We start from the raw sequence: 57,671 nt of genomic DNA on the forward strand, positions 1-57,671 counted from the left end.
AAGGGAAATCACCCGGATTATCCTGACGAATACGCATAATGACGCGGCGGACGATTGCGCGGTTGATGTCGCCATCTGCACCTGGTTCGATCTGGTAAGTCTCGCGTTTTGCAATGCTGTAATCGCCTTTCCAGCCGTTAAAGCTGATTGTGGCACTGCGGCTGTTTTTACTCAGTATGGTGAACATACCGCCATTGCCATCACGCCCTTGCAGATTGCGCTTGATGATGGCATCACGCCTATCTTCTTCTGATGGCCCCTGTTCTTTTGACACGGCGGCGGCATTCTCGCTGGTGGCAAGCTGCTCCTGACTTTGGCGTCGCGCCCTTGCAGCATTCACGTAAGACATCATATCGGTTGGCGCTGCAGAGTCTGGTACAGGTGGTTTTTCTGGCGGGATAGGCCGTGTTTTTAGTTGTGGTTTTTCTACCGCCATGACCGGGGGTGTCTTCGGGGCAGGTGCTTTCGTCGGGCGCTTGGGCTTGGGTGTTGGTTGTACAACGGGCATTTCAGTTGGAGGTGGGGGCGCGGCTTGTTTTGATGGCGGTGGCCCTAGCTGTACGACGATGTCATCACTTGGTGCAGCAGTACCTTCCGGTTGCATTAAAGGCGTTCTGGGGAAAAAGCAGAATAGCAAAATCGCATGGACAAGGATCGAGATAATCGCCGCGATCAGCGTGTTACGGCTGATGCGGATATTCAGGTAGCGATCGCCACGACGCGGTAGCACCCATGTCAGGTCTGCATTTTGGGATGGTTGTGACAAAGTATCGATATTACTTAGCTAAGTTATTCAGTTGGCTCAAACGAGTCTTTAGTGAGCGTTAAATTGCGAGAGTGAGCGTCCGACTGCAGTATAAGAGCCGATCCAACCTAAGCCGATTGCGCTAGCTATCATACTCAGCGTGACAATCAGCGTAGGCAGGGCAAGGTGGAAATCACTTGCGTACAGTTCTGCGATATCGGCGATTGAATAGTTAAACAGACTCACAATGCCAAGCAGGAGGATCAATGCGGTAAGCCCGCCACCCAAGCCATATAACGCGCCAGCGTAAAGGAATGGGCGCCTGATAAAACTGTCAGTTGCGCCTATCAGTTTGCTGACTTCAATTTCTTCCCGTTGCGTCATGATTTGCAGACGAATCGTGTTGCCGATGATTGCCACAAGCGCAAAGCCTAGCAAGATCACGAGTGACCATATGGCTTTCTCTCCCAGCTCCAACAGCGAGTAGAGACGCTTTATCCAGTTGGCATCTGCCTGTGCAATCTCAACACCGCGCCATGCCTGCATCTCTTTTTGCAGTCGTTCTATCGTGTCAGGGTCTATATTTTTCGGGCTGACGAAGTAGGCATCTGGTAATGGGTTCTTTTCAATGTTGTTGGCGATATTCGCGGTACCTGAGGTCAACTGTAATTGCCGCCATGCCTCATCCTTGCTTACAAACTTATAGGTTTTGATATCAGGGTGTTTGCTAAGTTGCTCATCCAATGTCTTGATAGTGTCTTGTTGGATATCCAGCTTCAGGAATAGGCTGATTTGCGGCTCGCCTTGTACGTCACCAGCTAATCGATTCAGATTATCAACGATGACATAGAGTATGCCGGGTAGGCAGAGTGCTACACCCATGACGCAAAACATCATCAGGGTCGACAATTTATTACTAAGCATGCGCTTGAGTACGAGCTGCAACGCCTGTGCATGTTGGTTCAGCCATTGCTTCATGCTTGCAGTTCCCCGTGGTTCAATGTGAGTGTTCTGGAATTTTCCACATGCGGTACGTCATGCGTTGCAATGACGATAGTGACACCCACTTGTTGGAATGCGTAGAAGATCGACATGATCTCAGACGCATATTCTTCATCCAAGTTTCCGGTAGGCTCATCGGCAATCAAAATAGATGGGCGGCTGACTACTGCGCGGGCGATAGCCAAGCGTTGCTGCTCACCACCTGATAATGTGATCGGCATGGATTTTTCCTTACCTAGCAAGCCGACTTTATCCAATGCCGCACGAATACGTTTGCCTGCTTCGCTACCGGTAACGCCGTTGATATATAGCGGCAGGGCGACATTATCGAAGCAGTTACGGTCGTAGAGTAGTTTGTGATCCTGAAAGATCAAGCCAAACTTGCGGCGTAGGTATGGCAATGCAGCAGTACGCAGTTTGCTCACATTCTGGTTATTGATAAGCACAGTGCCACTGGTTGGCCGCTCGATGCCTGCAATCAGTTTTAAAAGCGTGCTCTTGCCAGCGCCAGAGTGACCAGTCAAAAATACGAGCTCGCCCTGCGTGATCTCAAGCGATATATGCTTGAGCGCTTCATAACTACCGGGATAACGTTTGTTGACTTGATCAAATCTGATCATGAGAATAGCGCCTCAATAAATTCATTTGCATTAAACGGACGCAGATCGCCGATGCCTTCGCCAATACCAATAAAACGTATGGGTATCGGGCGCGACTGTGCAATGGCGGCAATGACCCCACCTTTTGCGGTGCCATCCAGTTTGCTAAGTACCAAGCCAGTTACACCCAAGGCATCATCAAACGCTTTGACCTGCGATACTGCATTTTGGCCTGTGTTTGAATCTAGTACCAGCAGTATCTCATGCGGGGCGCCGGGTAATGCTTTGTCGATGACACGTTGTACCTTGCGGATTTCTTCCATCAGGTTCAGTTGCGTGGGTAAACGGCCTGCGGTATCGGCCAGTACGATATCAATCCCTTTGGCTTTTGCCGAATTCACTGCATCGAAAATCACTGCTGCGGGGTCACCGCTTTCCTGCGCGACGACATGTACTTGATTACGATCACCCCAAGCTTGCAACTGCTCGCGCGCAGCCGCACGGAATGTATCGCCCGCTGCGATCAATACGGATTTTCCTTGTGCCTGAAATAGGTTAGCCAGTTTGCCTATCGTTGTGGTCTTGCCTGCTCCATTAACGCCAGCCAGCATAATGACAAAAGGCTGGGCGGTTGATGTGATCAGCGGTTTTTCTAATGGCGCGAGTAATTCAAGCAGAGAGTCTTTCAGTGCCTGACGAAGCTGGGTTGTGTCATTCAGATTCTGTCGTTTGACGCGCAGTTTGATCTGTTCAAGTAATGCTTGTGTCGCGGTAACGCCGACATCTGAGGTGAGCAAAATAGTCTCAAGCTCTTCATAGACATCGTCATCAATCTTGCCGCCGCCAAACAACCCTGTCAGCTGGTTGCCGAGTTGGCTACGTGTTTTTGCCAAGCCTTGTTTCAGGCGCTCTGTCCATGACGTGGTCGATTCAACGGCCGGGGCTATCACGGATTGAGTGTCGGTTGGTTTGTCTTTTTTCAGGAAATCGAACATGCAGGACTTAATTTATTAATTATTGGGTATTTTAGTCGTATTCAAAGCGCCACGCCACGAACTAACAATCATTTACAAAGGTCACAGTCGGTGATTCTGTATCACTGTCATAATAAAAGACGTGCATCTGGCTCAAGGCATCGTATCTGCCAGCTATAATGTTCAAAAAATGTCCCGGTTTATGAGGAGTATCACCAAAGTGTTAAGGCTATTGATTGTACTGGCTATGTTGCCCATCGCGGCGCATGCCGCAACCGAGGAATTCAAGCTCGATAATGGTTTGCGAATCATTGTTCAAGAAGACCACCGTTCACCCGTAGTAGTTTCACAAGTCTGGTATCGAGCCGGCAGTATCGATGAGGTAAATGGTAAAACAGGCGTTGCCCATGTGTTAGAACACATGATGTTCAAAGGCACAAAGGCCGTGCCGGCAGGGCAATTCTCAAGATTGATCGCAGCCGCAGGTGGGCGCGAGAATGCATTTACCAGCCGTGATTACACTGCCTATTACCAGCAGCTGGAAAAATCCAAACTCCCACTTTCTTTTAAACTTGAAGCAGATCGCATGGCGAACCTGCAACTGACCAAAGAAGAGTTCTCTAAAGAGATCAAAGTGGTGATGGAAGAACGCAGATGGCGTACCGATGATAAACCGCAGGCGCTGGTAGCTGAACAATATCAATCTGCGACTTTTCAAGCGCATCCTTATGGACGCCCCGTCGTCGGCTGGATGAATGACCTTGAGAACATGACGGTTGAAGATGCGCGCGAGTGGTACCAAAACTGGTATGCGCCGAATAATGCCGTGTTGGTTGTGGTCGGCGATGTAAATGCAAAAGACGTATATAAATTGGCAAAGCAGTATTTTGGGCCAATAAAGCCTCATAAACTGCCTGAGCGCAAACCGCAGGTTGAGCCACAACAGGTGGGTGAACGCCGAATCGTAGTCAAAGCGCCAGCACAACTTCCTTATATTCTCATGGGCTATCACGTACCTGCATTGCAGGATGCAGATAAAGATTGGGAGCCGTATGCGCTGGAGATACTTTCTGGTGTGCTGAATGGCAATTCCTCTGCGCGGCTTAGCCAGAATCTGGTTCGCCAGCAGCAGATCGCTGTGGATGTCGATGCTGGCTATGACTTGGTACAACGTGGACAAACGAGCTTGTTTGAGCTGGATGGCACACCTAGCGAAGGTAAGACAGTCAATGATCTGCAAACTGCCTTGCTAGAAGAGATCGATAAGATCAAGAACGCCGGTGTGACCGAAGAAGAGTTGCAGCGTGTAAAGGCGCAAGTAATCGCCTCCGATGTTTACCAACGGGATTCCATGTTCTACCAAGCGATGCAGATCGGTCAGCTTGAGACGATAGGTTTTTCTTGGAGGAATCTGAAAGATTATCCGGCAAAGCTGCAAGCCGTTACACCTGAGCAGGTGCAGGCTGTTGCCAAGAAATATCTGGTGCAAGATGCACTGACGATCGCAACGCTCGATCCGCAACCCATAGACCAAAATGACAATAAACCTAAAGGCAAGCCACATGTTCATTAATCGTTTCTTAAAAGCGCTGGTGGCAGTTGCTTCCTTGGCCAGCTTGCAGGTGCAAGCTGGCGTCCATATTCAGCAATGGCAAACCAGCAATGGCGCTGAAGTCTATTTTGTTGAGAACCATGATCTGCCTATTATTGATCTAAGTGTGAATTTCTCTGCGGGTAATGCGCGGGATGATCAGCCAAAAGCAGGTGTCGCTGGCATGACGCGATATTTGATGACATTAGGCGCTGCCGGATTATCGGATGAGGTGATAGCACAGCGTCTGGCAGAGGTTGGCGCACAGCTTGGTGGCGATATCGATTCTGATATGGCCAGCTTCAAACTACGCTCATTGAGCAGCGCACCAGAGTTTGAAAAAGCACTAGGTATCTATACCAAGATTCTGCAAAAGCCAGACTTTCCTGAAGCGGTGCTTACCCGTGAAAAATCACGTGTGATCGCTAGCTTGAAAGAAGCTGCAACTCAACCAGCAAGTATCGCCAGTGATGCTTTTATGAAGGCGCTTTATGCTAATCACCCTTATGGCTTGGATAGTACGCCTGAAACAGTGGCACCGATCAAGCGTGAGGATTTGCAGAAATTCTATGTAAATTATTATGGCGCCAAAGGCGCAGTCATTGCCTTGATTGGCGATATAAGTCGTGATCAGGCTGAAAAGATCGCTGAAAGCATCTCATCAGGGTTACCTTCTGCTGAGAAACCTGCTGCCATTCCTGAGGTTGTTTATCCTGAGCAGGCATCAGAAGAGCGCATCGCGCATCCTGCCAAGCAGTCTCATATCTTGTTGGGCTACCCTGGTGTGAAGCGTGGTGATGCAGACTATTTCCCGCTGTATGTCGGCAATTATATTCTTGGCGGCGGTGGATTCGTTTCTCGCCTGACAGAGGAAGTGCGTGAGAAGCGTGGTCTCGTGTATAGCGTATATAGTTATTTTTTACCTATGGCACAACTTGGGCCATTCCAGATCGGTTTGCAGACCAAACGTGAGCAATCTGACGATGCTTTGAAGTTGGTGCGCGAAACATTGGCTAACTTCATCAATAAAGGTGTCACTGAGTCAGAGCTCAAGGCTGCGAAACAGAACATCACCGGCGGGTTTCCATTACGCTTGGATAGCAATGCCAAGATTCTGGATTACCTTGCAGTCATCGGGTTTTATAAACTGCCTTTGACCTATCTGGATGATTTTAATGAGCAGATCAATAAAGTTACTGCCGCACAGATCAAAGATGCCTTTAGCCGCAGGGTGAACCCTGACAAAATGGTCACAGTGATTGTGGCTGGCGGCGCGAATTAAATAGAGAAACCTCTATCTGGTGATAGTAAAAGATAATGAGCGCCAATAATAAAGTGCGAATCGGTGGCGGCGAGTGGCGCAGTCGCCTACTTACTTTTCCTGATCTACCCGGGTTAAGGCCTACGCCCGATCGTGTGCGCCAGACGGTGTTTAATTGGCTAGGGCAGGATCTATATGACCTGATTTGTCTTGATCTATTCTCTGGCACCGGCGTGATGGGCTTTGAGGCGCGCTCCCGCGGCGCAAAAGAAGTCGTCATGGTAGAGAAAGCCTTGCCTGCCTATAAAGCACTGCTGGAAAATAAAAAGCTTCTAAAAGCAGAGCCTGTGCAGATCAATCACTTGGATGCCATGCAGTTTCTCTCGCAGGATAAACGCTTATTCGATGTTATCTTTCTTGACCCTCCCTATAACCAAGGCTGGCTGGCGAAGTTGCTGCCAGCTATAAGCGCACATTTGGCAAAAGACGGCCTCATTTATGTCGAAGCTGAATATGCGGTCTTGGATGATGCTGATTGGCAAGTCACCAAACAAGGCAAAGCAGGCAATGTTTTCTATCACCTGTTAAAATCCAAGACTGACGAATTGATCAACGAGTGACATAGTTTGCAGAATAACCTTAAAGTCGTTTACCCCGGCACCTTTGACCCGATCACGCGCGGACATGAAGATATCGTGCGCCGTGCCGCAGGTATGTTCTCTGAAGTGATCCTGGCCGTGGCACAGAATCCTGGCAAAAAACCTTTTTTCAGCTTGGATGAGCGAGTCGAATTAGCGGCGAATACTCTGAGTGATTGCCCTAATGTGAAAGTGGTCGGCTTCTCCGGATTGCTCATGCGGTTTGTGCAGGAGCAAGGCGCACGGGTAGTAATTCGTGGTTTACGTGCGGTATCAGATTTTGAATATGAATTTCAATTGGCGGGCATGAACCGTAAGCTGTTCCCAGAGTTTGAAACGCTCTTTCTCACTCCCGCAGAGCAATACATGTTTATCTCAGCAAGTCTCGTGAGAGAGGTCGCGCTCTTGGGTGGTGATGTGAGCAAGTTCGTTTCGCCTCTGGTCCAGCAGAAGATAGCAGAAAAAATCAAAGAGCAAACTTCGTAGAAGTTTGATGCTAGATAAAAATAAACCCGCATATGCGGGTTTATTTTATTCAAAGAAATCCTTTACTTTATCCATCCAGCCCTTATTGCGTGGGCTGTGTTTGCCGGAATCCTGTTGATTGATTTCTTCCATTTCGCGCAATAGCTCTTTTTGCCGATCTGTAAGCTTGATTGGCGTTTCAACGACCACATGGCACATCAAATCACCATTCTCATTGCCGCGTAACGGTTTGATGCCTTTGCCACGTAAACGAAATACCGCGCCTGTTTGTGTCTCGGCAGGAATCTTCATTTTTGCATGACCATCTAGTGTCGGAATCTCGATCTCGCCACCCAATGCTGCCGTTGTGAAGCTGATCGGCATCTCGCAATGCAGGTTGCTGCCTTCACGTTGGAATATCTTGTGTGGTTTTAGATGTACAACGACATATAAGTCACCCGGTGGACCACCATTGACCCCAGCTTCGCCTTCGCCCGATAAACGGATACGGTCGCCTTCATCTACACCAGCAGGTATCTTGACTGCCAAGGTCTTGTGTTGCTTGATGCGGCCAGCACCGGTACATGTGGGGCAGGGCTCTTTCACCATCTTGCCGCTACCATGACATTTCGGGCAGGTCTGCTGTACAGAGAAGAAGCCTTGTTGCATGCGCACTTGCCCATGACCACCACAGGTCGTACAAGTGACGGGTTGTGTACCAGGGCGTGCACCTGAACCATGGCATGTCTCACACTCAGACATGACTGGAATACGGATCTTGCTTTCAGTACCTCTTGCGGCATCTTCCAGCGAGACTTCCATGTTGTAGCGCAAGTCAGCACCACGGTAGACATTCGAGCGACGACCGCCACCAGCACCCCCACCGCCGAAGATATCACCAAAGATATCGCCGAACGCATCGGAGAAATTACCAAAACCTTGACCACCCGGCCCTGGGCCAGCACTTGGGTCGACGCCTGCATGACCATATTGATCGAATGCGGAGCGCTTTTGATCGTCAGACAGTATCTCGTAAGCCTCTTTTGCTTCCTTAAAGCTTTCTTCAGCCTTTGGATTATCCGGGTTACGGTCAGGGTGGTACTTCATCGCAAGTTTGCGATAGGATTTTTTTATGTCTTCACTTGAAGCGTCGCGATTAACGCCCAAAACTTCATAGTAGTCGCGTTTTGCCATTGTTGTGGAGCCTTTAGAAACTCAATGTTCGTTGTTTTGATACTGCGTCGTTTAAGCAGTAAAGCACACTGTGTAAGATTCTACACAGTGCGCTTTATTTGCATACGTCGATTAAAGACTTATTTCTTGTCGTCTTTGATCTCTTCAAATTCCGCATCAACGATTTCTGCGTCAACGGTTTTCTCGCCTTGAGGTTCTGCTTGCGATACATCAGGCTCAGCATTTTCTGCTTGGCTTGCCGCGTAGACTTTTTCGCCCAGCTTTTGAGAAGCTTCCATCAATGCATTGGTCTTGGCTTCAATCGCGTCTTTGTCTTCACTCTCGATGACATCTTCAACATCCTTGATTGCAGCTTCGATCTTTTCTTTCTCGCCTGCATCCAATTTGTCACCATGCTCGCCAAGTGATTTTTTCACGCTATGGATCATGCCTTCTGCACCATTGCGTGCATCGACCAATTCACGCAGTTTCTTGTCATCATCCGCATGCAGAGCTGCATCTTCTTCCATGCGCTTGATCTCTTCTTCAGACAAACCTGAGTTTGCCTTGATCGTGATCTTGTTCTCTTTGCCAGTGGCTTTGTCTTTTGCAGATACATGCAAGATACCGTTAGCATCGATATCAAAAGTTACTTCGATCTGTGGCATACCACGCTGTGCTGGTGGAATATCGCTCAGGTTAAATTGACCCAAACTCTTGTTGCCAGCAGCCATCTCGCGTTCACCTTGCAGCACTTGAATCGTCACAGCAGATTGATTATCTTCAGCTGTAGAGAATACTTGCGATGCCTTGGTTGGGATCGTAGTGTTCTTTTTGATGAGCTTAGTCATCACGCCACCTAATGTTTCGATACCCAATGAAAGCGGTGTTACGTCCAATAGCAATACGTCTTTCACATCACCTTGTAATACGCCACCTTGAATCGCTGCGCCAACAGCAACAGCTTCGTCAGGATTCACGTCTTTACGTGGCTCTTTGCCGAAGAAATCTTTTACTTTCTCTTGCACTTTAGGCATACGTGTCTGACCACCAACCAAGATCACGTCTTGAATATCAGCAAGCTTAATACCTGCATCTTTCAGGGCAACTTCACAAGGTTTGATCGAGCGTTCGATCAGGTCTTCAACCAAGCTCTCGAATTTTGAGCGTGTGATTTTAACGACCAAGTGCTTAGGGCCAGTCGCATCTGCTGTGATATATGGCAGATTCACTTCAGTTTGCTGGCTTGAAGATAATTCGATCTTGGCTTTTTCTGCTGCTTCCTTTAGACGTTGTTTTGCCAACAAGTCATTGCGCAGGTCAAGACCATTTTCTTTCTTGAACTCATCAGCCAAGAAATCGATCAAACGATTATCAAAGTCTTCACCACCAAGGAATGTGTCACCGTTGGTTGATAGCACTTCGAACTGGTGTTCACCATCTATCTCAGAGATCTCGATGATGGAGATATCGAATGTACCACCGCCCAAGTCATAAACGGCAATCGTGCGGTCACCTTCTTGTTTATCTAAACCGAAAGCAAGTGCAGCAGCAGTTGGCTCGTTGATGATACGTTTTACTTCAAGACCAGCGATACGACCAGCATCTTTAGTTGCTTGGCGTTGGCTATCATTGAAATATGCCGGTACCGTAATAACCGCTTCAGTGACTTCTTCACCCAAGTAGTCTTCGGCAGTCTTCTTCATCTTGCGCAGCACTTCAGCAGAGATTTGTGGCGGTGCCAGCTTCTCGTCACGCACTTCTACCCATGCATCACCGTTATCAGCTTTCGTGATAGTGTAAGGCATCAGGCCGATATCTTTTTGCACTTCTTTTTCTTCAAAGCGACGGCCGATCAAACGTTTTACTGCATATAGCGTATTTTTAGGGTTGGTCACTGCCTGACGTTTTGCCGGAGCACCCGTCAGAATCTCGCCATCATCCTGATAAGCGATAATCGATGGTGTCGTACGTGTGCCTTCAGCATTTTCGATCACGCGTGGCTTGCCGCCTTCCATCACTGCAACGCAGGAGTTAGTCGTGCCCAAGTCAATACCAATAATTTTTCCCATAATGTCTTCCTCGTAATTTTTTCTAAAGTAATACCGATGTTCTGAAAGTGGGGATTAGGTTTTATATTTCAAGCTAATCCATTATTTATTTGTTTTTATTACGCTTTTGCCTTGGCTACCATCACAAGTGCAGGGCGCAATACACGATCATTCAGGGTGTAGCCTTTTTGTAATACGCTGATGACGCTATTCGGCTCAACATCGGATTCTACTGTGCTAATGGCTTGATGTTTGTTCGGATCGAATTTCTCATGTAGCGGGTTAATTTCCACGATATGAAACTTCTCGAACACACTACTTAATTGTTTGACGGTCAGCTCAACGCCGTTTTTATAGCTTTCGACAGTCGCCGACTCAACGCTTAATGCTGCATCTAAACTATCTTTTACAGCAAGTAGTTCGCCAGAGAATTTCTCAAGTGCGAATTTACGCGCTTTATCGATATCATCGGCTGCACGGCGGCGAATGTTCTCGCCTTCCGCTTTTGCGTAAAGTACGGCAGCTTGTTGCTCAGCGATTTGTGCTTCCAGCTCGGCGAAGCGCTCATCTAATGAGCCGGCAGCACCGCTATGTTCGTTTTCTTCCAGATTGATCTCTGGGTTTTGGTCTTCTTGTTGCATGACAATCCCTGTTAATGATGTAACAAAATAAAAGATGGGGTTAGTTAAAAGAATTACAAGAGCCAAATATATTGGCGTTGACTCAGTCGTTAGCGTTATTGATTTATAAGCGTTTTTAAGGTGTTTAGTACGAGCTCCGGCGTTGGTATTTGACCTTCTCCGCCGAGATTGATCGCACGGTCGATATGTTGCGCTAATACCCCCGTTAATGCGGGTTGCGTATCGGTGTAAATAGCTACTGTCGGCAAGTTCAATGCGGCAGCCAAATGGATCAATCCCGTATCCACACCGACTGCTGCTTTTGCGCCTGCGAGTATCGCTGCGATCTGTTGAATCTTGATTCTTGGCAATACGGTGGCTTTGGGTGCTGATGCTGCGATGATGTTCGCACGATGATGTTCGCTGTCGTTGCCCCAAGGCAAAAGCAACTGAATACCTTGTGCCGATAAGGTTTTACCTAATGATATCCAGTGTTCGATCGGCCAAAGCTTACTATCGCGACTTGTAGCATGTAGCCCTACGATATAGTCGCCATCTATCAACTCAGTAATGTGGCTGTTGGTGATCTCGCCAACGCTCAACCCATAATCTGGTGGCGTTTTTGGTAATGGATAACCTAAAGCAAGAGCGGCGAGTTGACGATTACGGGCAACAGCATGCTGTTCGCGGGGTACAGAGAATGTGTGATGATAAAAGCAAGCGGATAAAGATTCACGTGCAGATGCTTTATCTTGCCCATAACGCGGACCATTCGCCATATAACTAATGAAGGCACTTTTGAATAAACCTTGCGTATCTAGTACTACATCATAGGTATGCTGCGATAGTTGTTTTTTAAATACCGCAATCTCTTGCCATGTCGATCTATTAAACAATTGCTTGCGCCAACGGCGAATCGCAACAGGAATCACATGATCAACCTTGCTGTGTAGTCTCGGTATATCTTGAAATCCCTCCTCAACCACCCAATCAATAGAAGTATTGGCAATATTTGCATGAATATCGTTAATAACGGGCAGATTGTGGATGACATCCCCCATAGAGGATGTCTTGATGATCAGGATACGCGGCATAATGCGTATTTTCGCATACAATTAGCGAATTATTAGTAGGTAACCTATCAGCTTGAAATTCGCTTTTCTCATTTTTAAGTATTTCCCTTTTGGTGGCGTACAGCGCGATATGCTGAGAATCGCATCCGATTGTGCTAAAAAAGGGCATCAGGTCACTATCTATACTGGCCAGTGGCGGGGTGATATGCCAGATGCTTCCATCAATGTCGTAATACTGCCTCAACGCGGTATATTCAATCATCAACGTCACCAATATTTGATCGACGAAATGCTGGAGCGCGTTCACATCGATAAGCCAGACTTTGTCATAGGGTTTAACCGAATGTTTGGGTTAGATGCTTATTACGCAGCAGACCCCTGTTTTAAAGAGCGCGCGCATCTTGATCGTTCATGGTGGTATAGACTGGGCGGGCGCTATCGTTTCTTTGCTGATAGTGAAAGATACGTGATGCGTCAGAAGAGTCATTGCCACATCTTATTACTTTCGCCAATTGAGAAACCTGTATTCAAGCGCTGGTATCACACTGAAGACTCACGCTTTCATCAGTTACCACCCAATATCCCTGTAGAACGATTTGCCAATATCGTACGCCAGGATGCACGCTCCCGATTAAGGCACGAGTTCAAGCTGCCACAAGATGCGAATGTGGTTCTTTTTGTCGGGTCGGCTTTTGTCAGAAAAGGCCTTGATCGTGCTATCGAAGCATTAGCCAAACTGCCTGATGAGATTAGATCAAAAACCTGGTTGCTCGCTGTTGGTGAGGATGAGCCTGAAGGCATGCGTGATCTTGCTGCAAAGTTAAAAGTCGCCAGTCGCGTGATCGTCACTGATGGCCGCACTGATATACCCGAATTAATGATGGGAGCTGATCTGTTAGCCCATCCTGCGCGCTCAGAACTGGCTGGTCTTGTGATCGTAGAGGCTTTGACTGCGGGTTTGCCTGTCTTGGTCACTGGCAATTGTGGATATGCTTTTCATGTGGCTGATGCGAAGGCAGGTATCGTGTTGGCTTCTCCATATCAACAGTCAGACTGCGATGCGGCTTTAATTAAGATGCTTGATCGTCGCTTGTTGGATGAGTTTAGCGATGCGGGGAAACGGTATACCCAAAATATTGCTGATACGACATCCCTTACTTATGAGGCGGATTTGATCGAACGATTGGCCGCAGAAAAGAAAATGGCAAAACAGATGGCATCATCAAGCGAGGTAGATTGATGTCAGTGAAAAAAACGGCTCAACGCGAATTCATCGCCCCTGAAATTAAAACTGCGCTGCCTGAAGGCGATACTTTTTCCAAGCTGATGGCGATGGATGGCGAAGTTTTTCGCGATATGCCGGGTAGAAAAACGATCAAAGTCGATTTGGCGGGCCAGTCTTATTTCATCAAGCAGCATTTCGGCGTGGGCTGGGGCGAGATATTCAAGAACTTGACGACATTTCGTTTACCCATCATCGGTGCCGGGACTGAGTGGCAGGCGATCCAGACGTTTGACTCGATAGGTATCCCAACCACGCAAGGGGTCGCTTATGGCGAGCGTGGCTTTAACCCTGCTACGCAAAAGTCCTTTGTAGTAACCCGTGACCTTGGCGATATCACCTCGCTTGAGGATATTGGGTTTGAGTGGAAGAAAAATCCTCCCCCCGAAAGCTTTAAGCGAAAGCTGATTCTCGAGGTCGCTAAGATCGCTAGAGCCTTGCATGACAATGGGATGAATCATCGTGATTTTTATATCTGCCATTTTTGCCTTGATAACCCAAAACTGAATCATGGTGAGATATATCTATACCTTATCGATCTGCACCGGGTGGGTATTCGCGATACGATCAAGCCGAAGGATCGTATGAAAGATATAGCGGCGCTATATTTCTCGGCAATGGATATCGGTTTGAATACACGTGATTACCTGCGGTTCTTACGCGCATATCGTCAAAAACCATTACGCGATATTTTTGATGATGAAAAATCTTTCTGGCATAAAGTGCGTGCACGGGCAGATAAACTGTACGTGAAATTTCATGCCAAAACACCTAAGTAAATCTGTGGGAGAATTTTAAGGTGACGGTGTATATCGCACCCGATAAAGCGCAGTTATTGGCGGCACATCGGCTGGATAATTTTGATTCTGTCTGGGATTACCAAGGGGAGTGGTTTGAACCACCTAACCAACGACGTGGTGGATGGAGCGGCGTAAATCGAGTTGCGTTGCCGGAGGCTAATGCAACGGATTATGCTGTATTCCTAAAACGTCAGCAGAATCATCAACGGCGTACGGGACGTCATCCTATTGCGGGTGTACCGACATTTTTGCGGGAGTTCAGTATGCTGCTTTACCTGCAAACACAGGCTGTGCCCGCACCCAAGCCCGTATTCTTCGCTAAAAGAAAAGTGAACAGTGATCAGCAAGCTATCCTGATGACAGAGGCTTTAACGAATTATTTGCCCCTTAATCAAGTGACGGAGCAAATGTTTGCTAATGGTATGCCTTCCCAGAAAACACAACGTGTACTAATCGATGCTGTCGCTATCATGGTGCGTAAGTTGCACGTTGCTGGCGTACAGCATCGCGCACTCTATCCAAAACATATTTTTGTACGCCTAAATGCCGATAAACCAGCTGATGTAGCGGTGATCGACCTTGAGAAATCACGCATTACGTTTTGGGATTTTTATCGTACGTATATCGATCTTGCTGCTTTGAACCGTCATGCAGTGTTTTGGAGTCGTACCAAACGGCTCTATTTTTTCAAGCAATATCTTGGTGTTAAGCGCTTGAATCGCTGGCATAAATTTCTCTGTCGTTTGATCTATAAGCGCTCGCAACGGGGTTCCACTTGTGCTTAAAAAAGATATCAATGCAGATTTGATTGCGTTGTCGCGTACAGGGTTAGGCGAATTCCACCTTGGTCTTGCTGATGGATCTACCCTGGAATCGTCACGCATCGTTAGGCGGGTGCCCGGGCGGCGTATTGTTTGTTTCGGGCAATGGCGTGGTCAGGCTGTATATGCCAAGATTTTCCTAGGTAAGAGTGGATACCGTTACGCTGAGCGTGACCTTCAGGGCGTCAAGCTTTTAGAGCAAGCGAAAGTCAATACTCCGGCAGTGCTTTATCATGGGGCTGATGTTGACCAGCACACGAAAATCCTTATCTTTGCTGCTGTAGCGCAAAGCCAGAATGCCGAAGATATCTGGCAGACACTGAAAGATGGGCAACGGTTTTTATTGGCGCAATCGTTGGTTCGTGAGGTTGCCTATCACCACAATGCAGGCATTTTGCAGACGGATTTATACCTGAAGAACTTTCTAGTAGAAGGTGAAAAGATATATACGATCGATGGTGATGCAATTAAGCGTTTACCAAACATATTCACAGATAAATGCGCACTAAGGAATCTTGCTGTATTAATGTCCAAATTTGATGTGTTGGAATGCGAGGCTTGGTGCCATGAGTTAGTTGCAACGTATTTAAGTGCACGTAAAAAACAGCTTTTGATTGATGAGCGTTCTTTAAAACACGATATATGGTCTCATCGCCAAGCAGTAGTAAAGGGATATGCCGATAAAAAAGTTTTTCGGCAATGTACCGATGTTTCAGTGAGCAGGACTTTTAAGCGGTTCTTGGCAGTTTCTAGCAAGTTCTATCATCCGCAATTGTTAGATGCCTTAATCGACCCTGATGCTCTTCTTGAGTCAGCTAATAGCCAAAAGCTGAAAAGTGGAAATACCTGTACCGTTGCCTTGACCAAAATTGGTGCCGATGAAATCGTCGTTAAACGATACAATATCAAAAGTTTCTGGCATGCATTAGGACGCGCATTCAGGGTCAGTCGTGCCGCTAAGTCATGGACAAATGCGCACCGTTTGCAGATGTATCGTATCCTTACAGCGCCGCCCATCGCGCTTCTGGAGTGTCGTTTTGGCATTGTTCGACGGCACGCTTATTTGTTAGCCGAGAATATCGCTGCGCCTGATGTCGCAGAATATTTTTCTGCTGCAGATAGTAGCGCAGAAAGTTGGGCGGATAAAAAAAATGCAGCCAGAAATATCGCATCGATGTTTTATAAGCTGAATTTGCTTAAAATCACGCATGGTGATTTTAAGGCAACCAACATCAAGATAGTCGGCAACGAACCGTTGCTGATCGATCTGGATAGTATGCGTGAGTATCGTTACCGATGGATGTTCGAGCGTCAGCATATACGTGATATACGCCGATTTATGAGAAACTGGCAGCATCAGCCGGAGGTTCGGCAATTGCTGTTAGATGCATTTAATGACATATACAAGGATGCCAGATTGTTAACGCTTTCTGGTGTCGCAACAAGGTAAGGCGAAAAAAGTAATGATTATTTTAGGTTTGTCTGGGGCTTTGGGGCATGACTCCTCTGCGGCTATTCTGGTTGATGGGAAAATTATCGCTGCGGCTGAGGAAGAGCGATTCACTCGCGATAAGCACGCCAAGAACACATTTCCTTATGAGGCTGCAAAATACTGTTTGAAAGAGGCTGGTATCACGCCTGACCAAGTCGATATCGTTGCTTTTCCTTACGCAGAGATCCCGCTGACATCAAAGGCGCGCTGGCATTATGCTAAGCGCTACTGGTATGCGCCTGATCGCGCACTAGACGCCATATTCAATGGTAATCGCCGTTTCCGCCGTAACCGAGACAAGTCATTGAAGTTAATGGCCGATCTTGGCATTAATAAAGCGCGTTTTGTGCCAGTCGAACATCATCTTGCGCATGCGAGTAGTGCCTACCACCTAAGCGGATTCAAGGAAAAAACAGCCATCGTCGGTATTGATGGCAAGGGTGAGTACGCCACTACTTTCTTCGGCTACGGTGAAAATGGCAAGATACACAAGATTAAGGAGTTCTATGATCCTGACTCACTGGGCGGTATGTATGGTGCAATCACCGAGTATCTTGGGTTTGAGATGCTCGATGGTGAATTTAAAGTCATGGGCATGGCGCCTTATGGCGATGCCAGCAAATACGATCTATCACGTCTGGTCAGTTTTAAAGATGGTGAATTGAAGATCAATACGGATTTCGTCAATGTCGTCGGTCTGCGCCGTTACAAAGAAAAAGGTAAAGGCTATTACTTCACGCCAGAATTGATCGAATGGTTGGGCCCTAAGCGTGAAGGCGATGAGATCGATGATCCGTACATTCACTACGCAGCCTCTGTGCAGCAACTGCTTGAAGATGTCGCTTTGCAGATGATCGACTATTACCTAGGCGATATCATCCGCGAGACGGGACGTATTGCGATGGCCGGCGGCGTGGCACTTAATGTCAAATTGAATCAGCGCATCATTGCGATGCCGCATGTAAAAGAACTATTTGTGCAACCCGCCTCTGGCGATGCGGGCACGGCATTAGGGGCTGCAAGTTTTGTTGCTGCAGATGTCGGTGAGACGGTCGAGCCGATGCGCCATGCCTATCTCGGACCATCCTTTACAAATGAGGAATGTGCTGCTGCTTGTGAAAGCCACCCTAAAAAACCGGAATTCCAACGTGTTGATAATGGGGCTATCAAAGCTGCTGAGTTGTTGGCAGCAGGTAATCCGCTTGCGTGGTTTCAAGGGCGCATGGAATTTGGACCGCGTTCACTAGGCTGCCGTAGCATCTTAGGTGATCCAAGTCACCCCGGTGTTGCAGATCGCATCAATGCGCAGATCAAGTATCGTGAAAGATGGCGCCCATTTTGCCCAAGCATGTTGGATCGGGTGGCTGAGGATATCTTGCAGACCAACCATCCTGCGCCTTATATGACGTTCACGTTCGATGTGGCTGACCATTGGAAACCACGTATTCCAGAAGTGGTGCATGAGGATGGTACTGCGCGCGCGCAAGTTGTTACTAAAGAGACTAATCCTCGTTATTACGCACTCATTGAAGAATTGGAGCGTTTACGCGGTGTGCCTGTGGTGTTGAACACCTCATTGAACCGCCGTGGCGAACCGATGATCTGTAGCCCTGAAGACGCGCTCAATATGTTTTATGGGTGTGATCTTGAATACTTGATGATGGAGGATATTCTAGTGACGAAGGCCTGACGCTAAGGCCTTTCTGCCAGCATTTCCAGATACTTTCCTAAATACCCTTTATTTGACGATGGGCTCTGTTTTAGAGGATAATTCAATGTTTTATCAAAGCCGTTTTTGTCCATGAAACAATCCCTCATCGAAGTCACGCAGCGCATTCAGGAACGGAGCGCGCCAACCCGTAAGGCATATCTACAAAGGGTTGAGCATGCTATCCATACGCCACGCGGTGCTGACCGCCTCGGCTGTGCTAACGTGGCTCATGCTTTTGCCGCCTTACCCGCTAATGACAAACTTCGCGTAGTGGCCCAGAAAGCGCCTAACATCGGTGTGGTCACGGCTTATAACGATATGCTCTCTGCCCATCAGCCTTATGAGCGCTTCCCGGATATCATTCGAGATGAAGCGCGTAAATGGGGTGCTACAGTGCAAGTTGCAGGTGGCGTGCCTGCGATGTGTGATGGTGTTACACAAGGTGAACCAGGCATGGAACTCAGCCTGTTCTCTCGCGATACCATTGCGATGGCTACGGCTGTTTCCCTCTCCCATGATGTGTTTGATGCGGCGTTATTGCTTGGTGTCTGTGACAAGATCGTGCCCGGTCTATTGATTGGTGCGCTGCAATTCGGTCATCTGCCCTGTGTGTTTGTCCCAGCCGGGCCAATGAGCACTGGCATCGATAACACCACAAAATCCAAAGTACGTGAAAAATACGCGCAGGGGCTCGTTGGCCGTGATGAGTTGCTGGCCTCAGAATCTGCTGCCTATCATGGGGCAGGCACCTGTACGTTTTACGGTACAGCGAATAGTAACCAGATGCTGCTTGAAGCTATGGGCTTGCATGTGCCGGGCGCAGCATTTATCCATCCGCATGCTGGTCTACGTGAAGAGCTTACGCGTGAATCTGTGCGTACGGTGCTTTCTATCATCCAAAATCAGCGTTTCACGCCTATCGGCCAATTGGTGAATGAGAAGGTGATCGTCAACGCGATGGTTGCCCTTTTGGCGACTGGTGGCTCAACCAATCATGTGATTCATTGGGTGGCTGTAGCACGTGCCGCAGGTATTATTATCGATTGGACTGATTTCTCTGATCTTTCAGACAACACGCCATTGCTTGCTCGCGTCTATCCGAACGGTAAGGCCGACGTGAACGAATTCCAGAATGCGGGTGGTCCTGGTTTTGTCATCCGTGAATTATTGGATGCAGGTTATATGCACAGCGATGTTTCATCTGTGGTGATCGGTGGTTTGCGAGATTTCTGTAAACAGCCAGCGCTTTTTGAGGGTGAAGGCTTATGTTGGGTCGATTTGCCAGAGCAAACGCCAGACGATACGATCGTGCGTAACACAGAGCGCCCATTTAGTGAGTCTGGCGGTTTAAAACTGCTTACCGGTAATTTGGGGCGTGGCGTGATCAAGATATCCGCTGTGCCTGAGGACCGGCAGATCATCGAAGCGCCGGCTATTATTTTTAATGGCCAGGAAGAGTTATTGGCAGCCTTTGAAAATGGTGAATTAGAGCGTGACTTCGTTGCTGTCGTACGCTTCCAAGGTCCAAGTGCTAACGGTATGCCTGAACTACACAAATTAACACCGCCTTTATCTGTATTGCAAGGTAAAGGTTTTATGGTCGCTATCGTCACCGATGGTCGTATGAGTGGTGCATCAGGCAAAGTGCCTGCGGCGATTCACGTAAGCCCGGAGGTCACCTCCGGCGGCCCGCTTGGCAAAGTGCGCGATGGCGATATCATCCGCCTCAATGGGGTAGTCGGTACATTGAATGCATTAGTAGATTCAGATGAATGGGCTAAGCGTGAAGTTGTGACCATTAGCGACCAGCAACGTAATGGTAATGGTCATGGCATGGGTCGTGAGCTATTTGGCGGTATGCGCAAAAACGTATTAAGTGCAGAACAGGGCGCAGTAACTTGGCTATAACGGTTGACCAAAGCAATCAATTGCCAGTAAAAAAATAAGTTAATTAAACGACAGGTGTCAATATGAATACATTAGATTTAGCGAATTACGGCCCGGTTATCCCAGTGATCGTCATCAATAAAGTCGAAGATGCAGTGCCTATGGCTGAAGCTTTGTTGGCTGGTGGCATCAAAGTGCTAGAGGTAACATTGCGTACGCCAGTGGCTTTACAAGCGATGGAGGCTATTGCCAAAGCCGTACCTGATGCGATTCTCGGTGCTGGTACAGTGCGAAATATTAAAGATGCTCAAGCGGCAAAAGATGTCGGCTGTACATTCGCCGTGAGCCCAGGTTATACAAGCGAGCTTGGTCTGGCTGCACGCCGAATTGGTTTGCCCTTATTGCCAGGTGTTTCGACTGGTAGCGAGATCATGCAGGCCAATGCGGATGATTATTTCTTTCTCAAGTTATTCCCTGCTGTAGCAGTCGGCGGCATTAATTTATTAAAAGGTTTTTCTGGCCCGTTCGGTGATGTGAAATTCTGCCCGACTGGTGGCGTTACGGTTGAGTCTGCACCACAATTTCTGGCTTTGCCTAACGTTGTAGTGTGTGGTGGCACATGGTTGACGCCTGCTGATGCAGTGGCTAAGAAAGATTGGGCACATATCACTAAGCTTGCGCGTGAAGCGAGCGCCATTAAGGCTGCCTAGTTTAGTAAGCACTAACTTTTAAGTGACTTTGAACGTGAGAAATCAACCTGCACTGAGCAGCTATTTTGCTTACTGCAGGTTTTTTAACGGGCATTAAATGCGCGATATCAAACCATATAAAACACTAGTTTTTGATTGTGATGGCGTTATCCTCAATTCCAATCAGCTGAAGATTGAAGCTTATTATGCAACGGCCAAGAACTATGGCGCAGATGATATGCAGGCTCAAGCGTTAGTGGATTATCACATTAAGTTGGGCGGTATTTCACGCTTCGTCAAGTTCGACTATTTTCTAAAAAGTATTCTTCAAACCACCGTGACCGATGATGCGATTCAAGCCTTATTACTCGATTTTGGTAAAGAGGTAGAGCGGAGGTTACTGCATTGCGAAATCGCACCCGGATTGGAAATTCTACGAAATGAAACATCGGATATTCCATGGATGATGATTTCTGGCGGTGATCAAAATGAACTCCGTAAGATCCTAGCGATTAGAAAAATCGATCATTACTTTGATGCAGGGATTTTCGGTAGCCCTGATAATAAAGATCAAGTATTGGCTCGTGAAGGCTCGACAGGAAATTTACAGATGCCTGCATTATTCATGGGTGATAGCCGCTATGACCATGAGTCTTCTACACGGGCTGGGTTGGATTTTATCTTCATGAGCGACTGGACGGATTTCCCTGAATGGGAAACCTATTGCGCCGAACATGGCATATCGATTCTCAAGAATGTCGGCATGTTAAGAAAAGACTGTTCGAACAATGTCTGACTCTTCTTTTGAACAAATAAAGAGCACGCCACGATGGACATGGCGGACCATCGCAAGCCATCTATTAGTTAAAGATGCATATGACCATATCTGCGCGCAGGCTGAAGTGCTTGAGCAAGACAAACATGGCATCAAGGTCTTACGTTTGGTTGATGACGATATACTCAAGATATTCAGGGTAAAGCGTTTAATCAGTAGCGCCAGCATCTATTCTTATGCGCGCCAATTTTGTCGAAATGCTGCGCGGCTTCAAGTGTTAGGTATACCCACTGTTCAGATCAAACAGCTTTATCATTTTGCAGACTCAAAGAATTCTGCTGTGCTTTATCAGCCATTGCCGGGGAAAACGATACGCCAGTTGATCGCGGCTAATGAGGCCGATGATGCATTATTTAGGCATCTGGGAGCATTTGTGGCCAGGCTTCATTACCTTGGCATTTACTTTAGGTCGTTACATTTCGGTAATATCGTCCTTACACCAGAACATCAATTGGGGCTGATTGATATTGCGGATATGAGTATTTTTCCCTGGAAGTTAGGCAATGTACGGCGCGAAAGAAATTTTCGTCATCTGGTCAGGGTAAAAGAGGACTGGGTGGGATTAAATGACAGTTGCAGAATAGCCTTCCTAGAAGGATATGAAAGCGCAAGTGCATATCGTCCTAGTAGTCATCTTTTACTAGATCAGAAGCAAGATCATTAAACGATATGCTAACCCCATCATTTATGCCTAAATTTCAATCTGTTACTGTCATTATCGTTAATTACAATACCGCTAAATATATTACGGGTTGTATCGACTCCCTATTTAAGCAGCGTGGGGTAGAGCTTCAGGTAATTGTCGTCGATAACGCAAGCCATGATAACAGTGTCGTTCTATTGCAGCAGCGGTATGCAGAGCGCATCCATTTGATTCAAAGTAGTGAGAACTTGGGTTTTGGCCGGGCAAATAATCTTGCGGCCACGCATGCTACTGGCGATTTTTTATTATTGTTGAATCCCGATGCTCTGCTCACTGATAGTGAAGCAATTATTGAATTGATTGCTTTTATGACGCAGTCGCAGGGGTATGGCATGGTTGGCCCTGCGATATATGAGCCTAGAAAGCACAAAGTCGTTAAGCCCAGAATGAGTTACCCGTTGCAGAAGCAACTAAAAGCCACGTATAAGTTAAATGGTTTGCCAGGAAGCATAGCCTGGCTTTTGGGTGCCTGTCTGCTGACGAAAACTTCGATATACCGCCAGATTGATGGATTTGATCCGGATTTCTTCTTATATGGAGAGGATGTCGATATTTGCTTGAGAATAAGGCTGGCTGGATATGCCTTGGGTTATGCGGATGATGTGAGAATAGAGCATGTTGCTGGAGCTAGTGAAGTAGGGGCGGTTTCTTATGAAAAATGGTTGCGTAAGAAACGAGGCTATTACCTTTTTTGCAAGAAGCATTATGCTCGAGAGGATATTCTCCGTATTGTGAAGACCGTGGTGCGTGGCATAAAAACCAATCTCTTTTTTCTGAGGCTTGCTGGAAGGTTAAAGCTTAAAAAAGAGTCGGTTATCAAAGAGCGAACCGATAGGCTGATGGCGACATTAACTGCCGCCAATGAATTAATCGAGTGATTATTCTGTTTATTGGTTGATGTTGGTTATTTAATCTTGGATAAGATAATAATCTTGGGTTTATTTTTAGAAGTAAATTCCTTGATGATCTTGTAGTCAAAATGATTGAGCAAATACGCTTGCTGTTCTGGCTTTTCTTTCGGGATATGGATGACTAGGAAATCGTGTTGTGTGAGCGAGCCATCATTGATCGCGCGTTCTACCATGTCCCAATAAGCTACGCCTCGTTGGCCTAGCGGTAGGTCTGCGTAATATCTTAATCTTGCATTATCGTAGAATATTTTCTGGTCACTTTTTGCATATGCTTGAACCCACGTAACAGCCTCTTTCTCATATGCGTAGCCATGTCGTTTGGGTTGAAAGATATGGGCGAGATTCAGGCATGCCAGAATCGCGATTAGGGCTAATATCCATGTAGCCTTTTTATTGTCTTTACTGATCTTCGCCTTTTCATACAGCGCAGCCAAGCTAAATGACGCGAATGTCATCACAATAAAAGCGACAGGGATGGCATACCTTCCTGCCAATATAAAATTGGCCAGCAAGCTGATCAGCATATTCACAATAGAGATGACGCCAGCCCAGATGAGCACTGTTCGCGCTTCTGCACTGATCTGCACATTCTTTAATTTCGATTGAAATGCACTAAGCAAAAAGCTTATCCAGCCAGCTGTGCCTGTTACTTTTCCAAAAATGACAGCGAGCATGGTGAGCAGCAGGCCTTGCATGCCGTAATCGGATAAGAACTCTCCTAGAACCTGCTTTCCTATGGTGTGTGCTTTATCAGTGAGCCCTTGTGAGATCTGAATATATACGTGATGTATATAGGAGAAGATGATTTGAATCTGTTTGATGTTGCTATTCTCTAATGAAGTCATCGTCAGCAAAATGCCTGCGATGACGACAATACCAATCAAACTAAGCGAATATGCGGATAATAATTGGTAAAAACGTTGGGTCAGAGTGCGCTGCGGCTGGAGCATAATGGCTAGCGGCATTAATGCTAGAAATGTCAGCCCCTCAGTTCTGAATAAGGTCGCGATGATGCATGTGATTTGCCATGCCAGTGCATGTCTCTGAGTATTGTCGCGATAGAATTGCAGAAAATATCCCGAACTGATTAGAATAAATGCCCAAAAACCCTGATCACGCAAAATCAATGGCAGGGTATCACCAATAATATAGGTATTGCTAAATAGCAGGATTGCTCCGGCAATCACTGTGGTATCCGTTCCGCCCGCTAACCGGATAAGCCGAATGAATGCATAGGTGGTAAGCGCAAAAAAAACAATCGAGAGTAAGTGTGCCGATGTTTCTAAAGTCAGGCTGGTCAGCATACTCAGTACTGCAACAAGTGCTGAGTAGAATGGCCATGGATAAAGATTTAACCCTGCGGCCCATTCATGGTGGGAGAAGTACTTTGCTACTTCAAGATACAGTACGGCATCATCATTGATTCTTCCCTGCTCCAAACAAATGACTGTCCATGTCACTGTCATCGCGAGCAGAATAAGTGCTACATCCAGCCAATTATCAACAACACCGAATATTTTTTTTGATAGCATGGTTATTTAATCGCGTTTTCAGGAAGCCAGATTGAGCGTTCGCGCAATGCGATCAGGGTATAAATGTTTTAAGCAGTTTAAATGCCCAAGTGGGCACTCTCTTTTAAAACATGGGCTGCATTCCAGATTCAGGTAATGTACAACGGCTTTGCTACTCATGGGGGGCGTATGGTGGGGGTCAGATGAGCCATATATTGCAGACAGTGGCTTATCTAATGCTGCTGCGACGTGCATAAGCCCAGAGTCGTTACTGACAATGGCCGAGCATAAAGACATCAGGTCTACTGCTTCACCCAGCTTTGTTTTTCCGCCCAAGTCCAAACACTGACGATTGGTAAGCTGGTTGATTTGCTGAATCACGGGAATATCTTTTTCTGAGCCGAATAGCCAGACACTCCATTCATTTGCCAATGCTTCATTAGCGACTTCTGCGTAATATTCCGCAGGCCAGCGCTTTGCCTCCCCATATTCTGCCCCTGGACATAAGCCCAGGATTTTTGATCCGGATGGTACATGGTTAAGCCGTTTAAGCGTTGCTATGGCATTTTCCGGGTTTGCGATAATGTGTGGGATAGGTAAATCAGTAGGGAGTGTCTGAGTTTTTGATAATCCCAATGTGACAAATCGATCTACGGTACGCGGCAGTTTCTTTTTATCCAATGGGCGAATGTCATTTAGCAGCCCGTATCTTTTTTCTCCCAGAAACCCGGTACGTGTAGGGATATTGGCGGCAAATGGCAGGATGGCTGATTTTAATGAGTTAGTGAGTAGAATCGCCTGAGCATAGCCTTTTTTTCTTAGCTGGCGGCCAAAGCGGATACGCTCCCCAAGTGCAAGCTGACCGTGTTTGAATGGCAAGGCTATGCCTTCATGTACTTCTGGCATACGCTCAAGTAAGGGCAGTGTCCATGCAGGCGCTGCGACATCGATCTCGCAGTTGGGATTATTCGCTTTTAATGTTTTGAACAGACTTTGTGCAAGTACCATGTCACCTACCCACGATGGACCGAGTACCAATATTTTCTCTTGTGAAGAATATTGCGCAGTCATGTGCTCAGGAGGCGAGTTTTTCTATGATGCGACTTGTGCTGCGTCCCGGGACGATGGGAATCAACGCGACTTTCCCACCCCACGCTTTGACCTCATTGCCACCGACTACCTGATCTTCGGAGTAGTCGTTACCTTTGACAAGCACGTCAGGCCGCACGGCATCGATGAGCGCAAGCGGAGTATCTTCATCGAATAGGATGACTGCATCTACAGACTCGAGTGCGGCAATGACACGAGCCCGATCATTTTCATGTACTACCGGGCGGCTAGGGCCTTTTAAGGCGCTCACTGAACGATCCGTATTGAGGCCAAGAATCAGGCGGTCACCGGTTTTTCTGGCTGCTTCAAGATAGGTAACATGTCCTGCGTGTAACAAGTCAAAACATCCATTGGTGAATACGATTTTTTCGCCGGCACCGCGCCAGATATTGACGCGTGCTTTCAGATTTTCAAGATCACAAATCTTGCTTGTCTGTGCTGTGGAGTCACGGAGCATTAGTTCGCTCATTAACTCTTCGCGTGTGATAGGTACGGTGCCTACTTTACCAACGACAATGCCTGCTGCGATATTCGCTAGCGTAATGGCATCTGCATGACTCAGACCGTATATCAAGCCTGCAGCAAGTGTAGAGATGACGGTGTCACCAGCGCCGGAAACATCGAATACCTGTTTTGCCGTAGCCGGAATGTGTTGTGTCTGGTTTGCCTCGATAACGCTGATGCCTTCTTCTCCGCGAGTAACTGCAAGAAATTCCAGGCTCAGGGATTCGCTTAACTTCTTTGCTTCTGACAAAAGTAATGCGGTATCTTTTGCATTCACCGCGCAGGCCTCAGCGGTTTCTTTCTTATTCGGCGTCAGGGCAGTAGCGCCGCGGTATTTGCTGTAATCCTTGCCTTTTGGGTCAACTAATACTGGAATATTTAGTTTTTTGCATTCAGTAATCACTGACTGGCAGATGGATTCGCTTAAAACACCTTTTGCATAATCTGAAAGAATCACAATGGCTGGGTGTTCTTGAATCTGCTTCAGGATCAAGGTAGATAAATCCGTAGATTCCTTTGAAGTAAATGTCTCACGGCTTTCCTGATCCAAGCGCATCATCTGCTGATGCCCACCCAAAATGCGGGTTTTGGTGACAGTCGGGCGGAAAGATGACTTTAAAATGGCTTCTGTTGTAATGCCTGTTTCGCGTAATAGTGTCGAGAGCAGTTCACCATCCGTATCTTGTCCAGTGCAACCTGATATCTTGGTGGTGATGCCTAGTTTTGCCAGATTGACGGCAACATTTGCCGCGCCGCCTGCGCGAATATTTTGCTCTTTCAATAAGACGATAGGAACAGGTGCCTCAGGTGATATGCGCTCAACTTCGCCCATCATGTAGCGATCAAGCATTAAATCGCCAATAACCAGTGCCCATTTATCTTTTTTTGTAAAATCGTTACGCACGACCTCAAGCAAGTGTTGCGACATGGGTTAATCTGCCTCCAGCAAATCGCAAAGGCTATGGCCGATCAATATGTGGGCCTCTTGGATTCGTGGCGTATCGCTGGATGGCATGATGAGGTTAAAGTCGCACAAGCTTGCAAGTTTGCCGCCACTGCCTCCGGTTAAGCCAACAGTTTTGGCACCTATCTGCTTTGCTTTTTCTATGCCGCGTACGACGTTGGCGCTATTGCCTGAGGTGGTGATGCCGATAACGACATCCAGCGGCGAGCATAAAGCCTCGACTTGGCGTGAAAAGATAAATTCAAATCCGTAATCGTTACCAATTGATGTGATGATGGAGGTATCAGTCGTCAACGCGATGGATGGCAATCCCGGGCGTTCTTTTTTATAACGGCCGACGATTTCGGCCGCAATGTGTTGTGCATCAGCGGCGCTACCGCCATTGCCCATCAGCAATATCTTGCCGCCGTGTTTTAAACACGCGCGTAATTCATCAGCAACCGCGCTGATTGTTGGAATCAGTGCATCCAGTTTGGTAATCACCGCTTGGTGTTCGGCAAATGCGGCGCGTAGATTTTCAATATTATTCAAGAGTGGCCTTAAATGAATTAGCAGTATGGGTCTGGCTGCGTCAGGTAGTTTTGCACATAATCACGCACCCCGTCTTCTAATGTTTGGAATGGCTGAGTGTAACCAGCAGCAAGCAGTTTGGACATGTCGGCTTCGGTAAAATATTGATATTTCCCATGCAGGTCTTGCGGCATATCGATGTAAGTAATGCTTGGCTGCTTATTCAAGCTTTTCATCACAGCAGTCGCCAGATCTTTAAAAGCACGGGCTTTGCCAGTGCCGATATTGTAGATGCCTGAGGTGCCTTTTTTCATTAAAAAGTGCACGACGACAGCGGCAGCATCTTTGACGTAAACGAAATCACGTAGTTGCATACCATCTTCATAGCCTTTTTTATGGCTTTTGAATAGCTTGACTGTGCCATGCTCATTGAATTGATTAAAGCTATGCAAGGCTACACTTGCCATGCGCTCTTTATGATATTCGTTAGGGCCATATACATTAAAGAACTTGAACCCGTACCAATGAGGTGGTGTTGCAGCCCCTGCTTTTACTTGCGCCAAAGCCCATTGGTCAAAAAACTGTTTCGAGTAACCATAGCCGTTCAGAGGGCGTAGCGTATTCGTCTTGCTTTCATCATCAATATAACCTTGTCCACCATCGCCATAGGTTGCAGCCGAGCTAGCGTAGATGAACGGTACTTTGTTTTTGGCGCACCATGACCAAAGGTCTTGGCTATAGCGAATATTGTCCTGTACCAGCTTGTTGAAATCACGTTCAGTGGTGGCGCTGATGGCGCCCATATGGATCACGGCATCAATATCGCTGGCATTCTCAAGCCAAGGCAATAATTCATCTTTATCAAGATAATTTGCATATTGGCGATGACATAGGTTCTGCCATTGGTCAGGATGATTTATTCGGTCAACAATGACGATGTCTTCTCGACCTAGTATGGTGTTGAGGTGCCAGGCAATCACGCTGCCTATCATGCCTGCGCCGCCAGTAATTACAATCATCCGATTAATCCAGAGTTTCTATATCTTAATTGATGGGGGTTAAGTGTGTTATTTTCAACCGCACTGTTTCACCTGCTTACAAGCCTTGTAGTATAACAAATAGGTTCGATTTTTCTTTGCGCTATTTCTTTGTTACCCAGCCTTGCAGATTCTCCAATGCGATATCGCACATGGCATCTATCCATGAGTCACGCTCGTTCAGTGCCGGTATGTAGTTGAACTCGCCACCACCGCTTTGGATGAAGCTGGCTTTGCCTTCCATGGCGATCTCTTCAAGAGTCTCTAAGCAATCACCTGAGAATCCCGGGCAAATCACGTCGATGCGTTTAAGTTTCTTTTTACCCAGCTCTATCAACATAGGAGCCAAGTAAGGTTTCAGCCATTCAGCTTTGCCGAAGCGTGATTGAAAAGCGATCACGAATTGTTCTTCTGAGAGCCCCAATGTTTGGGCTAACAGCTTACCCGTCGTTTGACACTCTGAATAATAAGTATCGCCTTTATCTATCGTGTACCGGGGTACGCCATGAAAACTCATGATGAGCTTATCTGGGCGGCCATTTTCACTCCAGTAGGCGCGTACGCTTTGTGCCAAAGCTTCTATATACGCAGGGTGTGTGTGGTAATCGCGAATCACCCTAATAGCGGGCACATTGCGCGTATGGTGAAGTGTATGCCATACCGCATCCATTGCTGAGGCACTACTGCTTGCCGCATATTGAGGATAAAGCGGAAACACCAATATCTTGTTACAGTTCTTGGCTTTCAGTTTTTCAATCGCAGATTCAACGGATGGGTTGCCGTAACGCATGCCATATTCCACCGCATAGGGCGATTCTATTTTCGTGCTTAGAAAGCCTTCTAATAATTTAGCCTGTTTGCGCGTATGTACAAACAAGGGCGAGCCTTCATCTGTCCATATCTGCGCGTATTTCTCGGCAGATTTCTTCGGGCGGATATTCAGAATAATGCCATTCAGTATCAACCACCAGATCGCACGCGGAATCTCAACTACACGCCTATCACTTAAAAACTGTTTGAGATACGGTCTGAGTGCTTGCCCAGTGGGAGCATCGGGTGTGCCAAGGTTGATAAGTAGAATGCCGGTGCGAGCCGGCTGGCCTGGCGTTACTGGAGATTCTTTTTTGTAATAGGCCATTAGTTGTTTGAAAGCGCGTTTGAGAGTAGTTTTGCGGTAATGTCCACGATAGGGATCACACGCTCGTAAGCCATGCGGGTCGGCCCGATAACACCGAGCGTACCAATGGTTTGACCGTGAGACTCATATGATGCAGTTACCATGCTGCACTCATCTAATGGCAAATAACCTGACTCGCCGCCGATGAATATCTGGATGCCATCAGCACGCTGGCTGTTATCAAGTAATTGCATGAGTGATGTGCGGCGTTCGAAAATCTCAAAGAGTTTGCGTAGCGATGTGACATTGGCGGATAAGTCATCTACTTGTAATAGATTGCGCTCGCCGGAGATCACGACATTATCTTTATCCTCACTCAAGACTTTTCCGCTGGCATCCAGTGCCGCGGTCATTAAGCGTGTCATGTCAGATTGCATCTGTTTCAACTCTTCATGCAATTTCTTCTGTACCTGCTCGAACGTACTGCCTGCGTAGTTCTGGTTAAAGAAGTTAGTCGCCTGCGTCAGCTCGCTTGCCGAATACGTTTTTTCAGTAACCACTATACGGTTCTGCACATTGCCATCAGACGTGACGATGATGACGAGGATGCGTTTTTCAGATAAAGGCAGGAACTCAAGGTGCTTAAAGGCAATGCTTTTACGCTTAGGTATCATTACTACCCCAGCGAATTGGGTCAATGTAGAGAGCATGCTGGCAGCCGATGCGATCAGCTCTTGTGGATCAGGGGAGGTCAGCTCACTTTCCAGTCGCTGGATTTCCTGACTGTGCAGTGGCTGTACCGTCAGTAGTGTGTCGACAAAGAATCGATAGCCCAGTTGCGTTGGCACGCGCCCAGCGGATGTGTGTGGGCTGGCGATGAAGCCATGTTCCTCAAGGTCCGACATCACATTGCGGATAGTCGCTGGGCTTAAGTCCAGCCCCGAGCGCTGTGATAGGGTGCGAGAGCCTACTGGCTGACCATCACTAATGTAATGTTCTACCAAGGTCTTAAGTAAGATTTGCGCGCGCTTATCTATCATCTGAGTGAGGTGCTGAGGCGGCCAAGTGTGTCATGAAGTAAAGAAAATTATCCGGTACATATACATATCGCGCAATATCTTTATGCACCGCTTCTATGTAAATGGCTTATATGATTAAATGCATGCCATGAAAAGTGCATTCCAGACTGTTGCGCTCATAGGCAAATACATGAATCCCGAGATGCGGGAACAGGTGCTTGCCCTTGCGCGCTATTTGCTTGATCGCCATGTGGGGGTCTTCATCGAAGAAAAGACCGCAAAACAGTCTGAGATCACAGGCTATACCACGCTGCACATCAATGCTATTGGTGCCTATGCAGACCTAGCCGTGGTGCTGGGTGGTGATGGCACGATGTTGACAGCAGCACGTGCACTGGTTGATTACAAGATTCCGTTAGTTGGCGTGAATCGTGGCCGTTTCGGGTTTTTGACCGACCTGAGCTCTGAGTCCATGCTGGATGCCATGGAACGAATCCTCGCTGGCGAATTCAACATCGAACAGCGTATGTTGCTGACCGCATCTATCATCCGTAATGGCGAAGTGATCAGTCAAGGGTTGGCGATGAACGATGTCGTCGTTAACAAAAGCGGCCTATCTCGATTGATCGAATTGGAGATCAATATCGATGGGCAATTCGTGCATCGACAACGCTCGGATGGCCTTATTCTAGCGACGCCAACCGGTACAACGGCTTATGCGCTTTCTGCTGGTGGGCCTATATTGCATCCGACACTGGATGCCATCGCGCTTGTGCCCATTGCGCCGCATACCTTGAGTAATCGACCGATTGCAATTAATAGCGCTAGCAAAGTGGAGATCACCTTAATCCATGCTGAAGATGCAGGCGTGCATTTTGACGGGCAGTTGAATATGTCGATACAGCAGGGCGATAAGGTGTTGGTCGAGCGTGCTGAAAAGACCGTATCGCTCTTGCATCCCCTCGGGCATAGCCATTACGATATGCTGCGTGAAAAACTCCATTGGGGTTAAGACTTCGGTAACTGGCTAAAAGAATATGCTGCAAACCTTATCCATTCGTGATTTCGTCATTGTCGACCAGCTCAACCTTGAGTTCGAGGCTGGATTTACAGTATTGACTGGTGAAACGGGCGCAGGGAAATCTATCCTGATCGATGCGTTGTCCTTAGCATTAGGCGCTCGGGGCGAGGGTGGCATCACCCGTGCAGGTTGCGATAAAGCCGAGATCAGTGCGCAGTTCGATATCGCAAATGAACATGGCTTACAGGCATGGTTGACTGAGAATGAGCTACCCTATGACGATAACCAGTTGCTATTGCGGCGCGTGATCTATGCCGATGGCCGGTCACGCGCTTTTATCAATGGTCTGCCTGCCACTATCCAGCAATTGCGAGATGTTGGTGAATTTCTTGTCGACATCTATAGCCAGCACGCACATCACTCACTATTAAAATCAAGCTATCAGCGACAAACGCTGGATCAATATGCTGGTTTGACAGAGCCTGCGGCAGCTGTAGCCAGTCATTTCCATATTTGGATTGCATTGAATCAGCGGCGCATGGAAATGGAGCGCAATGCTGCCGCTTACCAGGATGAATTAGCCGAACTTCGCGATCAAGTGCGCGAACTTGAGCAATTGGCGCCCTCTTTAGAGGAATGGGAGCCTTTGCAGCAAGAACACTCTCGTCTCTCAAATGGCGCAAGCTTGCTTGCCGGAGGTGAGGCGTGCCGTGATCTGCTGAGTGAAGGTGAGTTTGCTGCCCTGAACCAATTGATTGCAGCGCAGCATAAATTGCAAGGCTTGTCTGAGTACGACTCAAGCCTAAAAGAGGCTGTTGATGCATTGGATTCCGCTGTAATCCAGCTTGAAGAAGCTGATAGATTTCTGAATCGTTACCTGCAACGGGCAGAGCTTGATCCCGAACGACTCAATGAAGTCGAGTTGCGTATACAGGCGCTCCATACCGCTGCAAGGAAATATCGTGTGCGACCTGAAGAGTTGGATGCCTTGTTAAAGCAAAAACAAGCACGAATGGCCGAGTTGGATGATGCTGCATTAGATGGCGAGTTGGCGCGGAAAGAGGTAGAGGCAAAATCCATTTATATGTCTGCTGCGGAAGCCCTAAGTGCCGCGCGTAAACTGGCTGCGGCCAAGCTATCTGAGCAGATCGCAATTGAGATGCAGCGGTTAGCACTTGCTGGCGGTGTCTTCTCTGTTGATCTATCCTCTCAGGAGCCTGCCGCCAGTGGTCTTGAGCAAGTTGATTTCCTGGTGGCAGGGCATGCCGGTGTGACGCCTCGTCCCTTATCCAAGGTTGCATCCGGGGGTGAATTATCACGTATCAGTTTGGCTATCCGTGTAGTGACAGCCCAGCAAGGCGATATCTCAACCATGATATTCGATGAGGTCGATGTTGGCATTGGCGGCGGTGTGGCTGAGATTGTCGGCCAGCTATTGGCGCAATTAGGGCAACGTCGCCAGATTTTAGTCATCACGCATTTACCACAGGTAGCTGCACAGGGTGCTACCCATTGGAAAGTCAGCAAGGCGTTAGTTGCGGGCAATACGCTGAGTAGTATCCAGACTTTGGATCAAGCCGCTCGTATCGAAGAGGTTGCCCGTATGCTGGGCGGTGTGGAAATCACTGATACTACACGCCAGCATGCAACTGAGATGCTGGCGGTAGCAGGTAACTAAAGCTAGTCTTTATCTTTCGAGTTTGTACCGCATGGTTGTTTGGTACAAATGCCGTATATATAGAGCGAGTGATCGTGTACTTTAAAACCACGTTCAGTTGCCGCAAGTTTTTGACGCTTCTCAATCTCTTCATCAAAAAACTCTTCTACACGACCGCACTTGATACAGACGATATGGTCGTGATGACCACCTTCATTCAACTCAAATACTGCTTTACCACTCTCAAAATGATGCCTGATCAGCAAGCCGGCTTGCTCGAATTGCGTTAGTACACGGTAAACGGTCGCTAGACCAACATCCTCACCCGTAGACAGTAATATCTTGTAGACATCTTCTGCTGATAAATGACGCTCTGCGCTATTTTCAAAGAGGTTCAATACCTTCAGTCGAGGAAGGGTGGCTTTAAGGCCGGCATTTTTTAATTCATCAGGTTCACGCATAGTTTTTACTCGTTACTATTTAGGATGATTGGTTGCTTGCTGTCATGTTATATTAACGCCATTTCTCGCTAAAGTCATGGTAATGCGTCAGACAATTATTTTAATCGCACTTTTCTGTGCTGCTTGTATCTCTGCCGGGTGCAGTTCAAGCCTGCCTTCGTTCCGGCCTTATAAGATGGATATCCAGCAGGGTAATGTCGTCACATCGAAAATGATGTTGCAGTTGCGCCCTGACATGACGAGGTCGCAAGTGCGGTTTGTGATGGGCACACCATTGATACAAGATAGCTTCCATAAAGACCGCTGGGATTATTTCTACCAGATGCGTAAAGATGGTCGCATCATCGAGCAGCGTCGCATCATCCTGGAGTTCGAGGGCGATGCGCTGAAACGTGTGCGTGGTGATGTGGTGCCTGCTACTGAGGGTGCACCTGCAACGGCTGAGGCTCCTGCAAAAGCGGGTGAGAAAAAAGGCCTTGCAGATAAATTACAGTTCTGGAAATCAGCTGATCCAGTTGATACGCCTCGGTCTGCACCCGCTGAGCTTGTGAATCCTGATTTGGTTAATCCGCCAGCTAAAAAAGCTCCCGCCCCGGTCGCTGATCCAGCCACATCGTCTATGCCGCCTCTTGAGCCACCACCATCTGCTAAGTCAGGTGTGAACGTGAATGCATTGCCGGATAATGCGCCTGCGGCTGTCGCGTTGCCGCCTGAAACGGCGCCAGCGTCGAAATCGGCCCCTGCGGCTGCAAAAACAGAAACGGCCAAACCTGCATCTCAACCCGATGCTCAGCCTAAACCTGCGGCTGCAAAGCCAGCACCGGTAGAAGAAGAGCCTGATGCTGATCTTCCACCTGAAGATGCGCCTGGTTACTTCGAGCGCATGTTGGAAAAGATCGGCTTCTAAGATGGTGAAAGTTGTTATTGCTGGGTGCTCAGGTCGTATGGGGCATGCATTGCTTGAAGGTGTTTTTGCCGATAGTGAGTTGGTGCTGCATGGCGCACTTGATCGTGCCGAGAGCATTCAGATCGGTCGCGATGCCGGTGAGCTATTTGGTAAGGTAACTGGCGTAAAAATCAGCGCCAATGTCGCTGAGGTATTAAAAGGTGCGGATGTGCTCGTCGACTTTACTCGCCCTGAGCCAAGTCTGGAATATATAGCAGCATGCCGCCAAGTCAATGTGAAACTTGTGATTGGCACAACAGGGTTTACTGCTGACCAGAAAAAACAGATTGAGGCTGCTGCGCAAAATGTAGGCGTGGTGTTTGCCCCCAATATGAGTGTCGGCGTAACGCTATTGATCAATCTGGTACAAGCTGCAGCAAAAGTATTGAATGAAGGTTATGACGTCGAGATTATCGAGGCGCATCATCGCCATAAAGTTGATGCGCCATCTGGTACCGCGTTGCGTTTGGGTGAAGCCGCTGCATCTGCTCTTGGGCGTAATCTTGAATCATGCGCAGTTTATGGACGTGAAGGTGTTACGGGTGAACGTGATGCAAATACGATCGGCTTTGCCACTGTGCGTGGTGGCGATGTGGTGGGTGATCATACGGTTTTGTTTGCAGGCATCGGCGAGCGTGTAGAACTTACGCATAAAGCATCGAGTCGTGCGACTTTTGCGCTTGGCGCGCTCCGTGCAGCAAAATTTCTTGCCGATAAGAAAACTGGCCTCTACGACATGCAGGATGTGCTTGGTTTGAAGTAAACAGCATTTCTCTGCTCAGCTGACGTTGATGAGTGGTGTCTTTTAGGCTATAATTGCAACAAATCTAAGCGGGGTAGGCGTAAGCCAACCCCGCTTTGCACATCCGCTTAAATCTGAGCGATAACATTGAAAAACAAGGGGTTAGATCGTGCCGCAACACACACCAGCCATGTTGGTTCTCGCTGATGGAACAGTGTTTCGTGGTATTTCGATTGGCGCTACCGGCTCTACCGTAGGCGAGGTGGTTTTTAATACCTCCATGACCGGTTATCAAGAAATTCTGACTGATCCATCTTATACCAAGCAAATCGTCACACTGACTTATCCGCATATCGGTAACGTCGGCGTGAATGCGGAGGATGTCGAATCTGGTCAAGTTTATGCAAGCGGCCTCATCATTCGCGACCTGCCATTGACCGATAGTTGCTGGCGCAGTGAACAAACACTTTCTGATTATCTGGCCGCTAATAACGTAGTGGCGATCTCTGATATCGATACGCGCAAACTGACACGTATCTTGCGTGAAAAAGGTGCGCAGGCTGGCTGTATCATGGCTGGTGACGTGGATGAAGAAAAAGCCTTGGCGTTAGCGAAAGGTTTTCCCGGCCTTGCGGGGATGGATCTTGCCAAAGTCGTCAGCTGTACTGAATCTTACAGTTTTGAAGAGGGTGAATGGGCGTTGGGTACTGGTTACGCCAAGCTTGAGAACCCGAAATACCATGTAGTTGCTTTTGATTACGGTGTGAAGCGCAATATCCTGCGTATGCTAGTGTCGCGTGGATGCAAAGTGACCGTGTTGCCTGCGCAAGCGACTGCAGATGAAGCTTTAGCTTTAAATCCTGATGGTGTGTTCCTCGCAAATGGCCCGGGCGATCCTGAGCCATGTGATTATGCGATCAAGTCGATTGCTACAATCGTTGAAACCGGCATCCCGACATTCGGTATCTGCTTAGGCCACCAATTGCTTGGCTTGGCGAGTGGAGCCAAGACTTTGAAAATGAAGTTTGGTCATCATGGCGCAAACCATCCAGTACAAGACTTGGACGATAAGCGTGTATTTATCACCAGCCAGAATCACGGTTTTGCTGTTGATCCTGCAACATTGCCTGCAAACCTTAAACCAACGCATGTGTCATTATTTGATGGCAGTTTGCAAGGTATCGCACGTACTGATAAACCAGCATTCAGTTTTCAAGGGCACCCAGAAGCAAGCCCTGGCCCAACTGAGATGAGCTATCTATTTGACCGCTTCATCAACCTGATGAAACAGAGTAAGCAGTAATTAAATTATGGCAAAACGTACAGACATTAAATCTATTCTGATCATCGGTGCTGGCCCGATTGTTATCGGGCAGGCTTGCGAATTCGATTACTCGGGCGCGCAGGCATGCAAGGCGCTACGTGAGGAGGGTTACCGCGTTATTCTGGTGAACTCTAACCCAGCGACGATCATGACGGACCCTGAAATGGCCGATGCGACTTATATCGAGCCGGTGACTTGGCAGATCGTCGAAAAGATCATTGCGATTGAGAAACCTGATGCACTGTTGCCAACCATGGGCGGCCAGACGGCATTGAACTGTGCGTTGGATCTGGCCAAGCATGGGGTGTTGGAAAAATATAATGTTGAATTGATCGGTGCTTCAAAAGAAGCCATCGATAAAGCGGAAGACCGTGAGAAATTCAAAATCGCCATGACCAAGATTGGCCTTGGCTCTGCACGTTCTTCTGTTGCACATAGTCTTGAAGAAGCATTGCAAGTGCAATCAAGTATCGGTTATCCAGCAATTATTCGCCCTTCATTCACCATGGGCGGTAGCGGTGGCGGTATCGCCTATAACCGTGAAGAGTTCATCACTATCTGCGAACGCGGTCTCGAGGCCTCGCCGACCAACGAGCTATTGATCGAAGAATCACTGCTCGGCTGGAAAGAGTATGAAATGGAAGTGGTGCGTGACAGTAAAGATAATTGCATCATCATCTGCTCGATTGAGAATCTTGACCCAATGGGTGTGCATACCGGTGATTCTATTACGGTTGCGCCAGCACAAACGCTGACGGATAAAGAGTATCAGATCATGCGTAATGCCTCATTGGCTGTGTTGCGTGAGATCGGTGTAGATACCGGCGGTTCTAACGTTCAGTTTGCTATCAACCCGGATGATGGCCGCATGATCGTGATCGAGATGAATCCACGCGTGTCGCGTTCATCTGCATTGGCTTCAAAAGCGACTGGTTTTCCAATCGCTAAAGTGGCTGCAAAACTTGCAGTAGGCTTTACTTTGGATGAGCTAAGAAACGATATCACTGGAGGTGCTACGCCAGTTTCGTTCGAGCCTTCTATCGACTATGTCGTTACCAAGATTCCTAGATTCGCTTTCGAGAAATTTCCTCAAGCGGATTCTCGCCTGACAACACAAATGAAATCCGTTGGTGAAGTGATGGCCATTGGCCGCACTTTCCAAGAGTCCTTCCAAAAAGCCCTGCGTGGTCTTGAGGTCGGTGTGGATGGCTTGGATGAAAAGACAACGGATATCGATGTCATACAAAAAGAGCTTGGCGAGCCTGGTCCAGAACGTATCTGGTATGTGGGTGATGCATTCCGTTTAGGTTTAACAGTGGATCAAGTGCATGCGCATTCCAAGATCGATAAATGGTTCCTTGTGCAGATCGCTGATATCGTTAAGCGTGAACAGGCACTTAAAGGCCGCAATCTTGCTGATTTTGATAAAGATGCGCTTTATCAGCTTAAACGCCGCGGATTCTCTGATCGTCGTTTAGCCAAGCTGCTAGGTACGGATCAACATGCTGTGCGGGCTTACCGTCAGGCTTTGAAAGTTCGCCCTGTGTATAAGCGCGTTGATACGTGTGCGGCAGAATTCTCGACAGATACGGCTTATATGTACTCCACGTATGAAGAAGAGTGTGAGTCGCAGCCAAGCAACAAGAAAAAGATTATGGTATTGGGCGGTGGGCCTAATCGTATCGGTCAAGGGATCGAATTCGATTACTGCTGCGTACATGCCGCATTCGCACTGCGTGAAGATGGTTACGAGACCATCATGGTGAACTGTAATCCTGAGACAGTCTCAACGGATTACGATACCTCAGATCGTTTGTACTTTGAACCCGTGACGCTTGAAGATGTATTAGAGATTGTTGCGCTTGAAAAGCCTGTTGGCGTTATCGTGCAATACGGTGGACAGACACCATTGAAGTTGGCACGTGATCTTGAAAAAGCCGGTGTGCCTATTATTGGCACAAGCCCTGATGCGATTGACCGCGCAGAAGACCGCGAGCGTTTTCAGGTCATGTTGCAGGATCTCGGCTTAAAGCAGCCGCCTAACCGTACTGCGCGTACACCGGAAGAAGCGCTACGATTGGCACAAGAGATCGGTTATCCATTGGTTGTACGTCCGTCTTATGTATTGGGCGGTCGTGCTATGGAGATCGTACATGAGCAGGCGCAGCTAGAGCGTTATATGCGTGAAGCTGTTAAGGTATCTAATGAATCTCCAGTGTTGCTGGATCGATTCCTCAATGACGCGCTTGAGGTGGATGTCGATGCACTGTCTGATGGTGAAGAAGTCATCATCGGCGGCATCATGGAGCATATCGAGCAGGCTGGTGTTCACTCAGGTGATTCTGCATGCTCGTTGCCGCCTTACAGCCTTTCTAAAGAGTTGCAGGATGAGTTACGCAAACAGACTGTGCAAATGGCGAAAGCGTTAGGCGTTATTGGTTTGATGAACGTACAGTTTGCGATTCAGGGCGAGACAGTCTACGTGTTGGAAGTGAATCCGCGTGCCTCTCGTACCGTACCTTTTGTATCCAAGGCTTGCGGTTTGCAATTGGCAAAGGTTGCCGCTCGTTGCATGACGGGAAAAACGCTTAAAGAGCAGAACGTCACGAAAGAAATCGTACCGCCATTCTACTCAGTAAAAGAAGCGGTTTTCCCTTTCATTAAATTCCCTGGTGTGGATACGATCTTGGGGCCTGAAATGAAATCCACGGGTGAGGTGATGGGTGTGGGCAAGACATTTGCCGAAGCATTCGTTAAATCCCAACTTGGCTCGGGCGATAAGCTGCCTAAAGGCGGTAAGGCATTTATCAGTGTGCGCCGTGAAGATAGAGAAAAAGTCATTGAGATCGCTAGGTCTCTGGCGAATTTAGGCTTTCAACTGGTCGCAACCAAAGGGTCTGCTGCTGCATTAGGTGAAGCAGGACTTAAAGTGACGCCAGTGAATAAAGTTGCAGAAGGCCGTCCACATATCGTGGATATGATCAAAAATGGTGAGATTAGCTTTATCGTTAACGTCACAGAAGATAAGAAAGCAATCACCGACTCTTACGAGATCCGTCGTAATGCATTGCAACATAAAGTGACTTATTACACCACGCTGGCAGGCGCGAAAGCAGCATGTATCGGCATGGCACATATGCAAGAGCTTGAAGTTCAATCTTTACAGGACTTGCACCTACAGCTCACTAAGTAATAATATAGACCCATCAGAACCACGCCTTGAAGCCAAACGGCATTAGGGGTGTGGTTTTTGTTTTATATGATTTTGTTTCGAGATAGTGGAAAAACAATATGGCACAGATTCCAGTAACAGTTAAAGGCGCTGAACTACTCAAAGCGGAATTACAACGTTTGCGCTCAGTTGATCGCCCTAATGTCATACAGGCGATTTCAGAAGCGCGCGCGCAAGGCGACTTGTCAGAGAATGCCGAGTACGATGCTGCAAAAGAGAAACAAAGCTTTATTGAGGGCCGCATTGCTGAGATCGAAGCCAAGCTTTCTAATGCACAGGTGATCGACCCTTCAACATTGAATGCAGATGGCCGTTGTGTATTTGGTGCTACCATTGAAGTTGAAGATATGGATAGCGGTGATGTCACTACTTATCAGATCGTTGGTGATGACGAAGCGAATATCAAGCAGGGCAAGATATCTATTAGCTCACCCATCGCGCGTGGCTTGATCGGTAAATCAGCTGGGGATGTTGCTGAAGTGATGGCGCCCGCAGGTATTCGCTCATATGAAATTCTGGATGTTCAATATATTTAAGTGTCAGGAGTATTGAATGAATCAGTGGTCTGACAAGCTGGCATTACTCTTAGTTACTCTTTGGGTCGGCACGGTATGGGCGATCGGCTACGTTGCTGCGCCAACCTTGTTCTATACCTTAAGTGATAACCATCCATTGGCTGGCGAGCTGGCTGGCAAGATGTTTACTTTGGTAGCCTATGTTGGCATGGTCAGCGGATTCTTTTTGCTGATACACCGCTTGGTACGTCAGGGCACTTTGGCACTTAAGCAATGGTTCTTTTGGGTGGTTGTGATCATGCTCACCATTGTGATGCTTGGCGAGTTTGGTATTCAGCCTATTATGGCAAAGCTAAAGGCGCAGGCATTTCCTACTACTGTCATGCAAAGTGTCTTTGCTGACCGCTTTAAAACTTGGCATGGCATTGCCAATATCGGTTATTTGATCGAAAGCTTGCTAGGTATCGTATTGGTACTTAAAGCCAACCGATAACAGGTGACCTTATTAAGCGAAGATGATCTTGTTAATTAAGCAAAGCTGATCTTGGCTTTTTCAGATGCACGGTAGATCACAAGCTGCTTACCGATATGATGTACTGCCATGGCATTAGTCTTCTGGCAGATTTCTTCCAGTAATTGAATACGGGCAGTTCTATCATCACCAGCGACTTTGATCTTGATCAATTCGTGTGCGTTTAAGCTGGTTTCGATCTCGTTAAGCACGTTTTCGGTCAAGCCATTGCCACCGATCCTGACAACAGGATTGAGCTTATGGCCTAATGCGCGCAGATGGCTGATTTGTTTGGAGTTGAGTTCTGGCATGTGGTTTCGTTCAGATGTATTGTTAAATGATCATAAGCCATGACTTAAATATCTGCCATCGACTTATCTCATTGATTCAAAAAGGCTCGCAGTCTATCACATGAAAAGAACCAGAACCAGCAAAGGCTGGATGCAAGAGCATCTGAATGACGAATTCGTGAAACGTGCGCAACGTGATGGTTACCGCGCACGCGCAGCTTATAAGCTCATGGAGATCGACGATAAAGATAAGCTCATCAAGCCGGGTATGACCATTGTTGATCTTGGGTCTACGCCGGGTAGCTGGTCGCAAGTTGCTGTGCAAAGGCTTAAAGGTCAAGGGCATATTATTGCGCTCGATCTGCTCGAGATGGCGCCTATTCCCGGTGTGGATTTCATTCAAGGCGATTTTCGTGAGGAGAGCGTGCTTGCCAAGCTCGAAGAAAAGTTAAAAGGTAAGAAAATCGACCTTGTAATCGCAGATATGGCCCCCAATATAAGTGGCATAAGTTCTGTTGATCAGCCAAATGCGGCTTATTTAACTGAGCTAGCATTGGATTTTAGTTTGCAGTGGTTGAAACCGGGCGGTAACTTCCTAGTCAAAGTTTTCATTGGCACAGGGTTTGAAGAGATCGTCCGTGATATGCGTGGTGGCTTTGAAAAAGTCGTGACGCGTAAACCCAAGGCCTCTCGTGATCGTAGTAGTGAGGTTTATTTGCTGGGTATGCATCGAAACCTTGAATAGTCATGTGATTAGTTATATCGCTCGTTAGAGTTACGGCGACCTCACTAAAATAGGTTTAGAATAAGCTCATAGATTCACTTTTGTTGAAGGATGTGATTTTGAATAACATCGTAAAGAATATTGCCATCTGGCTGATTGTGGCGCTTGTATTAATGACTGTCTTCCAACAGTTTGCTAGTAAAACTGATGCAGATAGTCAGCTCGGTTACTCTCAATTTATCGATCAGGTGAAAAAAGGCGGCGTTGCTAAAGTCACGATTGATGGACGAGTCATTCGCGGTGTTACCAGCGAGGGTAAGCGTTTTAATACCTATGCGCCTCCATCCGATATCTGGCTGGTTTCAGATTTACTCAAGAACAATGTCACAGTAGAAGCAAAACCTGATGAAGAGCCATCGCTATTGATGAGCATATTTGTTTCATGGTTCCCTATGATTCTGCTGATCGGGGTATGGATATTCTTTATGCGCCAGATGCAGGGCGGCGGTAAAGGTGGAGCATTCTCTTTTGGGAAGAGCAAAGCGCGCCAGCTTGACGAAAATAGCAACCACACGACATTTGCTGATGTCGCTGGTTGCGATGAAGCTAAAGAAGAAGTAGCCGAGATCGTTGAGTTCTTGCGTGACCCTACCAAATTTCAGAAACTGGGCGGCCGTATTCCCCGTGGTGTATTGATGGTTGGCCCGCCAGGAACAGGTAAGACTTTACTTGCCAAGGCGATTGCGGGTGAAGCCAAAGTGCCATTTTTTACCATCTCTGGTTCTGATTTCGTCGAGATGTTTGTGGGTGTTGGTGCAGCCCGTGTGCGAGATATGTTCGAGCAGGCCAAGAAAGCTGCACCTTGCATCATCTTTATTGATGAAATCGATGCAGTTGGTCGTCATCGTGGCGCGGGTACAGGCGGCGGAAATGATGAGCGTGAGCAGACACTTAACCAGATGTTGGTCGAGATGGATGGCTTTGAGCCAAACTCAGGGGTTATCGTGATTGCGGCGACTAACCGTGCCGATGTTTTGGATAAAGCGCTATTGCGCCCTGGTCGTTTTGATAGACAAGTAATGGTTGGTTTGCCTGACATTCGTGGTCGTGAGCAGATATTGCTTGTGCATATGCGTAAAGTGCCTATCGACCCTGATGTGAAGGCTGACATCATTGCGCGTGGGACGCCTGGTTTCTCAGGGGCAGATTTAGCTAACTTGGTGAATGAATCAGCGTTGTTTGCTGCTCGCCGTAACAAGCGTACTGTTGATATGCAGGATTTCGAGGACGCCAAAGACAAGATATTCATGGGCCCTGAGCGTAAATCTATGGTGATGCGTGAGGAAGAGCGCCGTAACACTGCGTACCATGAATCTGGCCATGCCGTCGTCGCTAAATTATTGCCGAAGGCTGATCCCGTTCATAAGGTGACTATCATGCCACGTGGTTGGGCTTTGGGGCTCACCTGGCAGTTGCCTGAGCATGATCGTATCAGCAACTATCGTGACAAGATGCTTGAAGAGATTTCTATTCTATTTGGTGGACGTATCGCTGAAGAGATCTTCATGAATCAGATGTCCACAGGTGCATCGAATGACTTTGAGCGTGCAACGAAACTAGCGCGTGATATGGTGACTAAATACGGTATGTCTGACTTGTTGGGCACGATGGTCTATGCGGGAAGCGACCAAGAGTCGATGTTCGGTAACATGTCATCCAAGACCGTATCAGAGGCCACACAGCAGAAAGTGGATGCGGAGATTCGTCGTATTCTTGATGAGCAATATGGCGTCGCACGTAAGCTGCTGGAAGATCATCGGGATAAGGTTGAAGCGATGACAGCTGCGTTATTGGAGTGGGAGACGATTGATGCTGATCAGATCAACGACATCATGAATGGTAAGCCACCACGTGCGCCCAAGATTCCGCAAACGCCAATCAAGCCATCGATTGATGCCGGTAGTGCGGGCCCAAGCGTAACCCCTACGCCACAGCCAGCGGCTAAGACCGAATAAAGTTCTTAATCATTAACTTTTAGGCCATATTCATCTGAGGGAGATTTCCTTGGTTGAGTATGGCTTCATAATTTTATGCAATTCATTTGTGGTCAATATCAGTTAGATCTTTCGCGTCCCCATGTCATGGGGATAGTGAATGTCACGCCGGATTCTTTTTCAGATGGCGGAAAATTCGCATCAACAGAAAAAGCAGTCGAGCATGCCTTAAGGCTGGTAGAAGAGGGCGCATCCATACTGGATATTGGGGGTGAATCTACCCGTCCCGGCGCTACGCCTGTTCCCCTGGATGAAGAGCTTGAGCGGGTGATTCCTGTGATTGAAAGGCTTGCCCCTATCGCCGGTGTACCATTATCTATAGATACCTATAAACCCGAAGTGATGCGTGCGGCAATTGTTGCCGGTGCTGATATTGTGAACGACGTGCTGGCACTGCGTGAGCCTCATGCGCTGGAGATTGTCGCAAACAGTAATGTGGGTGTTTGCTTGATGCATGTACAAGGTACTTTGCAAACTATGCAGGATGATCCGCAGTACGCGGATGCTGTTGCTGAGGTAAGTGCTTTTCTTGCTGAGCGATTAAGTGCCGCGAATAAAGCGGGGATAGTATCCGAGCGTATCGTACTTGATCCGGGCTTTGGTTTTGGTAAGCGCACAATTCATAACGTCGAGTTGCTACATGGTCTTGAGTCATTTGCTGCATTAGGTAGGCCATTGCTGGTTGGATTGTCGCGTAAATCCATATTGGGCAAGCTTGTGGGTGCCGACGTGGAGCAAAGGTTGTATGCCAGTCTATCGGCATCTGTCATCTCTGTGATGAAAGGCGCTAAAATAGTCAGAGTGCATGATGTCAAGGCAACGGCTGAAGCGTTGAAAGTGGTTGCGGCAATTCTGTAGTCACATTGAAGAATAATGAAAAGATAAAACAATGAGTAGAAAATATTTTGGTACTGATGGCATTCGCGGCCGTGTTGGTGATGCGCCTATCACCCCTGATTTTGTCATGCGTCTTGGGTATGCCGCGGGGCGTGTATTGACCAGCATAGATAGCCATCTTGCCCAAAATGAGAATCCTACCGTGCTTATCGGTAAAGACACGCGTATTTCAGGATACATGCTGGAATCTGCATTGCAGGCAGGGCTTTCTGCGGCTGGTGTTGATGTCTTACTAACTGGGCCGATGCCTACCCCTGCAGTCGCCTATCTGACACGTGCCTTAAGAGCGCAGGCAGGTATTGTGATCTCTGCATCACATAATCCATTTGAAGATAATGGTATCAAGTTCTTCTCCGCTGAAGGTACTAAGCTTGCGGACGAGATCGAGCTGGCGATTGAAGCTGAGCTGGATAAACCGATGCAGGTAATGCCATCAGCCAAACTGGGTAAGGCTAAACGTATCGCCGATGCCGCAGGGCGTTATATCGAATTCTGTAAGAGTACTTTCCCAACGGAGCTTGATTTAAGAGGCCTTAAGATCGTCTTGGACTGTGCACATGGCGCAACCTATCATGTCGCGCCACCAGTTTTTCATGAGTTAGGTGCTGAGATCATCAATATCGGTAATCAGCCTGATGGCTTGAATATCAATCTCGATGTCGGCTCAACACATCCGGCTGCATTGTGTAAAGCAGTGGTCGAGCATCAAGCTGATCTGGGCATTGCTTTTGATGGTGATGGCGACCGTGTGGTGATGGTGGATGCTAAAGGCCAAATACTCGATGGCGATCAATTGCTCTATATCATCGCTCGTCATCGCCAAAGCGTGGGCAGGCTAGTAGGCGGCGTCGTCGGTACGTTGATGACCAACCTTGCTTTGGAGCATACATTACAGGCCGATGGCATTCCATTCCTGCGTGCGAATGTCGGTGACCGCTATGTACTGGAATTGCTTGATCGTAACGATTGGCAGGTCGGCGGTGAGAATTCAGGTCATATCTTATGTTTGGATAAACATAGTAGTGGTGATGGCATCATCGCAGCTTTACAAGTCTTGTATGCTTTAAAGATAAGCAATACCAGCCTTGCTGAGCTGGGTGCCAGTTTAAGTCTTTACCCCCAGATACTAATTAACGTGAAAGTGGCGCAGCGTATCAATCTTGATGCTAATACTGAGGTGCAAAGTGCAGTTAAACTTGCAGAGCAGGAGCTTAACGGACATGGCCGTGTATTGCTGCGCGCATCAGGTACTGAGCCAAAGATTCGCGTCATGGTTGAAGGTAGTGATCGTCAGCAGGTGCAGGCATTAGCAGAGCGTATCGCTGAGGCAGTTAAGGTCGCTGCGACCTAAATTTAGTAAGTATGAATAGAGGGTCATCATCTATTCGCATGAACGTCATTGTTCTGTCATATTCGCGTGCAATTCTGCACGCATGAAAAACCAATTCATAAAAGATCGTTTCTCCATCCAACTCATGGAATGTGGAGGTAGATATGTCGCATAAGATGGCACTATATTTTCATCGTATGGCAGAGTTCGATAGCGCGCTCTGCGTGCGAGTTAACAAAAGCAGTCAATACCGCTTTGTCAGGTTATGGTTCCGGCTGATCAGCCGGCTAGGGGATGGCATCTTCTGGTATACCATTATGCTGGGTATCATGCTCACGCAAGGTGCTGAGGGTATTATTCCCTGTGTGCATATGGCATCGGCAGGGCTATTTGGTACTTTGCTTTATAAGTGGTTAAAAGGGAGGACATTGCGCCCACGGCCATATGAGGTGCATACCGATATCTGGTTAACGGGTCGGCCGCTTGATCGCTTCAGCTTTCCTTCAGGCCATACTTTGCACGCTGTTGCGTTTTGTAGTGTCGCCTTGGCGTATTACCCGATGCTTGCTTGGATGCTCGTGCCGTTTACACTGATGGTAGCAATGTCTCGCGTTGTACTCGGGTTGCACTACCCAAGTGATGTCCTTGCTGGTGCTGCGATTGGTGGATTAATCGCCGCTATCTCATTCCTGATTTAAGTTATTTAGTTTTGTATAAAAGGGTTACTCAACCTTAAGGTTGAGTAACCCTTCTTTGCATCTGCTATTCGTATTTACTCAAGCTATTTTGGGTGATCTACAAAGTAATTGATTGGTGCGGGATGTAGTTTGTGTAATTGTCTGAGACATTTACGACGATGTGCTGCAAGTTTGTCTTCCGGTAGCTGATTGAGTTCAGCGTTCCACTCAGGTCTTGTGCCTTGCAGCATGGTGCCGATATTGGCAATCGCAAGTTGTGTCTTGGCGATATAGTAGGTGAAATTCTTGAATACACGCTTATCGAATAGGCGCATGGTGCCGTAGATCACATGGGTGAGCTTGACCATTCGTAAGAGATTATCCCAACGGGCGAGTGACTTGAGTGCTTTACTCGTACGTTCTTCAGAACACCTGAATCTTGGTGCGATAAAGCGGCTAAGTATCTTGTGATGTTTTGATATCAATTTACCCGGTGTGGTTTCAACCAGTGGGGCTAAATGCGCATCCATCGCCCATTCTGAGGCGATGTGCGTGATCATGCTGTCTTCTATCCACATGGCTTCGTGTGCCGGTACAAAGTGATTGTGAGCGATCACGTCTACGTATAAATGGCTGGCATAGCCGATAGCAATCGCCATCTCTTCATCACTATTTGCGCAATCTAATAGGTGATGGGCATTTTCCCAGTGATGGGTGTGGCGAAAAGCGGGAGAAACAATCGCCAAATCGGGTAGGCATGATCCTGCCATGACTAATTCGGGGAATCTTCTGATCACCCCTTGCAGTCGTGGATCTAGTAATGGCATCGCCCATAGCAGGGATTGTGCGAAATACAGGTGGGTGACCAAGCCCCATGCATTTGCATCCATCGAGTACAAAGTGATGGGTACTAACCAGAAATACTTGCCAATGCATGGATTGCGCTTCATGGCGCGTAATGTGACGCGTGAGCATGTATAAAATATGACAACTCCATGATTTTATTGTGACAGCGGACAAGACTTGCCAGCCTTTGCTATACTGCGCCGCTAGTTCATGATGTTTGGCTTAATTGATTGGGAAGTAATATGGAAAGTCCTTACAAGGGTAAGACAGGGTTACGTCGGTTGACGAATGCATTTGGTTATTCCATGGCGGGCCTAAAAGCGGCTTACCAGAATGAAGATGCTTTTAGGCAGGAAGTGTTGATGGCGGTCATTTTGATCCCTTTGGCTTTGTATATCGGCCAAGGATCAATTGCTAAGGCATTGATGATCGCAAGTGTGATCTTGGTGATTATTGTGGAGTTGCTTAATTCATCCATTGAGGCAACGGTAGATCGCATCTCGCTTGAGAATCATATGCTTGCAAAACGTGCCAAAGATATTGGCAGTGCTGCGGTGTTATTGAGTTTGTTGAACCTTGCTATCGTTTGGGGTTTGCTTATTCTGGCCTAGCCTAGGCATTTATGCCTAGACTGGTAACTTACGGTAGTATGGATTGTGAAAGCAGGCGAATACCAAAACTTAGCCAACGCTCTTCACTATCATTGCTGAAACGATTACCGTAAGTCGTATCGATCTGAATGCGGTCTTGTACCAGCCAGTAGCGTAAGCCTAGCTGATGAAAGGCGCGAGACTGATTATCTCCATAGACCTCTGCAATGAATTGTAGGCTGCGATTAATTCTGGTTTCTGAGCCTATTCCCCAAGTGAGCTTATTTTTCTCTTCCGCTTTGTCATGCAGCATGCCTACATTCGTATGCAGGATAAATGCATCGTCCAGCATAGAAACACTGACTGGAACATAAGCATAGGCATCACCAATCATGCTGGCATCATGATCTCTATTCGGGTGTTGGGCATGCCCTACGACGATGCCGATACCATAGCCGTTGGTGGTTAATGGGCGCATTAGCGTCTTGGCTTGCATGACCACATCGGTGGTATTTGATTCGCCATGATCACTTGTGATGGCGCCGCCATAAGTAAGCTCGAAATTCTCCCCTACGTTACACCCTGGCAATGCCCAATATTCGTCGCTATGTGCGTTGAGTTTTACCCATGATTCTAATTGGCAGCTTTTAGGGTCGATGACGCGTGCATCATCCGTGACCATCGGACGGGCACAGAATCCCTGAAGGGGGTAAGTCAGCAAATATAAGAAGAGTACCAGCCAAGGCATGGTCTGTATTTTGTGATGATAGGTCATGGCGAGATGAGATTATCCTTAGTGAGATGACCATAAGATGAAATTATCGTAAATAACCATCAACGAGTAAATTGATTTTGGGCCGGGTTAAATGCTAATGACCCATGTTGGTTGCTAAGGAATATGACGGCGATGTTGCAGTTCATATAACTGTCACAATGAGTCTGTATCTTGAGCGCAAATGCAGTAGATTCTGCCGCTTAAGAAAGGAATCATGTGAAAGTTCTATTTATATCCGATGTCTATTTTCCCCGAGTGAATGGGGTCTCTACTTCTATCCGTACATTCGTTGGCCAGATGCATGAGATGGGGCATAGCGTTCATCTGATCGCACCTGAATATGGTGTAGTGACAGAAGATGAGTTATGGATTAAACGTATTCCTGCGCGCGAGATCTATTTCGACCCTGAAGATAAGCTGATGAAATATGGCGCAGCGCTGGATAGGCTAAGTGAGCTGCGTAAAGAGAATTACGACCTGATTCACATCCATACCCCATTCGTTGCGCATTATCTTGGCCTTAAGCTGGGGCATCTATTGGATATTCCGTGTGTAGAGACTTACCACACGTTTTTTGAAGATTACCTGCATCATTACTTGCCGTGGATACCTAAGTCTATGGCTAAAGGCTTGGCACGTATGATCTCACGTCGCCAATGTAATTCAGTGCAAGCCGTGGTGGCGCCATCACGCCCTATGCTGGATGTATTAAGGCAATATGGCATAACCACGAATGCAGAGGTTATTCCTACTGGCCTTCAACCGCAAAGCTTTGCACCTGCTGATGGCGCTGCTTTCCGAAAAAAATATGGTATTCCGCTAGCGCGTCCAGTGGCTTTATTCGTTGGGCGTGTGGCTTTTGAGAAGAACATCAATTTCTTGATACGCATGGCGGCAGAGTTACGTAAAAAGCAGCCCGATGTTCTGTTGGTGATCGCTGGAGAAGGACCTGCCGAGAAAAGTCTCCACCAATTAACCGAAGAACTGGGCTTGCAAGACAACATCAAATTCATTGGTTATCTTGACCGTAATACAGAGTTGAATGCTTGTTACCATGCTGCAGATGTGTTTGTCTTCTCATCCAAGACCGAGACGCAAGGCTTGGTCTTGCTGGAAGCAATGGCGCAAGGTGTGCCTGTCGTGGCACTGGCTGAATTGGGTACCAAATCTATATTGGTTGAAGGCGAAGGGGCATTGATTGCCCCCGAGAATGAGTCAGTCTTTGCAGATAAAGTATTTAGCTTATTCGATGATGCAGATAAACGTAGAGCCTTAGGTGAGAGTGCCAGAAGTTACACAATGAAGCGTTGGACATCACGCGCGCAGGCGGACCGTATGGTGCAGTTCTATGCCCGTGTTCTGGACCGCGATGTACCTAGTTTAATTAGCGATAACCATACCGCCAATGCATAAATAAAGCCGGGCATGCCCGGCTTTATTTGCTTATTTATTACTTGGTATAAAGAAAAATCAACTTACTGGTTGGTCGAGACCTTTGTTGAGTCATCCCAACCGCCGCCAATGGCTCTTATCAGGTTCACTGTTGCTTGAGCACGCTCACCATCCAATCTTCTGGAAACGAGTTGCTGTTGCAAGACGGTGCGTTCTGCATCGATCACATCCAGATTGCTCACTGAACCTTCACGATATTGCACTTGTGACAGATGCGCTGCTCTTGATGACGCTTGCACGGCTGCATCTTGCGTCAGTGTTTGCTCGTCAAGAATACGCAAACCGGAAAGATTATCTTCCACTTCGCCAAAGGCATTCAGCACAGTCTGCCTGTAGTTCGCGACATCCTCTTCATAGATGGCATGGGCACGATCTACACCTGCTTGTCTGCGGCCACCATCGAATACTGGCAATGACAGCATAGTGCCAACCAAGGGGCCTAACAGGAATGTGCGGTTAGACCACTGAAAAAGATCGCCAAGCTCTGATGACTCATAACCTAGTGCCCCTGTGATATTGAGGTTGGGGAAGTAGGCTGCCCGCGCTACCCCGATACGTGCGTTGGCTGCTGCCATGGCTCGTTCGGCAGCCGCGATATCAGGCCTACGCTCCAGCAGTGAAGAGGGAAGCCCCACGGGGATATTGATGGTGATGCGATCCAAAGGTAATGGCGCCATCGAGAATTGCGCTGGGGCCTTGCCTAGCAATATTGCCAGCGCATGTTCTGCATTGGCACGTTGACGGGCAATGCCTAACGATTCCGATTGTGTCGAGGCTAGTTCAGATTTTGCACGGGCGATCTCAAGCTCGCTGACATAACCAGCAGCATAGCGGCTCTCCATCAATTTTAGGCTGCGGGCACGTAAGTCAGTCGTGTCTGCGTATAGTTTTTGCTCAGAGTCCAACTGACGTAACTGGAAATAAGCTCTTGCTACATCGGCTTGCAGGGCAAGCCTGACTGATTGGAGTAAGGCTTCGCTTTGCTGTACATCGGCTTTTGATGCATTCACTGTCGAAGCGACCCGGCCAAAGAGGTCTGCCTCATAAGACACGTTAGCCTGAGCACGCCACAACGTGAATTCACGCCCTGATGCATTATTTAGCGCATCAGGGGATGTACGCTGCCTTGTTGGGCCAACCCCCGCAGTGACTTGCGGGAACAAGCCTGAGCGGGCATCCAACTGCAATGCGCGCGCTTGACTTAATCTGGCAACTGCCGCTTTCAGGTTCTGGTTCGCATCCAGTGCCTGATCTTCAAGATTATTCAGCGTTTCATCGCCAAACACCTTCCACCATTGGCCGCGTGCTACATCTTCTGATGGTTGCGCAGTCTTCCAGGTAGATGGCTGGTCAGGCGTAATGAGGTTTTTATTTGCTGCCGCTTCTTTGAATGTAGCGGGTGTATCTACACTTGCACGTTCATATTTCGGTGCAAGTGAGCAACCTGCCAGCAGCAATAAACTGACGAGCAAAGCGGATATTGGTTTTGTTTGATATGTCATTTTCTGCTCCTATACCAAATGCGATGCAGGTTGTTCTGAGATATGGCTTGAGTGCTGCGTGGCAGAGTGCAGCTTCCGCTCACCACTTAGCTTACGTAATATCACGTAGAACACTGGGGTTAAGAACAAGCCGAACAGGGTCACGCCCAACATGCCGAAGAACACCGCGATACCCATTGCATGGCGCATCTCTGAACCAGCACCACTGGACGTTACCAATGGCACGACACCCATGATGAACGCGATAGAGGTCATCAGGATAGGGCGTAACCGTAAACGACTAGCTTCAATCGCAGCCTTAAGTGCTGTGCTACCTTGCAACTCAAGCTCCCGGGCAAATTCGACGATCAAGATTGCATTCTTGCAGGCAAGGCCGACCAGTACCATCAAGCCGATCTGCGTGAAGATATTATTGTCGCCATTCGTTAGCCATACACCTGTGAGCGCAGCCAGAATACTCATCGGCACGATCAGAATAACCGCAAGTGGTAATGTCAGGCTTTCATATAAAGCAGCCAATACGAGGAACACCAACAGCACACTGATCGGGAATACCCAGACGCCAGCATTGCCCGCGAGGATCTGTTGATAAGTCAGATCAGTCCACTCGAACTTCACACCATGCGGCAAAGTCTGTTTGGCGATACGCTCAACTGCTGCCTGTGCCTGACCGGATGAATAGCCGGGAGCAGGGCCGCCATTGATATCAGCCGCGGTATAGCCGTTATAACGCACAACCATTTCAGGGCCGTAAGTCGGTGTGACTTTCACGAGCGATGATAGTGGCACCATCTCACCCGCATTGTTGCGTGTCTTTAACTCGAGAATATCTTCTGCATGTGCACGATAAGGCGCATCTGCTTGCGCACGCACTTGATAGACTCTACCAAAACGGTTGAAGTCGTTCACATAGAGTGACCCAAGATATATCTGCATAGTGTCGAACACTTCGGTGACCGGCACACCTAGTTGCTTGGCTTTCACGCGATCAAGATCGACATTCAGTTGCGGTACATTGATCTGGTAATTCGTGAACATCGGCCCAAGCTCTGGTGCTGAATGCGCTGCAGTGACGAACGCATTCACTGCATTATTCAGCTCAGCATAACCAACTGCACCATGGTCTTCGATCTGCAGTTTAAAACCGCCGATCGTCCCTAAGCCCATCACTGGAGGCGGTGGGAATACCGCGATATATGCATCCTGAATCCCTGCGAATTTCTGGTTAAGCGCAGCAGCGATCTCAGCAGCAGACAGCCCTTTACCATGCCGTTCACTGAATGGCTTGAGCGGTGTGAAAACGATACCTGCGCTTGAGCTATTTGTGAAACCATTGATGGAAAGGCCAGGGAATGCGACAGCGTTCTCTACACCAGGTTGGTTCAGCGCGATCTCACTCATCTTACGGATGACTTCTTCAGTGCGATCAAGTGATGCGCCGCTTGGCAATTGAGCAAAGCCAACTAGATATTGCTTATCCTGCGCAGGGACAAAACCACCGGGCACGATGTATGAGATGAATACAGTTGCACCAAGTAATACAGCGTAAACGCCCATCGCAGAAGATTTTCTGGCGATCACGCCACGTACACCATGCGAGTATTTATCAGATGCACGACTGAAGAAGCGATTGAATTGCCTAAAGAAGCCACCCAACCATTTATCCATCAAACGTGTCAGCCAATCTTTCTTGTCGTTATGGCCTTTCAGCAACATTGCTGCCAACGCGGGTGACAATGTGAGTGAGTTGAACGCTGAGATAACAGTTGAGATAGCGATCGTCATCGCGAACTGTTTGTAGAACTGGCCAGTAAGACCTGTCATGAATGCCAAAGGCACGAACACGGCAATCAATGTCAGCGCGATCGCGATGATCGGGCCACTCACTTCACGCATGGCCTGATAAGTCGCATCTCTAGGTGAAAGCCCTGCGGAGATGTTACGTTCGACGTTCTCCACGACCACAATGGCATCATCGACCACGATACCGATCGCCAGCACCATACCAAAGAGTGACAGTGCATTGATCGAGTAACCGAAAGTCAGCATCAGCGCGAACGTACCGATGATAGAAACGGGCACGGCCAGCAGCGGGATGATAGAGGCACGCCACGTTTGCAAGAACAGGATCACCACTAGAACAACTAGCGAGATAGCCTCAAGCAAGGTGAATACAACCGCTTTGATACTTGCACGTACGAATTGCGTTGGATCATAAACGATGTGATATTTCACTGAAGCTGGGAAATCTTTCTCAAGCTCAGCCATCGTTTCACGTACTTGTTTCGATACTTCGAGCGCGTTTGCCCCCGGCGCTTGGAAGATCGGTATAGCAACAGCAGGTTTGTTATCCAACAGTGAACGCAAACCATATTCTGATGCTGCCAACTCGACACGGGCGACATCTGATAGATGCGTGACGGCACCATTCGGCGCTGTTTTGAGGATGATGTTGGAAAACTCTTCTTCAGATTGCAAGCGCCCCTGAGCATTCACAGATAACTGTAAAGGCACATTGCCACCATTCGGTGATGCGCCGATGACACCAGCCGCCACTTGAATGTTTTGCTCACGAATAGCGGCCACGACGTCAGAGGCCGTCATGCCACGCTGGGCGACTTTCTGAGGGTCGAGCCATACGCGCATCGCGTAGTTGCCTGATCCAAATAGACCAACTTCGCCTACGCCCTGAATGCGTGCCAACCGGTCTTTGACGTTGATCACGGCGTAGTTACGCAGATACGTCATGTCATAGCGGTTATCCGGCGATACTAAGTGAACCACCATCGTCAGTGTCGGTGAGCTCTTTAGCGTTGTTAAGCCTAGTCGCTGCACTTCTTCTGGCAAGCGAGGTAAAGCCTGATTGACGCGGTTCTGCACCAACTGCTGTGCTTTATCTGGGTCAACACCTAACTTGAAGTTGATCGTGATCGCCAAATTGCCGTCACTATTGGCTTGAGACTGCATATACAGCATGTCTTCAACACCGTTGATCGACTCCTCCAATGGTGAGGCAACAGTTTCAGCGATGACTTTAGGGTTAGCACCCGGGAATTGTGCACGTACCACGACTGATGGCGGTACGACCTCAGGATATTCTGAGATCGGTAATTGAAATACGGCTAATGAACCAGCCAGCAGGATGAGCATGGATAGCACCCCCGCGAATATTGGCCGGTCAATAAAGAATTTTGAGATATTCATGGAATACTTTCTATGGGTATCAGGCGGCCGAGTTAAGCAGTCACAGCGTTAACAGGCTTTGTCGCCTTTTGCGTTAACGCTTTTGATTTGCTTATTTCAAGAGATGCGGCAGGTATACTGGTCGCTTCAGTGCCGGGCATCTGTACAACTTGTGGGCTGACAGGGTCACCCGGTCTAACACGTTGCAAGCCATTTACAACGATGCGTTCACCAGCTTTCAAGCCGCTTTCTACAACACGCAGGCCATTTTGAATCGCACCTAGATGTATTTCGCGATAGTTGGCGTGTGAGTTCTCATCAACAACAAGCACAAAGCGTTTATCCTGATCGGTGCCGATCGCTTTCTCATCGATCAACAACGCCTCACGCGGTGTACCGCTGCCAAGGCGAACGCGTGCATATAGTCCAGGGAGCAATACGCCATCTGCATTCTCAAATACCGCACGTACTCGTATCGTGCCTGATGTCGTATCTAAGCGGTTATCTACAGAGCTGATCTTGCCTTGGCGTGAGTAACCGTCTTCATTCGCTAGCCCTAACGCTACCTGAATAGGTGCGCGGTTCGATGCATGCTCATGGCTGACGAATTTCAAATAAGTTTGTTCATCCACATCAAAAGAAGCGTAGATGTTCGATACAGATACCAGTGTCGTTAGCGGTACTGAGGTAGCACCAGCAGAGACGATATTGCCTTGCGTCACCTCAGCGCGTGATACACGACCAGTGACGGGTGCGGTGATTTGGGTATATTCCAGATTAAGTAATGCGGATTTCAGTGCAGCATTCGCCGCTAACAATTTCGCTGCAGCTTCACGCGCATCATTCTGCTTTTCATCAAAATCGCGACGGGCGATTGCATTGTCATCGATCAGGCGCTGACTTCTTGCAAGTTCTGCTGTTGCATAAGATGACCGTGCATCAGCCGCAGTCTTTTGCGCTTGTGCACGCGCGACTTCTGCTTCATAGGGGCGAGGGTCGATCGTAAACAACACATCGCCTTTCTTAACCAAGGCACCATCTTTAAAGTGTACGGTGGTCAATGTGCCGGATACCAACGGACGTATCTCAACGCGATCTACAGCTTCCAGCCGCCCTGAATATGTCTGCCAATCCGTAATCGTTTGATTCACGACTTCAGCCACATCTACAGGTGCGCCTTGAGATGCACCTTGCGCAGCAGCCTGTGCCGGATTGCTGTAATGATGATAAATCGCATAACCGCCGATGATGGCCACCAGTGCGATAACAATGGTTTTTTTGTTAAATTTTGTTTGCAATGAAGTCATGATATCCCTTGTTTTTAATCATTTATTTCTTTAGCACTAAAACTACTTAACTCCTCAGTGCAATAGCCTTATTCGATCTATCGCACTGCTCGGTGCTGCAATTATTTATGCGCTGATGCCGCCATCCACATTCAATGTTGTACCTGTGATGTAAGACGCATCTGGGCTAGCCAAGAATGCGATGGCTGCCGCAACTTCCTCTGCACGGCCATAACGACCTAATGCTGTATAACCATTCAATACTTTTGCAAAATCTGTATCAGATGGGTTCATATCCGTATCAATAGGGCCCGGTTGCACTGTATTCACTGTAATGCCTTTAGGGCCAAGGTCACGCGCCCAGCCTCTTGCAACCAAGGCCACGGCGCCTTTGGTCGCGGCATAGTCAGAAAGGCCGGGGAATGGTACTGAGCTACCTAGTACAGAACCAACATTGATGATACGCCCACCTTCGCCGATATATTTCACCGCAGCACGACCAGCAGCGATCGCGCCGCCAACGTTGATTGCGAATTGACGATTCAGATTCTCTATGTCATT

The 57,671-nt window shown here is 47.8% G+C and carries 52 protein-coding genes (2 of these 52 cut by a window edge); 29 read left to right on the plus strand and 23 right to left on the minus strand.

From position 1 onward, the window contains the following. The 4 genes in view from A7981_RS03180 to ftsY are tightly spaced (at most 48 nt apart) and all read right to left on the minus strand, a layout consistent with a single transcriptional unit that may run on beyond the window. Positions 1-766, minus strand: partial view of a cell envelope integrity protein TolA gene (locus A7981_RS03180; RefSeq protein WP_082889191.1) — the 5' portion only. The gene continues 122 nt to the left of window position 1, outside the view; the window shows 766 of its 888 coding nt (coding positions 1-766); its start codon is at positions 764-766; its stop codon lies off the left edge, out of view. A 48-nt stretch (positions 767-814) separates the two neighbouring features. Then, on the minus strand, positions 815-1,723 hold the full coding sequence (ftsX, locus tag A7981_RS03185; RefSeq protein WP_067263919.1) for a permease-like cell division protein FtsX: 909 nt from the start codon (positions 1,721-1,723) through the stop codon (positions 815-817). After that, on the minus strand, positions 1,720-2,367 hold the full coding sequence (gene ftsE / locus A7981_RS03190; RefSeq protein WP_067263921.1) for a cell division ATP-binding protein FtsE: 648 nt from the start codon (positions 2,365-2,367) through the stop codon (positions 1,720-1,722). Before ftsE ends, ftsX begins: the two co-directional genes overlap by 4 nt. After that, complete coding sequence (ftsY, locus tag A7981_RS03195; RefSeq protein WP_067263923.1) at positions 2,364-3,341, minus strand: signal recognition particle-docking protein FtsY; 978 nt, start codon at positions 3,339-3,341, stop codon at positions 2,364-2,366. The genes ftsE and ftsY overlap by 4 nt, the downstream gene beginning before the upstream one ends. A 181-nt stretch (positions 3,342-3,522) precedes the next feature. Here ftsY and A7981_RS03200 point away from each other — a divergent pair, with 181 nt between their 5' ends. From A7981_RS03200 to coaD, 4 genes are read left to right on the plus strand one after another with little or no spacing between them, the layout of a single operon-like run. Beyond that, complete coding sequence (locus A7981_RS03200) at positions 3,523-4,893, plus strand: pitrilysin family protein (RefSeq protein WP_067266442.1); 1,371 nt, start codon at positions 3,523-3,525, stop codon at positions 4,891-4,893. Continuing rightward, positions 4,883-6,193 carry a pitrilysin family protein gene (locus A7981_RS03205; RefSeq protein WP_067263925.1) on the plus strand — a complete coding sequence of 437 codons (1,311 nt, stop codon included), beginning with the start codon at positions 4,883-4,885 and terminating at the stop codon, positions 6,191-6,193. The genes A7981_RS03200 and A7981_RS03205 overlap by 11 nt, the downstream gene beginning before the upstream one ends. 35 nt (positions 6,194-6,228) lie before the next feature. Beyond that, a complete protein-coding gene (gene rsmD, locus A7981_RS03210; protein ID WP_067263928.1) occupies positions 6,229-6,792 on the plus strand; it encodes a 16S rRNA (guanine(966)-N(2))-methyltransferase RsmD in 564 nt (187 codons plus the stop codon). A 6-nt stretch (positions 6,793-6,798) separates the two neighbouring features. Continuing rightward, on the plus strand, positions 6,799-7,296 hold the full coding sequence (gene coaD / locus A7981_RS03215) for a pantetheine-phosphate adenylyltransferase (RefSeq protein ID WP_067263930.1): 498 nt from the start codon (positions 6,799-6,801) through the stop codon (positions 7,294-7,296). A gap of 45 nt (positions 7,297-7,341) precedes the next feature. Here the strand turns inward: coaD and dnaJ are convergent, their stop codons facing one another. From dnaJ to waaC, 4 genes are all read right to left on the minus strand, one after another. Further along, positions 7,342-8,469, minus strand: coding sequence for a molecular chaperone DnaJ (gene dnaJ, locus A7981_RS03220; RefSeq protein ID WP_067263933.1), 1,128 nt, complete (start codon positions 8,467-8,469; stop codon positions 7,342-7,344). 119 nt (positions 8,470-8,588) lie between these two features. Next, on the minus strand, positions 8,589-10,520 hold the full coding sequence (gene dnaK, locus A7981_RS03225) for a molecular chaperone DnaK (protein WP_067263936.1): 1,932 nt from the start codon (positions 10,518-10,520) through the stop codon (positions 8,589-8,591). A gap of 98 nt (positions 10,521-10,618) precedes the next feature. After that, a complete protein-coding gene (grpE, locus tag A7981_RS03230; RefSeq protein ID WP_067263939.1) occupies positions 10,619-11,140 on the minus strand; it encodes a nucleotide exchange factor GrpE in 522 nt (173 codons plus the stop codon). Between the two features lie 95 nt (positions 11,141-11,235). Continuing rightward, positions 11,236-12,213 carry a lipopolysaccharide heptosyltransferase I gene (waaC, locus tag A7981_RS03235; protein ID WP_067263943.1) on the minus strand — a complete coding sequence of 326 codons (978 nt, stop codon included), beginning with the start codon at positions 12,211-12,213 and terminating at the stop codon, positions 11,236-11,238. A gap of 52 nt (positions 12,214-12,265) precedes the next feature. Here waaC and A7981_RS03240 point away from each other — a divergent pair, with 52 nt between their 5' ends. The 10 genes from A7981_RS03240 to A7981_RS03285 all read left to right on the plus strand — a co-directional run bounded on the left by A7981_RS03240 (position 12,266) and on the right by A7981_RS03285 (position 23,290). Beyond that, complete coding sequence (locus tag A7981_RS03240; protein ID WP_067263946.1) at positions 12,266-13,432, plus strand: glycosyltransferase family 4 protein; 1,167 nt, start codon at positions 12,266-12,268, stop codon at positions 13,430-13,432. Beyond that, a complete protein-coding gene (rfaP, locus tag A7981_RS03245; RefSeq protein WP_082889192.1) occupies positions 13,432-14,253 on the plus strand; it encodes a lipopolysaccharide core heptose(I) kinase RfaP in 822 nt (273 codons plus the stop codon). Before A7981_RS03240 ends, rfaP begins: the two co-directional genes overlap by 1 nt. A gap of 26 nt (positions 14,254-14,279) precedes the next feature. Beyond that, entirely contained in the window at positions 14,280-15,059 is a 780-nt protein-coding gene (locus A7981_RS03250) for a lipopolysaccharide kinase InaA family protein (protein ID WP_254258487.1), read from the plus strand. Next, on the plus strand, positions 15,052-16,545 hold the full coding sequence (locus A7981_RS03255) for a lipopolysaccharide kinase InaA family protein (protein WP_082889193.1): 1,494 nt from the start codon (positions 15,052-15,054) through the stop codon (positions 16,543-16,545). Before A7981_RS03250 ends, A7981_RS03255 begins: the two co-directional genes overlap by 8 nt. A 13-nt stretch (positions 16,546-16,558) precedes the next feature. Next, positions 16,559-18,277: a carbamoyltransferase gene (locus A7981_RS03260; RefSeq protein WP_067263950.1), complete on the plus strand. Its 1,719-nt coding sequence runs from the start codon at positions 16,559-16,561 to the stop codon at positions 18,275-18,277. Positions 18,278-18,388: 111 nt separating this feature from the next. Then, the gene (gene edd / locus A7981_RS03265) at positions 18,389-20,206 is read left to right on the plus strand and encodes a phosphogluconate dehydratase (protein ID WP_067263954.1); all 1,818 of its coding nucleotides are present in this window, start codon (positions 18,389-18,391) and stop codon (positions 20,204-20,206) included. Between the two features lie 62 nt (positions 20,207-20,268). Further along, positions 20,269-20,895 carry a bifunctional 4-hydroxy-2-oxoglutarate aldolase/2-dehydro-3-deoxy-phosphogluconate aldolase gene (eda, locus tag A7981_RS03270; RefSeq protein ID WP_067263956.1) on the plus strand — a complete coding sequence of 209 codons (627 nt, stop codon included), beginning with the start codon at positions 20,269-20,271 and terminating at the stop codon, positions 20,893-20,895. A 97-nt stretch (positions 20,896-20,992) separates the two neighbouring features. Continuing rightward, positions 20,993-21,670, plus strand: coding sequence for an HAD family hydrolase (locus A7981_RS03275; protein ID WP_067263959.1), 678 nt, complete (start codon positions 20,993-20,995; stop codon positions 21,668-21,670). Continuing rightward, entirely contained in the window at positions 21,663-22,373 is a 711-nt protein-coding gene (locus A7981_RS03280; RefSeq protein ID WP_088178021.1) for a toluene tolerance protein, read from the plus strand. The genes A7981_RS03275 and A7981_RS03280 overlap by 8 nt, the downstream gene beginning before the upstream one ends. 5 nt (positions 22,374-22,378) lie before the next feature. Further along, a complete protein-coding gene (locus tag A7981_RS03285; protein WP_082889194.1) occupies positions 22,379-23,290 on the plus strand; it encodes a glycosyltransferase family 2 protein in 912 nt (303 codons plus the stop codon). Positions 23,291-23,316: 26 nt separating this feature from the next. On the opposite strand, the gene A7981_RS03290 is transcribed toward A7981_RS03285, so the two are convergent. The 7 genes from A7981_RS03290 to hrcA form a co-directional block, all read right to left on the minus strand. Then, complete coding sequence (locus A7981_RS03290; protein WP_067263965.1) at positions 23,317-24,855, minus strand: hypothetical protein; 1,539 nt, start codon at positions 24,853-24,855, stop codon at positions 23,317-23,319. Positions 24,856-24,873: 18 nt separating this feature from the next. Next, complete coding sequence (gene waaF, locus A7981_RS03295; protein ID WP_067263966.1) at positions 24,874-25,905, minus strand: lipopolysaccharide heptosyltransferase II; 1,032 nt, start codon at positions 25,903-25,905, stop codon at positions 24,874-24,876. A 4-nt stretch (positions 25,906-25,909) separates the two neighbouring features. Next, positions 25,910-27,376, minus strand: coding sequence for a bifunctional D-glycero-beta-D-manno-heptose-7-phosphate kinase/D-glycero-beta-D-manno-heptose 1-phosphate adenylyltransferase HldE (gene hldE / locus A7981_RS03300; protein ID WP_067263969.1), 1,467 nt, complete (start codon positions 27,374-27,376; stop codon positions 25,910-25,912). A 3-nt stretch (positions 27,377-27,379) separates the two neighbouring features. Further along, positions 27,380-27,943, minus strand: coding sequence for a D-sedoheptulose 7-phosphate isomerase (locus tag A7981_RS03305; RefSeq protein ID WP_067263973.1), 564 nt, complete (start codon positions 27,941-27,943; stop codon positions 27,380-27,382). Positions 27,944-27,960: 17 nt separating this feature from the next. Beyond that, positions 27,961-28,941: an ADP-glyceromanno-heptose 6-epimerase gene (gene rfaD, locus A7981_RS03310; protein WP_067263974.1), complete on the minus strand. Its 981-nt coding sequence runs from the start codon at positions 28,939-28,941 to the stop codon at positions 27,961-27,963. Between the two features lie 121 nt (positions 28,942-29,062). After that, positions 29,063-30,097, minus strand: a complete 1,035-nt coding sequence (gene hemH, locus A7981_RS03315; RefSeq protein ID WP_067263977.1) for a ferrochelatase — start codon at positions 30,095-30,097, stop codon at positions 29,063-29,065. Beyond that, positions 30,097-31,116 carry a heat-inducible transcriptional repressor HrcA gene (gene hrcA, locus A7981_RS03320; protein WP_082889195.1) on the minus strand — a complete coding sequence of 340 codons (1,020 nt, stop codon included), beginning with the start codon at positions 31,114-31,116 and terminating at the stop codon, positions 30,097-30,099. The genes hemH and hrcA overlap by 1 nt, the downstream gene beginning before the upstream one ends. A 127-nt stretch (positions 31,117-31,243) precedes the next feature. Here hrcA and A7981_RS03325 point away from each other — a divergent pair, with 127 nt between their 5' ends. Further along, a complete protein-coding gene (locus tag A7981_RS03325) occupies positions 31,244-32,107 on the plus strand; it encodes an NAD kinase (RefSeq protein ID WP_067266455.1) in 864 nt (287 codons plus the stop codon). A gap of 25 nt (positions 32,108-32,132) precedes the next feature. Next, on the plus strand, positions 32,133-33,794 hold the full coding sequence (gene recN / locus A7981_RS03330) for a DNA repair protein RecN (RefSeq protein ID WP_067263980.1): 1,662 nt from the start codon (positions 32,133-32,135) through the stop codon (positions 33,792-33,794). Positions 33,795-33,796: 2 nt separating this feature from the next. Here the strand turns inward: recN and fur are convergent, their stop codons facing one another. Further along, a complete protein-coding gene (gene fur, locus A7981_RS03335) occupies positions 33,797-34,234 on the minus strand; it encodes a ferric iron uptake transcriptional regulator (RefSeq protein WP_067263982.1) in 438 nt (145 codons plus the stop codon). An 82-nt stretch (positions 34,235-34,316) separates the two neighbouring features. On the opposite strand from fur, the gene bamE reads away from it, so the two are divergent. From bamE to A7981_RS03365, 6 genes are all read left to right on the plus strand, one after another. Beyond that, positions 34,317-35,141, plus strand: a complete 825-nt coding sequence (bamE, locus tag A7981_RS03340; RefSeq protein WP_254258488.1) for an outer membrane protein assembly factor BamE — start codon at positions 34,317-34,319, stop codon at positions 35,139-35,141. A gap of 1 nt (position 35,142) precedes the next feature. Beyond that, positions 35,143-35,943, plus strand: a complete 801-nt coding sequence (dapB, locus tag A7981_RS03345) for a 4-hydroxy-tetrahydrodipicolinate reductase (RefSeq protein WP_067263990.1) — start codon at positions 35,143-35,145, stop codon at positions 35,941-35,943. Between the two features lie 148 nt (positions 35,944-36,091). Then, on the plus strand, positions 36,092-37,225 hold the full coding sequence (gene carA, locus A7981_RS03350) for a glutamine-hydrolyzing carbamoyl-phosphate synthase small subunit (protein ID WP_067263992.1): 1,134 nt from the start codon (positions 36,092-36,094) through the stop codon (positions 37,223-37,225). A 7-nt stretch (positions 37,226-37,232) separates the two neighbouring features. Next, on the plus strand, positions 37,233-40,439 hold the full coding sequence (carB, locus tag A7981_RS03355; protein ID WP_067263995.1) for a carbamoyl-phosphate synthase large subunit: 3,207 nt from the start codon (positions 37,233-37,235) through the stop codon (positions 40,437-40,439). A gap of 98 nt (positions 40,440-40,537) precedes the next feature. Continuing rightward, complete coding sequence (greA, locus tag A7981_RS03360) at positions 40,538-41,014, plus strand: transcription elongation factor GreA (RefSeq protein WP_067263998.1); 477 nt, start codon at positions 40,538-40,540, stop codon at positions 41,012-41,014. Positions 41,015-41,030: 16 nt separating this feature from the next. Beyond that, positions 41,031-41,486 (plus strand): DUF4149 domain-containing protein, encoded by a 456-nt coding sequence (locus A7981_RS03365; RefSeq protein WP_067264001.1) that lies wholly within the window; start codon positions 41,031-41,033, stop codon positions 41,484-41,486. A gap of 35 nt (positions 41,487-41,521) precedes the next feature. On the opposite strand, the gene yhbY is transcribed toward A7981_RS03365, so the two are convergent. Further along, positions 41,522-41,815: a ribosome assembly RNA-binding protein YhbY gene (yhbY, locus tag A7981_RS03370; protein WP_067264004.1), complete on the minus strand. Its 294-nt coding sequence runs from the start codon at positions 41,813-41,815 to the stop codon at positions 41,522-41,524. Positions 41,816-41,915: 100 nt separating this feature from the next. Here yhbY and rlmE point away from each other — a divergent pair, with 100 nt between their 5' ends. The 5 genes from rlmE (at position 41,916) to A7981_RS03395 (ending at position 47,497) form a co-directional block, all read left to right on the plus strand. Continuing rightward, positions 41,916-42,539, plus strand: a complete 624-nt coding sequence (gene rlmE, locus A7981_RS03375) for a 23S rRNA (uridine(2552)-2'-O)-methyltransferase RlmE (protein ID WP_067264007.1) — start codon at positions 41,916-41,918, stop codon at positions 42,537-42,539. Between the two features lie 98 nt (positions 42,540-42,637). Next, on the plus strand, positions 42,638-44,533 hold the full coding sequence (gene ftsH, locus A7981_RS03380; protein WP_067266458.1) for an ATP-dependent zinc metalloprotease FtsH: 1,896 nt from the start codon (positions 42,638-42,640) through the stop codon (positions 44,531-44,533). A 75-nt stretch (positions 44,534-44,608) separates the two neighbouring features. Then, the gene (gene folP, locus A7981_RS03385; protein WP_067264010.1) at positions 44,609-45,430 is read left to right on the plus strand and encodes a dihydropteroate synthase; all 822 of its coding nucleotides are present in this window, start codon (positions 44,609-44,611) and stop codon (positions 45,428-45,430) included. Positions 45,431-45,461: 31 nt separating this feature from the next. Continuing rightward, positions 45,462-46,820 carry a phosphoglucosamine mutase gene (gene glmM / locus A7981_RS03390; RefSeq protein ID WP_067264012.1) on the plus strand — a complete coding sequence of 453 codons (1,359 nt, stop codon included), beginning with the start codon at positions 45,462-45,464 and terminating at the stop codon, positions 46,818-46,820. 143 nt (positions 46,821-46,963) lie between these two features. Further along, positions 46,964-47,497, plus strand: a complete 534-nt coding sequence (locus A7981_RS03395) for a phosphatase PAP2 family protein (RefSeq protein WP_067264014.1) — start codon at positions 46,964-46,966, stop codon at positions 47,495-47,497. An 83-nt stretch (positions 47,498-47,580) separates the two neighbouring features. On the opposite strand, the gene A7981_RS03400 is transcribed toward A7981_RS03395, so the two are convergent. Then, positions 47,581-48,426, minus strand: coding sequence for a zinc dependent phospholipase C family protein (locus A7981_RS03400; RefSeq protein WP_067264017.1), 846 nt, complete (start codon positions 48,424-48,426; stop codon positions 47,581-47,583). A gap of 138 nt (positions 48,427-48,564) precedes the next feature. Here A7981_RS03400 and A7981_RS03405 point away from each other — a divergent pair, with 138 nt between their 5' ends. After that, positions 48,565-48,933: a diacylglycerol kinase gene (locus A7981_RS03405; RefSeq protein WP_067264020.1), complete on the plus strand. Its 369-nt coding sequence runs from the start codon at positions 48,565-48,567 to the stop codon at positions 48,931-48,933. Between the two features lie 28 nt (positions 48,934-48,961). Here A7981_RS03405 and A7981_RS03410 read toward each other — a convergent pair whose 3' ends face one another. Continuing rightward, positions 48,962-49,687 carry a hypothetical protein gene (locus A7981_RS03410; protein WP_067264023.1) on the minus strand — a complete coding sequence of 242 codons (726 nt, stop codon included), beginning with the start codon at positions 49,685-49,687 and terminating at the stop codon, positions 48,962-48,964. Positions 49,688-49,903: 216 nt separating this feature from the next. Here A7981_RS03410 and A7981_RS03415 point away from each other — a divergent pair, with 216 nt between their 5' ends. Further along, positions 49,904-51,100 (plus strand): glycosyltransferase, encoded by a 1,197-nt coding sequence (locus A7981_RS03415; RefSeq protein WP_067264025.1) that lies wholly within the window; start codon positions 49,904-49,906, stop codon positions 51,098-51,100. Between the two features lie 62 nt (positions 51,101-51,162). On the opposite strand, the gene A7981_RS03420 is transcribed toward A7981_RS03415, so the two are convergent. The 4 genes from A7981_RS03420 to A7981_RS03435 form a co-directional block, all read right to left on the minus strand. Next, positions 51,163-52,641, minus strand: a complete 1,479-nt coding sequence (locus A7981_RS03420; protein WP_067264028.1) for an efflux transporter outer membrane subunit — start codon at positions 52,639-52,641, stop codon at positions 51,163-51,165. 9 nt (positions 52,642-52,650) lie between these two features. Next, a complete protein-coding gene (locus A7981_RS03425) occupies positions 52,651-55,845 on the minus strand; it encodes an efflux RND transporter permease subunit (RefSeq protein ID WP_067264031.1) in 3,195 nt (1,064 codons plus the stop codon). A 32-nt stretch (positions 55,846-55,877) separates the two neighbouring features. Then, positions 55,878-57,131, minus strand: a complete 1,254-nt coding sequence (locus A7981_RS03430) for an efflux RND transporter periplasmic adaptor subunit (protein ID WP_067264033.1) — start codon at positions 57,129-57,131, stop codon at positions 55,878-55,880. Between the two features lie 105 nt (positions 57,132-57,236). After that, positions 57,237-57,671, minus strand: partial view of an SDR family NAD(P)-dependent oxidoreductase gene (locus A7981_RS03435; protein ID WP_067264036.1) — the 3' portion only. It continues 315 nt past the right edge of the window; only the last 435 of its 750 coding nucleotides appear in the window; its start codon lies off the right edge, out of view; its stop codon occupies positions 57,237-57,239.

The sequence above is a fragment of the Methylovorus sp. MM2 genome (assembly GCF_001648895.1).
Lineage (GTDB): Bacteria > Pseudomonadota > Gammaproteobacteria > Burkholderiales > Methylophilaceae > MM1.

What these genes read in the sequence shown, in the direction of transcription:
- ftsX (WP_067263919.1), bottom strand. Translation starts at nt 1,723, where the DNA reads ATGAAGCAATGGCTGAACCAACATGCACAGGCGTTGCAGCTCGTACTC.
- ftsE (WP_067263921.1), bottom strand. Translation starts at nt 2,367, where the DNA reads ATGATCAGATTTGATCAAGTCAACAAACGTTATCCCGGTAGTTATGAA.
- ftsY (WP_067263923.1), bottom strand. Translation starts at nt 3,341, where the DNA reads ATGTTCGATTTCCTGAAAAAAGACAAACCAACCGACACTCAATCCGTG.
- A7981_RS03200 (WP_067266442.1), top strand. Translation starts at nt 3,523, where the DNA reads ATGAGGAGTATCACCAAAGTGTTAAGGCTATTGATTGTACTGGCTATG.
- A7981_RS03205 (WP_067263925.1), top strand. Translation starts at nt 4,883, where the DNA reads ATGTTCATTAATCGTTTCTTAAAAGCGCTGGTGGCAGTTGCTTCCTTG.
- rsmD (WP_067263928.1), top strand. Translation starts at nt 6,229, where the DNA reads ATGAGCGCCAATAATAAAGTGCGAATCGGTGGCGGCGAGTGGCGCAGT.
- dnaJ (WP_067263933.1), bottom strand. Translation starts at nt 8,469, where the DNA reads ATGGCAAAACGCGACTACTATGAAGTTTTGGGCGTTAATCGCGACGCT.
- dnaK (WP_067263936.1), bottom strand. Translation starts at nt 10,520, where the DNA reads ATGGGAAAAATTATTGGTATTGACTTGGGCACGACTAACTCCTGCGTT.
- grpE (WP_067263939.1), bottom strand. Translation starts at nt 11,140, where the DNA reads ATGCAACAAGAAGACCAAAACCCAGAGATCAATCTGGAAGAAAACGAA.
- waaC (WP_067263943.1), bottom strand. Translation starts at nt 12,213, where the DNA reads ATGCCGCGTATCCTGATCATCAAGACATCCTCTATGGGGGATGTCATC.
- rfaP (WP_082889192.1), top strand. Translation starts at nt 13,432, where the DNA reads ATGTCAGTGAAAAAAACGGCTCAACGCGAATTCATCGCCCCTGAAATT.
- A7981_RS03260 (WP_067263950.1), top strand. Translation starts at nt 16,559, where the DNA reads ATGATTATTTTAGGTTTGTCTGGGGCTTTGGGGCATGACTCCTCTGCG.
- edd (WP_067263954.1), top strand. Translation starts at nt 18,389, where the DNA reads ATGAAACAATCCCTCATCGAAGTCACGCAGCGCATTCAGGAACGGAGC.
- eda (WP_067263956.1), top strand. Translation starts at nt 20,269, where the DNA reads ATGAATACATTAGATTTAGCGAATTACGGCCCGGTTATCCCAGTGATC.
- A7981_RS03275 (WP_067263959.1), top strand. Translation starts at nt 20,993, where the DNA reads ATGCGCGATATCAAACCATATAAAACACTAGTTTTTGATTGTGATGGC.
- A7981_RS03280 (WP_088178021.1), top strand. Translation starts at nt 21,663, where the DNA reads ATGTCTGACTCTTCTTTTGAACAAATAAAGAGCACGCCACGATGGACA.
- A7981_RS03285 (WP_082889194.1), top strand. Translation starts at nt 22,379, where the DNA reads ATGCTAACCCCATCATTTATGCCTAAATTTCAATCTGTTACTGTCATT.
- A7981_RS03290 (WP_067263965.1), bottom strand. Translation starts at nt 24,855, where the DNA reads ATGCTATCAAAAAAAATATTCGGTGTTGTTGATAATTGGCTGGATGTA.
- waaF (WP_067263966.1), bottom strand. Translation starts at nt 25,905, where the DNA reads ATGACTGCGCAATATTCTTCACAAGAGAAAATATTGGTACTCGGTCCA.
- hldE (WP_067263969.1), bottom strand. Translation starts at nt 27,376, where the DNA reads ATGTCGCAACACTTGCTTGAGGTCGTGCGTAACGATTTTACAAAAAAA.
- rfaD (WP_067263974.1), bottom strand. Translation starts at nt 28,941, where the DNA reads ATGATTGTAATTACTGGCGGCGCAGGCATGATAGGCAGCGTGATTGCC.
- hemH (WP_067263977.1), bottom strand. Translation starts at nt 30,097, where the DNA reads ATGGCCTATTACAAAAAAGAATCTCCAGTAACGCCAGGCCAGCCGGCT.
- hrcA (WP_082889195.1), bottom strand. Translation starts at nt 31,116, where the DNA reads ATGATAGATAAGCGCGCGCAAATCTTACTTAAGACCTTGGTAGAACAT.
- A7981_RS03325 (WP_067266455.1), top strand. Translation starts at nt 31,244, where the DNA reads ATGAAAAGTGCATTCCAGACTGTTGCGCTCATAGGCAAATACATGAAT.
- recN (WP_067263980.1), top strand. Translation starts at nt 32,133, where the DNA reads ATGCTGCAAACCTTATCCATTCGTGATTTCGTCATTGTCGACCAGCTC.
- fur (WP_067263982.1), bottom strand. Translation starts at nt 34,234, where the DNA reads ATGCGTGAACCTGATGAATTAAAAAATGCCGGCCTTAAAGCCACCCTT.
- bamE (WP_254258488.1), top strand. Translation starts at nt 34,317, where the DNA reads ATGCGTCAGACAATTATTTTAATCGCACTTTTCTGTGCTGCTTGTATC.
- dapB (WP_067263990.1), top strand. Translation starts at nt 35,143, where the DNA reads ATGGTGAAAGTTGTTATTGCTGGGTGCTCAGGTCGTATGGGGCATGCA.
- carB (WP_067263995.1), top strand. Translation starts at nt 37,233, where the DNA reads ATGGCAAAACGTACAGACATTAAATCTATTCTGATCATCGGTGCTGGC.
- greA (WP_067263998.1), top strand. Translation starts at nt 40,538, where the DNA reads ATGGCACAGATTCCAGTAACAGTTAAAGGCGCTGAACTACTCAAAGCG.
- A7981_RS03365 (WP_067264001.1), top strand. Translation starts at nt 41,031, where the DNA reads ATGAATCAGTGGTCTGACAAGCTGGCATTACTCTTAGTTACTCTTTGG.
- yhbY (WP_067264004.1), bottom strand. Translation starts at nt 41,815, where the DNA reads ATGCCAGAACTCAACTCCAAACAAATCAGCCATCTGCGCGCATTAGGC.
- rlmE (WP_067264007.1), top strand. Translation starts at nt 41,916, where the DNA reads ATGAAAAGAACCAGAACCAGCAAAGGCTGGATGCAAGAGCATCTGAAT.
- folP (WP_067264010.1), top strand. Translation starts at nt 44,609, where the DNA reads ATGCAATTCATTTGTGGTCAATATCAGTTAGATCTTTCGCGTCCCCAT.
- glmM (WP_067264012.1), top strand. Translation starts at nt 45,462, where the DNA reads ATGAGTAGAAAATATTTTGGTACTGATGGCATTCGCGGCCGTGTTGGT.
- A7981_RS03395 (WP_067264014.1), top strand. Translation starts at nt 46,964, where the DNA reads ATGTCGCATAAGATGGCACTATATTTTCATCGTATGGCAGAGTTCGAT.
- A7981_RS03400 (WP_067264017.1), bottom strand. Translation starts at nt 48,426, where the DNA reads ATGAAGCGCAATCCATGCATTGGCAAGTATTTCTGGTTAGTACCCATC.
- A7981_RS03405 (WP_067264020.1), top strand. Translation starts at nt 48,565, where the DNA reads ATGGAAAGTCCTTACAAGGGTAAGACAGGGTTACGTCGGTTGACGAAT.
- A7981_RS03410 (WP_067264023.1), bottom strand. Translation starts at nt 49,687, where the DNA reads ATGACCTATCATCACAAAATACAGACCATGCCTTGGCTGGTACTCTTC.
- A7981_RS03420 (WP_067264028.1), bottom strand. Translation starts at nt 52,641, where the DNA reads ATGACATATCAAACAAAACCAATATCCGCTTTGCTCGTCAGTTTATTG.
- A7981_RS03425 (WP_067264031.1), bottom strand. Translation starts at nt 55,845, where the DNA reads ATGAATATCTCAAAATTCTTTATTGACCGGCCAATATTCGCGGGGGTG.
- A7981_RS03430 (WP_067264033.1), bottom strand. Translation starts at nt 57,131, where the DNA reads ATGACTTCATTGCAAACAAAATTTAACAAAAAAACCATTGTTATCGCA.